Source organism: Evansella halocellulosilytica (assembly GCF_002335745.1).
Classification (GTDB): domain Bacteria; phylum Bacillota; class Bacilli; order Bacillales; family Salisediminibacteriaceae; genus Bacillus_CA; species Bacillus_CA halocellulosilytica.
The window spans coordinates 4,797,534-4,854,079 of sequence record NZ_NIST01000001.1; the positions used below are offsets into that span (position 1 = coordinate 4,797,534).

Sequence of the window (56,546 nt, forward strand, 5' to 3'; positions counted from 1 at the left end):
AGAGTTCCCTTCCCTTTCCTTCTCCATTCCTTTTTCCAATAACGTTGTAATGGCATAAGACATTGAAAGAGAGTCGACCACCTTCACATCAAACTCCGCCATTTTTGCTCCTGAAGTTGAACTGTCTAATGTCCCACTCAATTTACTAGAAATATGTATCGCAATCGCTTGATCATAATCCTCTTTAAGTGTTTCATATAATTGTGCAAACCTCCCAGCAGAAGGCTGAGACGTTTTCGGTACTTCCTTATTTGACCGAATATGTTCATATAATTGATCTGTCGTTAAATCAATCCCGTCATCATATGCCCCGTCTTCAAAAATAATACCGATAGGCAAAGTAAACACATCAGGATGATTCTTTAAATCCTCTGTCAAAAAGGCAGTACTATCTGTAACCCAAGCCACTCTCTTTTTCTTCATCCCCTCATCCCTTCTCTATATGTTAACGCATTCAAGAATAGTTTTATTATACAAGTATTTGCAATTAATACCAAGTGTTAATTGTTCCTATTAAAATCAGGTTCTAACTTCTTCAGTGAAACTTAACGACCATTGCTCGACAACTTGTTTCGTATCTATGAGAAAAAAAGAGCAAATTTGCCGTTAATTTACTCTCAATTGTTTTTATATTTAGGTGCGATTCTATCCCTTTGCCTATCTAAAAGCCTGTCTTCGGATTTCTGAAGGCTAATTTGCATTTCACCCGAATGTCGGTGAGGGGCAAAGAACAGGTTAAAAACGAAATAGGGTTTGCCCTAATGGCGGTGAACTTGAGAAAGTACACCGCTTGACAGTTTCATCAACCTATTTTAAATCAACAAAACGGTGCCAACTATCAAAAAGCGATAATGGACACCGTTTTTTACTTAATTTGATACTGTTTTGTCTAGCCCCTTTTAATTTCACTTAACCACCAGAGCCCCTTAAGGGACTTTATTTAATTTGGTCCGTGAGTTTTTCGAGGATATCCCTTTTCATCATCAAATAGCATTCGAAATCGCTATAGGCGGACGCTTTCACTCCAAAGCACAAGTGCGACATCTACTCGTGCTGCACTTCGTTTGCATTCGTAGTGTCTTCTTTGCTGTGGGCAATGCCTCAACTTCCTAGGTGTCACACCTTGTGGCACTTAGGGGATTTTCGACGATTGATTTTCCCGCCTGAGTCACCGCCTAGCGCTCTTTCGAGTACATGATAATAGTTAAATGACATGCTAATAGCAGAAAAAACGTTGTGGGAAGTTGTATCTCAGCTCATTTTATCTCATTTAAATGGAAATGGGCTTTTGTTATCAAAGATATTTATGTTCATTTCGTATCCATCATTTAAGATCATAAATGACATGACGCAAATAAAGTTATCATCAAAAGGTGGAAGATACTGAGACTGTCTCTTCCTCTACTAGTATGGCTCTGCCGATTATCCGTCGAGACAAATCGGTGTATTTCGAAGAAGCAATGCTCTTTCCTACGGAAAAACGGCGAGTTGAGATACCCTTCGAGCTTGAAGTTGCGTCAAAGCATGGAGAAGTTGCGCAAGAGCGGATGTCGCACTTGTGCCCTGAGGTGAAAACAAGCAAAAGCTACTGCGACGAGTAACCGCAGGAGCATATCTTTTCGTGCGACAAGTAACCGCAGGAGCATATCTTTTCGTGCGACGAGTAACCGCAGGAGCATATCTTTTCGTGCGACGAGTAACCGCAGGAGCATATCTTTTCGTGCGACGAGTAACCGCAGGAGCATATCTTTTCGTGCGACGAGTAACCGCAGGAGCATATCTTTTCGTGCGACGAGTAACCGCAGGAGCATATCTTTTCGTGCGACGAGTAACCGCAGGAGCAACGAGCGACTCTTCGCTGATTTCTCTAATAGTACCGTCAAGAGAAGATTTCGTGACCCTTGACGGTAGGAAAAGCAGAAAAAGGACCGTCAAGAGAAGATTTCGAGTCCCTTGGCGGTAGGAAAAGCAGTCGAGCTGCTTCGTGGCATTCACTTCTTCGATTATTCGTTACTTTTAAAGAGAGATCACGAATACAATCCTTAAAGATTTATTTTCACAGGCAGAGCCTGTGATTTACAAAGAATATAATAAGAAAAATAATAGAATCGGAGATAATGAAAGGATCACTTTATGAGTCGGTTTTTTCAATCGTTTCACTTCATCAAATACGATGACAATTGTTGCAACTAATATAGTCAAAACGATAAATAAATAAGTTTCATTAAAAAGGATATATCCAATGGATGCAGCAATAAGAATATGAAATATGACATTTACAAAGAATCTTATTTTTCCAGTAAGTTTTTCTGTAATAACCCCTGCTAACATCGTTGTCGGAAACCCAAAAACAAACATTAACAACGTTCCTATAATAGCAAAGAATAAAAAGTATTGCAGATAATTTTCGAAACTGAAATGTTGAAAAGGACTGTTAAGGTCAATTGCAAGGACCAAAGGAATTACGATCAATGATAAAACAGTTGCTTTTAACATAACGATAAACTTTTCATATATCATTTAACCACCCCACCATCACTTTATCTGTAACCAGAAAATGACAATGATCGAATAAAGAAATATTTTAAGCGGACATAGAGTCCTGTATGACCTCGATACTGCTCTTTTTATAAAAGGTTGTTTAACTGAACGATTGTCCGCTTAAATAAAGGACATACTCCCCCAATCATTTTGTGAAAGAATCAATGATTTTAATAGTTGTAAACCTTGTTCAAAATCAGTTAAGTTCGCTACCTCGACTGGTGAATGCGAATATCTCCTTGCAAACGTAATTGCTCCTCCTAAAATTCCTTCTCGTTCTAAGTGGACAGCTGCTAAATCAGTTGTTGCACCGCTCATGACTGCTAATTGAATCGGAATCTTCTCATTATCCGCAGTTTGTACGATCAATTCCTTCATTTGTGCAGACATAATATTTCCTCTGACTGCTCCGCCGGCTAGTGCAGGGATGACCGGACCTTTACCAATCCCGACAGGATATCCAGTTCCCATGCTGTCTGGTGTATCTGCACATGGAATTGTATCCAATACGAAAGCAAAATCTGGATTTACTTTATATGCAGCTGTTTTTGCTCCTCTTAACCCTACCTCCTCTTGAACAGCAATAACCCCAACTACTGTCCCTGAAAACTCCTTTTCATCCAATGCCTTAAACAGCTCTAACAACAGAATACAGCAGCTCCTGTTATCAATCGCCTTGCCACAAATTAAATCGGTATTTGTAAAACGTTCTAGTTCACTAATATATGTAATTGGATCGCCTATTGTTATACCAAGCTTTGAAACTTCATCACGTGATGATGCACCGACATCAACATATAAGTCATAGATGGACGGCACAACTTTGCGTTCTTCCATAGTTTGAAGGTGTCCGGCTTTTACACCAATCACTCCAAAATGTCCATTTACATTTACCTTTCTTCCGATCATGAGAGCTTCAAGCATCCCGCCAGTACGTTCGATACGTATAAAACCATTCTCATCAATATCCCTGACAACACAGCCAATCTCATCTGAATGAGCAGATACCATGATTTTCGGACCCGGATGACTCCCTTTCTTATATGCATAAATATTGCCCATATGATCAATTTCAAGGTCGTCTGAATATGGTTCGAATAAATCGACTAACTTCCTAACAATGTGTTTTTCATGACCAGGACTACCTTGGATTGCTGCTACTTCTTTTAACTGTTCATAAAACTGTTCTTTAAACATAATTGTCCTCCAATGCGATATTTTCTTTATTTTCACACAAATATAATTATTTCGCAATCCGAAATAAATTTTTGAGAACCCACGGTACCCATGACTCACCCTCCATCTTTTAAATGAACACTATAAGGAAATATCCCTTATATTTTACAAATATTTTGAAACTATCTGAATACTTTTTTCGTATAATAAATGATCTTCCATTCAATTTTTGTCATTTAATTGTAAAATTAAGCTCGTTAATTTCAAAATTATTCGACACTTTCACGAAATATTGAAGTACAATAAAAAGAAAAATATTAGTACATATACAAGGGGGACTTCATGTGAATAACAAGCAACAAAATATCTTGAAATCTATCACTACATCAATTAGTAATGTGTTAGTAGGTAAAGAACAAATGACCGAAATGATGTTAGTCTCGTTATTAAGTAAGGGACATATTTTACTAGAAGATGTTCCAGGTACAGGAAAGACCATGTTTGCAAAAACGATTGCAAAATGTATCGATGCGTCGTTTAAAAGAATTCAATTTACTCCGGATGTCCTGCCAAATGATGTAACTGGTATTCAATTTTTTAATCCGAAAGATAAAAATTTTGAACTTCGTCCAGGTCCAGTCATGACAAACATATTATTAACGGATGAAATTAACCGTGCAACACCGAGAACACAGTCAAGTTTACTTGAGGTGATGGAAGAAGGACAAGTGACGATTGATGGGGAAACGCTCCAGCTCCCTGAACCGTTTATTGTGATTGCGACTCAAAATCCGGTTGAATCACAACAAGGAACTTTCTATCTTCCAGAAGCACAAATGGACAGGTTTCTAATGCAAATTCGTGCCGGTTATCCAACTGTTGAAGAAGAGCAGCAAATGTTAAAAATGTATAAGGAAAAGTCACCAATTGATAAGATTAAACCTGTCATCACATTAGAGGATATTAAACAAATGCAATCAGAGGTAAAAAAAGTGACTGTAAATGACACCGTAGAAAACTACTTATTAGCGATTGTTCAAGCAACAAGAGAATCAGAGGATACCGAAATCGGAGTAAGCCCGCGAGGAACACTTGCACTCATGTATAGTTCACAGGCGCTCGCTTATTTACACGGTAGAAATTACGTCATTCCTGACGATGTAAAACGACTCGCTCCATACGTTCTTGCCCATCGACTCGTCCTAACCCTTGACAGCTCGATGAAAAAATCAAAAGAAGACGTTTTACATACCATTGTTGAGAATAAAGTTGAAGTACCCGTTGAGGCAGGGAATATCAAATGAGGAAGCATTGGCGTCATCAAGTAGATTCAGCAAAGTTTGATCACCTTCTCAATGCTGCGATTCCATTTTTAATCATTTTAGGAATAATGACAAATGAGATTTTATTGTTAAGTATCGCCTTCTTTTTCGCCTTTATCATTTTGCTGAATAAATGGTATTTATCTTACGTTAAAAAGCAAATTCATGTAATCAACCATTCACAAACGAAAAGGTTGTTTCCGAATGATGAAAGTGAACTCGTTATTCCTTTTGAAAATGTCGGTAAAATACCGATTATAAGTGGAAAATGGTGGTTTAACTTGTACGACTCCGATGAGTCAATAAAAGTGATGAATAATCGACAATTTGAAGAGAATAACTTTACGTATCAACAAGCCTTTTCTCTCCCTCCTTTAACGAAAAGAGAGTTTCTAATACCGATAAGAGCACAGAAAAGAGGGATTGCCCAAGTACGCTCTATTGAAGTCGTCATTTATGACCTCTTTAAAATAAACGCTGTACGAATGCAATATGAAGGTCCGTTTCGTGAAGAAGCGATTGTCTATCCTTCATTTACAGTTGTAGATTCATTGGCAAAAGTAATACAGAACGAACGAGGATATCAGCCTCAGCATTTTTCATTACATGAGGAAACGATGCTTACGCGTGGTACTAGAGAATACGTCTCAAGTGATCCATTTAACAGAATTAATTGGAAAGCATCTGCACGTACTGATCAACTGCAAACGAAAGTATACGAGAAAGTGACGATTTCACGCTGGACATTTGTTGTGAACATTCGCGATGAGAACCCTTTACAGCCAACATTGCTACAGTTAGAGAAAGTGCTCAGTCAAGTTGCTTTTGCTTGTCAGTTTGCGACAAAAAATAATATTCATTATGACCTTTATGTCAACTTAAGAATTCCGAATTCAACAATCGGTCTTTACCTCCCCGCAGGTCACGGGAAAAGACATTTAATGAGAGCGTTAGAAATTTTGTCACGAATCAGAAAGGCAAATATGACAACACCGATTGACAAGGCGCTCTCTTCTATTGTATCAGACCCTGGTCATTATTCTGTTTTATTCCATTTCGGAACATTTGGAGAGGAAGAAGGGTCATACTACTCGTTGGCCAAACAGCTTGGTCTTCAGATTCACCGCATACCTTTCTTTGAAACAGATGATAACCTTCAAGACAGTGGAGGTGACCGCCATGAAGCCTTGGCAAACTGAAGTTTCCCGCTGGATGTTCTTCCTTATCGAAATGACGTTCGTTTACTTAATCATTTATGCGCTTTATATCTTTGAAGGGACTGCCGCTTATTTAATTCCATTTATGATCATATGTATTGTCAGTGCCTGTACCTACAGGCTCATAGTCGGAAAAACGAAATCAGTCAAATATACTGCTGCAGCTGTTCCATTCATCTTTCTTTTAGGGATGATTTTAGGGTTCGAATACTATCTGGCCGCACTCCTGTCAGTCATTTTATTTTGGCGAGTCTTAACACTTTATGAAGAATCGGAACAAGATCATGATTTAAAACTGTTTTCATTCACTTTTGGATTTGGCCTTTTATTTTATCTGTTGTTTTACCAAGTCGATTCAAATTACTTTTTTATTGTCATTATCTTCACTCAATTCCTATTCGTTTTACTGTATAAAGCCGTACATGCTATTTTTAAAACCTCCAAGGAGAATGAACGATCAAGCTCATACTTAAAATGGCTAATCGGCACGATCATTGGACTGGGCAGCATTTCAGTTTTTTTAGGAATGCTATCCCCTGTTGTTAAGGCGTTATTTCTTTCTATTGTCGGTTTAATCGTACAACTGTCTTATGTAGTATCACGCCCCATCCTTTATAGCTTCGGATTAATTGGAAGAGAAGATGAAGGGGGAGCAAGTGACGAGAGTGAACAAATCTATGATGGTTATGGCGAATTCATTGAAGAAATGAGACAAACAAATGTAGATGATACGTTTATCGGGTCAATGATGTTTTACTGGATTGTATTAAGTATTCTCCTCATTATCGCTTTTATCTACATCATTAAAATGAAATGGCGTTTTAAAAATGAGGATGAAGCGAAAGAATCGTCTACAGACTCTGCTATTGAACCTGTACACACTCCTCATTTCATTGAAAAAATAAAAAATCGCTTTCTATCAAACAATGAAGTGCGAAAATTATTGTACGAATTAGAAGTCAATTGTGCTAAACACGGGTATGGCCGACGATATTCAGAAACATTGGCTGAATGGATGTTCAGACTTCCTGTTGAAAATACTGTAAAACACATCATATTACATACGTATCAGTCAGTACGATATGCTGATAAGAAAATCAGCACGAGTGACAGAAACAAATACAAAGAAGCGATTAAAATAGCAAAAAAACAATTAAAAGATGCTTCATAATTCTATGAGAGGAAATTGCTTTTGAGCCAGGAGATACTGCCCCTGGTTCAAAAGCTGTTCGGCATTTTCAAGTCATGCACTCTCACAAGTGAGTAAAACGATGAAACAGACAAATAGAAAGGTTCTAGTTACTACACCGGCTTTTTTTAATCACTAACAGCTCATAATGATCAATAAAACCGAATTCTCCTATAAATTGGTGTGTTTTCCTAGTAGGCTCTGAATTGGATGCTAGAATTTCCCATGTGCCTGCTGAAGGTAATCGAAGCTTATGCATCGTTGATGTTGGATTAACATAAACTGCAAGGTCTTCGCAGGCATCAAAAAGAGTAAAGCCGAATACAGTTCCCTCTGTCTCTAACATATGAATATGATGTTGTATCTCTTCTTTAGACGATAAACGAAAAACGTTATACGTTTTTCTAACCTTTATTAACGTTCGAATAAATTCAATCGTTTTATCTTCTAATTCTCGTCTCCCCCAATCGAGCATGTTAATATGATCACCTGAAATATAGCTGTTCCCATCACCTTTCTTCGACCTGAACCACTCTTGACCCGCATGAAGAAAAGGGATGCCTTGACTTAATAGCGTCAGTCCGGTTGCTAATTGATGGATTCGCTTCCTTTCAAACTCCTTATCGTTAGAGTTTGAATGTTGCAGCCGATCCCATAACGTGTGGTTGTCATGGCATTCTACATAGTTAACAGATTGAGATACGTGCGACACAAATGGTTCTCCATACATATCCAAAACCGAGCCAGTCACGAGATGAGGCATCTTTTCACTAAAACGACCACTTCCATTAACAAATCCTTTCTCCTCTAAGTTAAATAAATGTCCTTTTAGCGAATCACGGAAAAAATCATTAAAAAACGCAATCCCCTTAATTTGATTCGACTGATTCGCTGTCGTCTTTAATGAATGATGTAATGCAGTCGGAAGGTCCCATCCTTCGCCTAGCAAGAGGATTTTCGACTCTTCCATTGAACAACGGTGTTCTATTTTTTGCATCGTATCAAGATCAATCGCCCCCATTAAATCAAACCGAAACCCATCTACTTTATATTCAGTAAGCCAATAGTCAATTGTATCAATGATGAACTTTTGAACCATCACTTTCTCTGTGGCAAGATCATTCCCAACCCCAGTCCCATTACTAATTGTCCCGTCAGCATGATACCTAAAATAATAACCCGGTACAATTTTTTCGAAAGGAGATTCTTCTCTTATAAATACGTGATTGAACACAACATCGATAATGACACCAAGACGTAGTTCATGAAAAGCTGCAATCATTTCTTTACATTCACGAATACGCGCTACTGGATCATTAGGATCTGTTGCATAGCTTCCTTCTGGTACTTGAAAAAACAGTGGGTCATATCCCCAATTGTAATGTTGAGCTGGATCATTTTCATCGACTCTTGCAAAATCATTAATCGGTAACAATTGAACATGTGTAACACCTAATTCCTTTATATAAGAAAGTCCGGTGGAGTAACCATTCGCTGTCTTTGTCTCTTTTTCAGCCAACCCTAAAAATTTTCCTTTATGTGTTACACCACTGTTTTCGTGAATCGATGCATCTCGAACGTGTAATTCATAAATCACTGCATCTTGAGCACGTGTTAATGAAGGCCTTTCCTGGTTATTGATAAAAGGAGAATTTGTACGCTCTAAATCAATGACAACCCCTTTCTCACTGTTCGCTAACATCCCTTTCGTATAAGGATCATTTACACGAACCAGTTCCCCATTAACGATGAGCTCATATTCATAGACTGCCCCGTGCCAATCACCTAGTATGTCCGCTTTCCAAACACCTCTTGATAATTTTTTCATGTAAAAAATATTATTATCCAAAAATAACTTTACCGAAGTTGCTATCGGTGCCCATATTGTAAATGATGTAGCTTCCTTTCTATATAAAGTCCCCAATTGTGTATTTGCAGCAGTATAATTCTCTTCAAACCAAGTTGTATGAATCACTTTCCTAGGATAGATTTGAAAGCGTTTACTCTCTATATATAGTACGAGTTCCTCTCCTAATGGGAGTTCGTTTCCTACTGAAAATTTTGCTTCATCTCTTTCAGTATAACCTTCGAAATGAGCAGCAAATTCCTTTTTTCCATATCTTACAATCGGTTTATCACCAATTCTTATTCCTTTTAATTGATCAGAATCAATTATAATTTCGTGGACGCCATCTAACCATGCTACTTGTACAGACACAGGACATTCCTCTTTTCATCAAATGTCATTATATGTTTACTTTATTCACTTTCCATTCAATCCGTATCACTCAATTGCCGCTTATTGTCATTGCGAAAACATGTTTTTTCATCATAAACTTATTCCGTTTCATTAAAACAAAAACATTCTACAAATCCGTATATATATGCATTACTATAATCAAATAATTTCTTCGTCACAAAGTGACATAACCCCCTATTTCCCTGTTGAAATTGTCATAAACTTTTGCAATAAATGTACCGTAATTTCCGTTATAATAAATAATCATTAATTTTAAAAAATGATATAAATTATTTTTCAATACATATTAATTTTAACTTAACATTATTTTACGAACGTATATAAATACAATGAGACAACTATTCATTCTTATTCATTCTTCTATCCATTGCGCGCGAAAGGAGTTTTAGGACCATATGAATGATCACATTTCTGCAGAGGATCTCTATTTATTTCACCAAGGAACCCATTACTACAGCTACAGATTTCTCGGTAGCCATGAAGGAATATTCAATGGAAAGAAAGGCTATTGCTTTTCAGTTTGGGCACCGAATGCTGCTCAAGTTCGTCTTGTCGGTCATTTTAACAATTGGGATGGCTCTGGCTATGAATTAAGAAAAGTGAATGCTGAAGGAATATGGTTTCGCTTTTTTGAATCAATTCCAAGCGGAGCTGCTTACAAATACGAAATCACGACACCAAAAGGAATACAGCAATTAAAAGCAGATCCTTATGCATTTCAATCTGAACTTAGACCTGCAACTGCATCTGTGACAACACCGCTTTCTTCATACGTATGGGATGATGCTGATTGGACAACAAAAAAAGCAGAATCTGACCCGCTCTCGGAACCGATCAATATCTATGAAGTTCATGCAGGCTCGTGGAAAAAACATGATGATGGCTCGCTTTTAACCTATAAAGAACTTGCAGCAGAGCTCATTCCGTATGTCAAATCTCTAGGCTATACACATATAGAGCTCCTGCCAATCGGAGAACACCCATTTGATTTATCTTGGGGTTATCAACAAACTGGCTATTATTCAGTTACATCCCGTTACGGCCATCGAGATGATTTTAAATTTTTTATTGATCAGTGTCATCAGGAGAATATTGGAGTCATATTAGACTGGGTGCCTGGGCATTTTTGTAAAGATGAGCAAGGGCTGCGACTATTTGATGGTACTCCGTTATATGAATATGCAGATGAGAGAAAAGCGGAGAAAACGCAGTGGGGAACGTTAACATTTGATTTCGGAAGACCTGAAGTTCAAAGCTACTTAATTTCAAATGCCCTTTACTGGCTTGATGAGTTCCATATAGATGGTTTAAGAGTTGACGCAGTTGCCAGTATGATCTACTTAAATTTCGATAAAAAAGCGGAAGATGAAAAAATATATAACTATTACGGGGGTGAAGAAAACCTTGAAGCAACTGCATTATTAAAAAAATTAAATGAAATTATTTTTCATTATAAGCCAAACACACTAATGATGGCCGAAGATAGTTCCGATTTGCCATTAATCACGTCACCTACTTATTTAGGCGGACTAGGTTTTAACTTCAAATGGAACATGGGTTGGATGAACGATACGCTTGAATATATAGAACGTGATCCAGTATATCGCAAATGGCATCACGAGAATTTGACATTTCCCATTATGTACACGTACTCAGAAAACTTCCTTCTCCCCTTGTCACACGATGAAGTCGTCCATGGGAAGAAATCTTTACTCGATAAAATGCCAGGTGATCAATGGCAGCAATTCGCTAACCTACGTTTATTATATGGATATATGATGACTCACCCTGGAAAAAAGCTTTTATTTATGGGCGGTGAATTTGGACAATATGCAGAATGGAAAGACAAGGAACAACTTGATTGGCACTTGCTAGATTATCCTTTACACCGCTCAATGTTTGAATATGTCAAAGCTTTAAATCAATTTTATTTACAAGAATCCTCTTTATATGAAGGTGACCACAACCCTGGCGGCTATGAATGGATTGATCCTCATAATCCTGATCAAAGTATTATCACATTTCTAAGACGAGGTTCTTCCACTCATAATGAATTAATTGTTGTATGCAATTTCACACCAAACGTGTATTACGATTATAAAATCGGAGTGCCTAAACCCGGAACTTATCTGGAAGTGTTTAATTCTGACGCAAAAATGTATGCAGGATCTAATCAACTAAACGAAGGAAGTCACTTTAGCTTTCCTAAAAGATGGCACGGTTTTGATCAGCATATAAAAATAAAAATCCCGCCATTAGCTGTCTCCATATTTAAAAGAACTGTTCAAATAGAAGACAAAAAGAACCCGAGTAAGCAATTCGCTTCAGAGGAAAGTGCGGCGGAACGCCGCCTTGGAGAATGACAGGATAGGCAAAAGTAATTCTCAAAACACTCTGGGCATTATACAACTTATCACATTGATCATCACCAAGGGGGTTATGAAATGAAAAAAGAATGTGTCGGAATGTTATTAGCTGGAGGAGAAGGCAAACGTCTTGGATTATTAACAAAGAAATTAGCAAAACCTGCCGTTCATTTCGGTGGGAAATACCGAATCATTGATTTTACATTAAGTAATTGCACTCATTCAGGAATTCATACCGTTGGTGTTCTTACACAATATTCTCCTTTCGAGCTTAACAAGCATATCGGCATAGGCAAACCATGGGATTTAGACCGCCAGTACGATGGAGTATCAATTCTTTCGCCATACACAGCAAAAGAAGGAGGCAGTTGGTATTCTGGAACTGCGGATGCCATTTATAAAAATATTCATTTTATCGAACAGTATGATCCTGAATATGTATTAGTCATTTCAGGAGATCACATTTATCAAATGAACTACCAAAACTTGTTGTACCAACATAAAGCAACAGGTGCGGATGCAACGATATCTGTCATGGAAGTTCCATGGGCAGAAGCCTCACGTTTCGGAATTTTAAATACGACTGATACGATGCAGATTTATGAGTTTGACGAAAAACCACAGAACCCGAAAAGTAACTTAGCCTCTATGGGAATTTATATTTTTAACTGGAAAACCTTAAAGTCATATTTAATTGAGGACAATAAAAAAATTGATTCAGCCCACGACTTTGGTAAAGATATTATCCCAGCAATGCTGCAAAATGAACAAAAATTGTTTGCTTACCGCTTCGAAGGATATTGGAAAGATGTTGGGACAGTACAAAGTTACTGGGAAGCAAATATGGATTTGTTAGAAGAAGATTTATCCCTCTCTTTGAATAATAAAAACTGGCGTACATTTTCTCACGATACAAATTATCCACCGCAGTTTATAGAAAGCCATGCGGTCGTCACCCATTCATTAATTAATTCAGGGTGCTGGATTTCCGGATCTGTTCATCATTCAGTTCTTTTTACGAATGTATCCGTCGATGATGGAGCCTCTATAAAATATTCAATTTTGCATCCTAATGTAAAGATAGGAAAAAACGCTACATTAGAACGTGCAATCGTAATGGAAAATACGGAGATTCCTGAAGGTCTTCATATTACATCTCCGTCTGATCATGAACCGTTAGTAATCGACCAAAATAGTTTAGAACTAATGATGTCGAAATCATAAATGTTTCCTGCAGGGAGGAGTTAAAAATGGAATCGATGATGGGACTAATTAACTTAGAAAATGAACATGACTTTTTAAATGAGCTTACCTATTTCCGCTGTGGAGCAGCTGTACCATTTGCCGGACGGTACCGACTCATTGATTTTACATTGTCAAACATGGTGAAGTCACATATTCAAGAAATCGCCATTTTTACAAGGAAAAAATACCGTTCATTAATGGACCACCTCGGTACAGGTGCTGACTGGGAACTAGACCGAAGACACGGTGGATTGTTCATACTCCCGCCAGATTGGAATGATCCGACAGATGTTTCCAAAGGAGACCTCAGGCATTTTCATAATAACCGTGATTTTTTTGAACGTAGCAATTCAAATTTCGTTTTAGTGAGCGGCAGTCAATTCGTTTCTAACAGTAATTATCAAAAAGCCTTTCAACTTCATTTAGAACGAAAAGCCGATATTACCTTTATTACAACGACTGTTGAAAATTTAAAATCTGAACACCAACCATACTTACGAATAGAAAAAGATGAAGAAAATTGGGTAACGAAGGTGACGAATGATTCTCATAATCCGCTTCTCTTTACCGGAGTGTACATCATTAATAAAAAACTATTAATGGAACTAGTCAATGACTGTATCGCCTATAATAAAGATCATATTTTGTTAAATGGACTTATTGAAAACATCGATAAGTTAAAGATACAAACGTTTGAACATAAAGGATACTCTGCTTTTATTAATTCTATTGAAAGCTTTTATCGTAACAATATGAAACTACTTTCGTCAGAAAATTATCGGAACTTATTTTACAAAAAACCATTTATCCTTACAAAAATAAGTAACGAGCCGCCAACGAAATATCGCGAACAAGCAGAAGTTCATTCTTCTTTAATTGCAAATGGCTGTGACATTCATGGTGAAGTGGAAAACAGCTTGCTGTTTCGTGGTGTAAAAGTGAAAGAAGGAGCAAAAATAAAAAATTCAATTATTATGCAAAGGTGCGCGATCGAATCAAATGTTTACTTAGAAAACGTCATATTAGATAAAGATGTCAGAATTACCGAAGGTCAGACATTGATCGGATGCAAAGAACAACCATATGTCGTCGCAAAACGAAAAGTCATGTAATAAGAAAAGCGGAAGTACCTTGGTCATCGACGAAGAAAACTGGACTGAATTGAGTGAGATAAAGGAGAATCGAAAGCTTGTCTTTCGTTTTCGACTTATCGTAGACGAGATGAAGGAAGTTTCTCAAGGCGATAGGTACTGAAGCTAGACATCTATCGAGAGATAGAGTGTTTTACTTTCTTATTCTTTAAGAAAAACGGAAGTACCTTGGTCATCGACGATGCAGCTTTGCTATAACAGTAACTTCTTTTTCACTGAATAAAAATTGAAAGGAGCAGAGATCGGATGGAAAATGTTTTATATGTCGCTTCAGAATGTACACCATTTATAAAGACAGGAGGATTAGCCGATGTCATCGGGTCTCTCCCAAGTGCTTTATCGACGAATGAAAAGATGAACGTACGTGTCATACTCCCTTTGTACGATGAGATCGCAGAAGAATGGAAAAATGAAATGAAGTTTAAAGCGATTATTCCAGTAGAAGTAGGATGGCGCAACCAAACAGCTGAGCTCTACACACTCGATCACGAAGGAATAATGTATTATTTTATCGCTAATTCTTTTTACTTCACCCGTAAAGGTGTTTACGGTTATTACGATGATGGAGAACGATTCGTGTTTTTTAGTAAAGCAGTCATCACTTCACTTGAATATTTGGATATCGTTCCAGATATTCTACATGCCCATGATTGGCAGGCAGGGCTGACTGTCGCCTTTGCAAAAATTTATCAGCCTATTAAACATTTAAAAACAATTTTTACGATTCATAATATGAAATATCAAGGTGTTATCCCAAATGAGATGTATGATGATTTATTCAGTCTTCCACCTGAACACCTTAGCGGAATGGAGTGGGATGGCATGATTAATTGTTTAAAAGCTGGAATTTTCCATGCAGATAAAGTTACAACGGTCAGTCCAACTTACGCAGAAGAGCTAAAAGATCCTTACTTTAGCGAAGGGCTTCACCCTGTTTTGCAAGATCGCCAAGTAGACTTCATTGGGATTTTAAATGGAGTTGATACGGATGAATATCACCCATTGAAAGACCCTCATGTAGATGTGAATTACCGTTATTCTCGTTCAAAGAAACAAGAAAATAAAGTAGAACTGCAAAAACAGTTAGGAATCCCAATCAATGAATCAACACCGCTATACGTAATGGTCACTCGTTTAGTTGAACAAAAGGGGCTCCACCTCGTTCAGCATATTTTAGAAGAGTTTTTACAAGATGATGTTCAGTTCGTCATTCTCGGTACTGGTGAGGCTGAATTTGAAGACTATTTTTCATATATAGCCCACCGATATTCTGAAAAAGTTGTCGCTAAACTTACATTTAATGAAGCACTTTCCCGCAAGCTTTATGCAAGTGGTGACTTTTTCATCATGCCTTCAAAATTTGAACCATGCGGACTATCTCAATTAATTGCCCTCCAATATAAAACAGTTCCGATTGTTCGAGAAACAGGAGGGTTAAAAGATACTGTTATTCCTTATAATGAAAATACTGGAGAAGGTAACGGTTTTAGTTTTACAAACTATAACGCTCATGACTTGTTAGCTGTTCTTAAATACACCCTCGCAATCTATCATGATGAACAACATTGGAAAAAGCTCGCAAAAAATGTGAACAAAGTCAAATATGACTGGCGGCAATCAGCGAAAGAATACAAACACCTATATGAAACTGTCTGCGGGATAAAGGGAGTGACACAGAATTGACCAATCATCATGTCGATGATTTTATCAAACGGATCTCTGACAAGATCGAAACTGTTAGTGGTAAAACGATAGACGAAGCTTCAGAAAGAGATGTATACGTTGGAGTTGCATCGATTGTTAACGATGAAATCAAGCACAAATGGATTCGTACAAGTGACACTTATGAAAAAGAAAAAGTAAAGCAAGTGTATTATTTATCAATGGAATTTTTAGTTGGACGTCTCCTTGAAAGTAATTTATTGAATGGTGGACTCCTCGATGTAACGAATGAAGCAATAAAAAAAATAGGCTTCGAGCCTAAACGTGTGTATGCACATGAACATGACGCTGGATTAGGTAATGGCGGGCTTGGCCGATTAGCTGCCTGCTTTCTCGATTCGTTAGCATCTTTGAATTATCCGGGACACGGCTGCGGTATTCGTTACCGCTATGGATTATTTGAGCAAAGAATTATTCACGGACACCAAATTGAACTGCCTGATTATTGGTTAAAAGAAGATTACCCCTGGGAAACGAGAAAAGGAGACGAGAGTTTCAAAATCCATTTTCGCGGTGACGTACATATGCATAAGCGAATCGATGGTTCTCTTGAGTTTCGATATGAAAACACCGATCAAGTGATGGCCGTCCCTTATGATATCCCTGTCGTAGGTTACAAGAATGAGACGGTTAATACATTACGTCTTTGGAGTGCAGAATCGATTACTCGTGAAAAAGATTATTTGACGAGTCAACAATCTCAATATTATCATCATTTGGATCATAAACATTCTATTGAGCAAATTTCCGGCTTTTTATATCCGGATGACTCAAGCTATGAGGGGAAAGAGCTCCGGTTAAAACAGCAATATTTTCTCGTTTCAGCGAGTATTCAACATATTTTACGCCAATATAAAAAACAGCAGCGTGGACCGTTAACAAATCTTCCAGAACATGTCGTCATTCAAATTAATGATACACATCCAAGCCTCGCCATTCCCGAATTAATGCGTTTGCTTATGGATGACGAACATTATGGTTGGGACGATGCATGGAAAATAACAAACAAGACGATCGCTTATACAAATCATACAACATTATCTGAAGCTTTGGAGAAATGGCCAAAAACAATGGTAGAACGCCTTCTTCCACGTATATATATGATTATTAATGAGATTAACGAACGATTTTGTCGAGGATTATGGTTTGACCATCCCGAGTTAAGAAATGTGATTCCTGAGCTTGCTATTATCGCAGACGACCAAGTTCATATGGCTCGCCTTGCTATTGTAGGCAGCTTTAGCGTAAATGGGGTCGCACGTCTCCATACAGAGATTCTTAAGAAAAAAGAAATGAAAAATTTCTACTGCCTTTTCCCAGATCGATTTAATAATAAAACAAATGGCATTACCCATCGAAGATGGCTTCTTCAAATTAACCGAGGATTATCTAGGTTAATTACTGAAGTCATTGGTACGAACTGGATTCAACGTCCAAATCAGTTAATTAGTCTGCTACGATATTCAAAGGATTCAGCCTTTTTAGAGGAAGTCGACAAAGTGAAGCTTCATAATAAACGAGAACTAGCACAATTTATTTACGATCGCACAGGAATTGCAGTCGATGAATATTCGATTTTTGATGTACAAATTAAACGGCTTCATGAGTACAAACGCCAGTTGCTAAATATTTTTCATGTCATTTACCTTTACAATGAATTAAAAGATAATCCAACATTGGACATTACTCCAAGAACGTTTATTTTTGGTGCAAAAGCAGCTCCGAGCTATCACTTGGCAAAAGAAGTCATTAAGTTAATACACACAGTTGCTTCACTTGTGAATTATGATCCTGATATCGCTGGAAAATTAAAAGTCGTTTTTCTCGAAAACTATAATGTAAGCCTGGCAGAAAAAATTATTCCAGCAGCTGATATTAGCGAACAGATTTCTACTGCAAGTAAAGAAGCTTCCGGGACTGGAAATATGAAAATGATGATGAATGGGGCTTTAACGGTCGGCACGATGGATGGAGCAAATATTGAAATACGTGACCTTGTCGGTGACCAGCATATTTTTATGTTCGGATTAACGGCTGATGAAGTTTTAGCATATTACGAATACGGCGGTTACAATGCTAGGGACATTTACAACACAGATGAACGTGTAAGGCGGATCTTGAATCAATTAAATGAAGGAGTATTTGGCTCCCAGGAAATAGAGTTTAAAGATATTTACTATAACATTTTATATCACAATGACCCGTACTTTGTACTGAAAGATTTTGATCCTTATATTGAAATCCATGAACTCGTCGAGCAGGCTTATCGTGATCGGACTACATGGTTAAACAAAAGTGTGACGAACATCGCTTATTCAGGCAAGTTTTCAAGTGATCGTACCATTCAAGAATATGCCTCAAAAATATGGAAACTAAACCAAGTTCCAATCAATAAAGCGACCGATGAGCAATAGTCACTCATCGGCCGTTTTCACTTTATTCGATAGGTTGTTTCATCATAGTTTAAATGAGCATACCTGCCATTGATGCACTTAATAATGATGCTAACATCCCTGCAGCGACTGCACGCACACCCATCTTCGCAATATCTTCACGGCGGCTAGGTGCTAATTTCCCTAGTCCACCTAACAAGATTGCTAACGATGAAATGTTGGCAAATCCGCATAATGCAAAACTAACTACTACAACTGTTTTCGGACTTAACTCTTCCATTACTGGAGCAAAAGAAGTATAAGCGACAAACTCATTCAATACGAGCTTTTGTCCAATAAAACTACCTGCAGTTATAGCTTCTGACCAAGGTACACCTGCTGCAAATGCAATAGGAGCAAATAAAAAGCCTAAAATTTGTTCTAATGTTAAGGAATCGTAATTAAACCAACCGCCTACAAACCCTAACAGACCATTAACTAATGCAATAAGGGCGATAAAGGCAAGAAGCATAGCACCAATATTTAAAGCTAATGTCAAACCAGTACTTGCACCTTTTGCAGCAGCGTCAATCACATTTGCTGACTCAGTATCTTTATCCATATCTAACTTATCCGATGTATCAGACTGTTCTGTTTCAGGCATCATTATTTTTGCCATTACTAAACCAGCTGGAGCAGCCATGAAACTTGCTGCAAGTAAATACTCAAGTGGGACCCCTAAAAGTGAGATTCCAATTAAAATCGAACCGGCTACTGATGCAAGTCCGCCTGTCATGACCGCAAATAATTCGGAGCGAGTCATTTTTGGTAAATAAGGTTTTACAACAAGGGGAGCCTCTGTTTGTCCTACAAAAATATTCGCTGCAGCAGAAAGTGATTCTGTTTGGCTCGTACCTAATAATTTTGCTAGACCGCCACCAATTAATTTAATAACCCACTGCATAACTCCAAGATAATAGAGCACGGAAATGAGAGATGAGAAAAAGATAATAACCCCTAACACTTCTATAGCAAAAATCATTCCGACGTTTTCCGCTTCAAACAGACCACCAAACAAAAAGCCGATCCCTTCATTTGCGTAATCAATTATCGCATTTATTCCAAGTGTAAGTTGTTCCAATCCAGCTTGTCCAAGTTCCCACTTCAACACTATAAATGCAAATGTAAATTGAATTAATAAACCGCCTATAACCGTTCTTAGCTTAATCGCTTTTCGATTCGTAGACAGTACAAAAGCGATCGTAAGTACAGTTAATATACCAAAAATTCCCCATAAAATATCCATCTATAGCACCTCTTGTTGTTATTTTGAAATCGCTTTCTTTAATATGAAAACGTTCTATAATATATAAAAGCAACGTTTTCTACTTTAACGAATTATGGAGGTGGTTGTAAATAGAAAAAACAAATATTTTTATTCCAATTTCAAGCAACTTAAACAGAATCCACGATATAATCATCAACTTTTTCGATATCAACAACCACCTTAATAGGCACGAATTACGGAAGAAGAGAAAGTTTGTGTGTCTTCCTCCAGGTTTTCCGAACGGGAAATCTCATGAAATTTTTTAGAGCGTCTTTCAGGAATGGGATGAAAGGAAGATCAGATATGAATTGCCTTTTTAACTTCAAGTATCTGAAAATATGCTTTACTATAATCTATAGCATTCAATAACCCTCTCACATTCACAGCTCCAAAATATTTCGCTTGTTGCACCTCGATATCATTACTTACTTTAAGAAAACGTTCTACTTTTAAATCTTCCCCTTGTAGCTGTTGTTTAATCGATGTATTTAAGTATCAATTTATGAAATAGAGCCCTTAATTTTACTAAAACCATTGCAAACAAAAGACTCACACCTTATATCACCAGCTTCCTTACTATTTATTTTTCCGTGAATAATAACACCACCAACTGTACTTTCATTCCCGATTATTTCTTTGATCAATATACTCTCCCACATGAAAGCACGAACATTATAATTGCAGTTCAGCATAATCACCTAATTTAGTTTTTTTAATCACACTAAAAAAGTCCAGTTTCTCTAAACTGGACTTTTCACTATCTTTGAGCATCAACCCATCCATTTCGAATCGCTTTTACCATTGCATCAGTGCGATCGTTCGCTCCTATCTTCTTTAATATACTGCTAATAACTGTCGTTACAGTAGAGTGTGCAAAATATAGTTTTTCTGCAATTTGACTATTATTATTTCCATCTAAAATTAGCTCTAAAATCACATGTTCTCGTTCGGTTAATATTCCTGCGACCTTTTCTTTGTTTAACATTAGCTTTTTTATCGGTTTAAACCTCATCTTTTTATTTTCGATCTCTAATGAAAGGTCTCTATGTATTTCTGGTTCAAGAAAGGCTCGTTTATCAACTAATGCATTCATGATTATTTGATAATTATTTTGTAAATATGATAAAGAGACGATTCCGTTTATCGGTAAAGATAAAAAGTGAAATACTTCCTTGTCAATTGCTTCTTTACTTACTAATAATACCGTTGATTTTTCTTGATTATAAGATTGGAGTCTACCTTCTAGTTCATTAAAGGACTGGGTTGAAAAGCGATCTATTAAATAGACTATCCATGTATGCCCTTCCTTTGTGATAGCAGGAACACTGTTTTTTAAGTAAATTTCCTTTAAAAGCTTTGAAATATTTGCTTTTGTTGCATCCGGGAATTCCATTTTTGGGTCAATATAAACAATTTTTGCATTTTTCGTTTGGACTTTCTCTTTCACTCCAAGCATTATTACTCCTCCTTAATTCCTATTCAATAACTAATCATAAAGAATTATATTCATTGAAACGGCAACTGGCTGACATGGCGCTAGCTTTATAGTTTTGCGTCACTACGTTTCCGCAGCTTTGCCCTTTTCGCTTCACCTCTTTTCTATGTAATAGTGACTATGAAGTTATAATAAAAAGCTGCCATACATACGTATATAAGGGCAGCTTTACTAGAAGTGCAACTGGCTGGCATATCTTATTTAAGATTTAGCCCCTTTAGTTTTGCGTCCTGCTTTTTCAAGCAGTTTGCCCTTATAAGATTAATTCTCTGTAATCCGACAATAAATGTCGAGTTTCAACAACATCTGATCTTTGTACTATATCATAAGACCTAACTAAAATCAATATATAGTAGTTTCTTAATTAATAACAAACATATATATGAAAATATGCTTACAAATTCCCAAAAACCCCCAGGTGCCTGGCACCTGGGGGTTTTTGAATAAGTCTTTTAACTTACTTTTTTCTTATTTTCTTGTATTTCTTTTTTACTTTTTCCTGCTTGTATTAAATCTTTATTTAACTTTTATTAGCCCGTAACACATAACGAGTATTATGAATGCTAGTGGTAAAGCACTAACGATTATCGCTGTTTGTAATCCAGCAAGTCCTCCTGAATACATGAGTACCAATGTAGAAGCTACTAAAATAAGGCCCCAAGTAATTTTAATACGATTTGAAGGGTTTAATTTCCCGCCTGTCGTTTGCATCCCTAGAACAAAAGTTGCAGAATCAGCAGACGTAACAAAGAAAGTTGTAATTAGAGCGACAGTTAGCACAGATAATATCGCTGTTAAAGGAAGGTGTTCATAAACAAAAAACAGTGCTGTTTCTAGACCTTGTCCAGAAATCTCTAATCCTTGAAATTGCTCTAAATAAATTCCTGTTCCGCCAAAAACAGTAAACCATAACCCACAGACAAGTGTAGGGACGAGAAGAACAGCAACTGTAAATTCACGGATCGTTCTACCTTTTGACACACGTGCAATAAACATACCGACAAACGGTGTCCAAGAAATCCACCATGCCCAATAGAAAATCGTCCAGTCCTGCGTCCAAGTCAGCTCTTCAGCATCGAATGGCGATAGTCTGAGCCCCATAAACGCAACATTTTGAACATAGCTTCCTAAGCTCGTCGTAAACATATTTAATAAGAAGACCGTTGGACCTACAATAAGAACAGTAAGTAATAACAACGTAGCAATTGCCATATTTGCATTACTTAAATATTTAATTCCTCGTGATATACCTGTACTTGCTGAGACAATGAAAAGTACTGTAATGATTGCCATTATAATCATTTGTACTCCTAAGTTGTTCGGTATCCCGATTAAATACTCTAATCCAGCATTAATTTGCTGAGCACCTAAACCGAGTGATGCAGCAACACCAAATAGTGTCGCAAACACAGCAACAACATCAATTGTCTTTCCAATTGGACCTTTCACCTTCTCACCAAGTACTGGCTGAAGAGTCGCACTCATTAACCCTGGTGCTCCTTTTCTAAACTTCTGGTAAGCAAGTGCTAATGCAACAATCGCATAAATCGCCCATGCATGTAATCCCCAATGTAACCATGTATAACTCATTCCAAGTGTCGCAGCTTCATCTGTATTTCCCTCACCGGTTGGCGGTACTGCAAAGTGTGAAATTGGTTCAGATACCCCATAGAATAAAAGTCCAATCCCCATCCCGGCTGAAAAAAGCATGGCAAACCACGTTATACGATTATAATCAGGTTTGGAATCAGGCTTACCTAATTTTATTTTCCCATATTTACTAAAGATCATAAAAATCGCGAATCCAATAAAGAACGTTGCAACTAATTGGTAAAACCAGCCGAATGACTCAAGAACAAATCCTTGAGCGACTTCCATCGTAAAAGCTAATTGTTCAGGAATAATCACTCCAATTAAGACAAATACGACAGCTATGCCGACCGAAACTTTTAAAATTGACCTATCACTTTGATCCAAAACGATAAACACTCCTTAGATTATCTCTTTTCTGTAATTCGATCATTTCAACAAATACTTTCTAATTAAAACATAATTCAACATAAACTGAAAAAACTGTACAGAATGATTTGTAGAATTTATTGATGATATGATTATGTGAGGCCGATTCACCCTATTCATAGATACAAATACAATCGAATAAGACGATTTACACGACTTTTCTATAAAAAGGGCACTCATTCTCCCTTTAAATGTCAAAGATCTACACAATCTTCCTTCCTCATTATTAAAACAACCTAAAAATTTGGAAATATAAGCCTTTCATTGCTAGATGATAAGAAAAGCACAAGGCGCCCGCCTATCGGTGAAAAGCGCTGCCTCTTCCTCTTCTAGCATCGCTCTGTCGTTATATCCGTCAACCGGGCAATGCGCCACGTCCTGTGGCATGCCCGGCATTAGGACGTCCTGTCCGTCGACGCAAATCGCTAGATCAGATCTTCTGCTAAAACCTCCGCGTCCTGCGGGAACGCCGAAGTCACCACATCCGTGTGGAAGCTCGTGTAGGAAACGCTCGTGCCTGCTAGTCTAGACAGCAACCGAGAGATTGAAATTTTATACTTTCTTTTCTGTTAAAGAAAAGCAGTTTTCTAAACTATGAAAATGCTTCCTTTACAAACTTTCGAACTAGAAAAATACGCCAGTATATATATCTTAATATTCTGAAAAAGGAATTTCGCCCTATTGGCAAAATTACCCTAATTTTAGACAATTATGCTATATTCTATTATTTTTCGCTTTACTAAACTTTTGAAGAGAGGAGTCAAGGGATTTAGCTAAGAACTTCTTGTAGATTCTTGAAAGGTACCTTTCATTTTAGTAGTTTCCTCGCAAATCGCAAAATTTGACGAATGAGAGACCTTTTTCTATTCATTTTAGAACTGTTTCGATCTTACTACAAATAGGAGGTCAAGTTTCTATGACTAAAAAAATGACGATTCTTTTCTTAGGTACATTGCTATTGTTTTCTGGGTTTATCTCTATCCCCCAAAGTTTAGGAGGACTTACAGGATCAACGGTTTCCGCAGAAGAAAACGGGAAATCAGGATCTCCATTTGACCGGAAAATTACTGCTCGATTTAATTCCGATAATGTGATGGATCATATTTCTCATTTTTCCGAAGAGATTGGTCCACGTGTAGCAGGAACCGATGAGGAACAAGAAGCAGCAGATTACATTCAATCTGAACTGGAGCAATATGGTTATGAGGTCTCATCGCAAACGTTTGATATTGCAGATCGTCTAGAAGGACAATTGCACGTATCACTTTCAGATGAAGAACTTGCAATTCGGATTGGGACAGGCTCAGCATCTACTGATGAAGAAGGTGTAAGTGGACAAGTAATTCATGCTGGCCTAGGCTATGAAGAGGATTTCCCAGCTGAAGTTGAAGGGAACATCGCCCTAATTGAACGAGGAGAATTCAGTTTCTGGGAAAAAACGGAGAATGCAATCAATGCAGATGCTGCCGGTGTCATTATTTATGACAATAGCGAAGGTCTTGTCCCTCCTACACCTAGTTTAGGCGGTAACGAAGCACCTATTCCTGTCATCGCTGTCACTCAAGCAGATGGTGAGATGCTTCTTTCTGAAGATCATGTTACGGCAACAATTACAATTAGTGCTGTGACAAGTCAACAGTCTCAAAACATCATTGCAGTGAAAGAACCGAAAGGAAAACCTGTAGAAGATCCTGAAATTGTTTACGTTACAGCACACTATGATAGCGTTCCGTACTCACCTGGGGCAAATGATAATGCATCAGGAACGTCAGTCGTTCTGGAGTTTGCTAGAATTATGGAAGCCTACCCTACTGAAAAAGAAATACGCTTCGTTTTTGCTGGTGCTGAGGAAATTGGCTTAGTAGGATCCAGATATTATGTAAGTCAGCTAGATGAACAAGAAATTACCCGAAGTGCGGCAAACTTTAATTTAGATATGGTCGGTACGAATTGGGAAAATGCAACTAGTTTATATGTCAATGTAGTAGACGGTGCCCCAAATGAAGTTTGGCAGTCTGCTAGTGCAGCAGCTGAAAGATTAGGGAATGATACACTCGTACTTTTTGAACGAGGTGCCTCTGATCACGTAGCTTTTTATGAAGCAGGTATTGATGCGGCCAACTTCATCCGAAGAGAACCAGAAACTGCTGCACTTGAGCCTTGGTACCACACGCCATTTGATACGATAGATAAAATTAGTCAAGACCGCATTCAAGAGGCTGGAGAGCTGATCGGTTCTGCCATCTATGATTTTGCACGAAAAGATATACCGGGGCAGAGCGGAAATTCTAATTTGAAAAAATCTATGAACCAAGAAGACTATCAATTAAATGAAGATAAACGTTTAGAAGAGGTGATAAGATGATGAAAAAACAACTGAAGGTTGTACTCATTTTGGCATTCATGCTTTCTACTTTTCAAATGTCTGCTTTTGCGGCTCCACCAAATGGAAACTCAGGGCAAGCATTCGATAACCGCATCATTAAACAAATTGATGTCGACAATGTCTATGATCACGTTTACCATTTATCCGAAGTCATTGGGCCACGTGTAGCTGGAACAGAAGCCGAGCTTGAAACTGTCGATTATTTAGTGGAAGAGTTCGAAAGTTATGGCTATGACAACGTTGAAGTTCAGCCATTTGACCAATTAGGATTCACTTCCTACAACGTCATTGCAACGAAAACACCGAACAATCCGAACCAAGACAGTGGACAAATTTTAATTGTCGGTGCACACCATGACACTGTACCAGGTTCCCCAGGTGCAAATGATGATGCATCCGGCACTGGGGCATTATTAGAGCTAGCTCGTGTCATGTCGAATGCTCCTGTTGATAGCGAAGTTCGCTTTATCGCATTTGGTGCAGAAGAGAGAGGACTCGTTGGATCGCGCCATTACGCTTCTACTATGACAGAAGATGAAGTCGAAAGAACAGTAGGAATGTTCCAACTAGATATGATTGGTAGTGCCGATGCTGGTGATTTAACGATGTTTACTGTTGATGGAGAACAAAATACCGTCACAGACCTTGCAGCTTCTGCAGGTGCGCGCGTATCGCAAAACGACATTCCTCCGTTTAGCATGCTTGGCCGCAGTGACCATGTTCCATTTTATGAACGGGGTATTCCAGCAGCATTATTCATCCATACACCACTTGAGCCTTGGTATCATACACCTGATGATACGATTGAAAACATCGACATTGATAAGCTAGAAGATGTCACAAAGATCGTTGGTGCTGCTGTATACCACGCAGCAAGACCGGATACGCCTGCATTAGAGCGTTCACAAGTCGCACCACAGCCAGTTGATTATTATTACGAAGATCCACAATTATAAGTAATATGACTATTTAGTAAAACCCACGGTGGTGCCTTAAAATGACCTTTTGAGGCACCACCGTTTTTTAAATACAAGTTTCTCCTTATAATGGGAAAACACCTATTTCGAGCCAGATGATCTCCGTATAAGGTCGCCCACTTCTCGAAACGATCTCACCTTCTTTTCATCAATCGGCTCTACAAACGAACCGTCCACTCTCACACCAGATCCGAAATGATATTCGTTCGCATTGATTTTTTGTGCGATCTGTTTAAATGTTGACTGTTTAAGTCCACTCCCAACTAGAATTTCAGGTCCATTTAACTCTTTTTGCAACTCGATCAACGTCGTAAGAGGATCGGTTTCTTTAACAGTAGCTTGTCCCCCAGAAGTTAACACACGGCTAATCTGATTTTTATATTTACATAGAGTCTTATAAGAACGAACCAAATCTTTTGCTTCATCAAAAGCACGATGAAATGTTACATCCATGTCTCCAGTCACTTCTAACACTTGCTGAAGCGTCTGTTCGTCAATCATTCCATGCTGATCAAGACAGCCAAAGACGATGCCTTGAACACCGATGTTCTTCATTATGTTGATGTCTTCTTTTATAATATTCAACTCTTCTTGTGTATAGATAAAAGAGCGACTATGAGGTCTGACCATCACCTGAACTGGGATATTCACTTGATCGATAACACTCTTAATCATCATTCCATAGCTCGGTGTAAGCCCCCCTTCACCGATAGCTGTCACTAACTCTAATCGGTCCACTCCGTATTTTTCTGCATCTCTCGCATCATCAGGGTGTTGCACAATGACTTCAATTAACATAAAGAATCTTTCCTTTCTTATTTTCATCGTAACTTCTCTTTTCTTTGACGCAACTTCTCCGCGCATAGGCGCAACTTCCCCTTGCCTAGGCGCAACTTCCCTGCGCTTTGACGCAACTTCCCCTTGCCTAGGCGCAACTTCTCCTCGCATAGGCGCAACTTCCTCTTGCCTAGGCGCAACTTCCCTGCGCTTTGACGCAACTTCCCCTTGCCTAGGCGCAACTTCCCTGCGCTTTGACGCAACTTCCCCTTGCCTAGGCGCAACTTCTCCGCGCTTTGACGCAACTTCTCCTTGCCTAGACGCAACTTCTCTGCGCTTTGATGCAACTTCTCCTTGCCTAGACGCAACTTCTTTTCATAGAAATAAAAAGAAAGGGGAGTCTGAAAATGCAGTTCCCCTTCAATCATTATTCCTATTCTAACATCTCATCTACTTGGTCTCGATTTTCATTAATCCATTCTTCTGCAAGTTCTTCAAATGATCTGCCTTCTTCTTCATATGCAAGCATCATTTCTTCAAGGTCTTCCACTTCTATGCTCCATTTAGATAAAATATCATAAGCTCTTTGGTACTCTTCTTCAATTCCATCATAAGAAATGACATAGACATTATCTGATTTAAAAATATCTTTTTCATCTTCTAAAAACTTAAGATCGAATGCAGCAAACATCGAATGGGGTCTCCAACCCGTAATAATAATCGGTTCTTCATTTTCAATTTTTTCCTCTGCTTCTGCTATCATTGCAAATTCACTCGAAGTAGTCAGCGAATACTCATCTTCAATTCCATATTCCTTTATTAGTTCTTCTGAAAGAGTGACAATTCCAGCGCCAGGATCAATCGTAAGTACTTGCTCATCGAACTTTTCAGCATTTCCTATTAGATCATCAATCGTGTCCTCCTCTACATAAGAAGGTACTACCCAGCCTAATGGAACATCAGAATAGCTTGTTGCTACCTTTTGTAAGTCATCTTCATAATTGGCCCAAAGCTCAGCCTCTGTATACGGCAGCCATGCGTCCATGAAGAAATGTACATCTTTATTTACTAAGCCTTCAAAAATAACAGGTTGATCTAATAATGAAAACTCAACATTATACCCTGCCTCTTCCAAAATTAATTTCGCAATATTTGATGGAGCTTCCGTACTCGTCCAAGTTGTCAAACCAAATACAATCGTTTCCCCCTCTACAGTTTCCTCTGCTTGTTCATCTGTATCGTCTTTCGCTTCATTCGTATTACCACATGCTGCTAATAAGACTAACATCATACTAAAAAATAAAAGTGCTGTATGCTTTTTCATGATTGTTCACCTTCCGTAAATTAAGATAATTGCTTAAACACTTCTCTCATATTTTCTGGAGTGAACTGGACTGAATCAGGTCCAGGAGATTTCCACACTCGGTACGTTTCATTGTTTAATTTTTTTACTAATTGATCTGTGTTATAAATATGAAGGTTATACACCCAATTAGCCATCATTAATATGGCTGCCATGTGTGATCCTTCATTAGAGGCGCCACAAATATCTTTTACGAGATTAATTTGGTAGTCTCGGAAATACCCGTCAAAAACAGAAGTCATCAGACAGCCGTCGGTCACAAACCCACCGATCATAATGTGCTTAACACCAAGATTTCTCAAAATTAAATCTAAGTTTGTTGCATAAAATGCACTCCACCGATACTTATCAATAACAATATCTCCCTCTTCTGGAGCAATCTCATCAAATATTTTGTAATTGTCTGTATCGGTTGAATAATACACAGGTGTCCCATCCTCTTTTAACGGTTCTTCATCTGATAACCCGACTGTATCATCACGGTTTATTTGACGTGTATAAATAATTGGAATCTTTTGCTCGCGGCACGTTTTAATCAATTCTTTTGTTTGTCTAATAACATTCTCCACTCCTGCGATTCCAAAATTACTTTCTTTTTGTAAATCTATTAATACTAATGCTGATTTTGTTACATCCAAATGAATTTCCCTCCACATTTATTTCTTTTCAGTTTTCGGTATATAGTTAAAGATTTCATTCGATTCCAAAGCATTTGCAAGCCTCATAGTCCAATCAAAATAAGCAAGTGAGTTATTCAAACTTTCTAAATCCCGTTTAGCTACCTGACTCGCCTCTCCAGATGAGTTTTCGGCAATCTCCTTTAATATTGGTTTTGCTTGTTCATTCGCTTTCATGATTAAACTTCTTTCTTGTCTTAGGTTTTTCACAAAAAAGTTTATAAAGTTACGCATAAAGTCCTTTTCAGCGATAAAATGATCTTTTCTATCTCCCTTTTTCCAAACTTTGATCACCATTTCCGTTTCCAAAAGCTCACGCATTCCATTACTTACGCTTGCTTTACTCATCGCAACTTCCTCTTTAATATCATCAAGTGACATCGGTTCTTCAGCAAAATAAAGTACTCCGTATATCCTTCCGACTGAAGGTGTAACACCATAAATAACCATCGTTTGCGCGAGAGCGCTAACCATTACATCCCGGGCTTCTTCTACCTTTTTCATGTCTTCACTTTTTTTCAAATAATTCACCTTCTTTTTTATCCATTTTATTTAATTTGTTTAATACAACTTGAACATTTAATACTTTATACTCTTTTTGATAGTATGTCAAATCGAGTGAAGAGAACTACACTTCGTCGTAGTAGTTCTCGGTTTAGTCGCAACTTCTCCTTGCCTAGACGCAACTTCTACTTGCCTAGGCGCAACTTCTACTTGCCTAGGCGCAACTTCTCCTTACCTAGGCGCAACTTCCCCTTACTTTGACGCAACTTCTCCTTACTTTGACGCAACTTCTCCTTACTTTGACGCAACTTCTCCTTATAAAGTCGTCGAATTTAAAATCGGATCAAAAAAAGAACAGATTGTTATAAACAACCTGTTCCTTTTATGATTACCGATTTATCTACGAAAATTAGCTATACTTTAAAAGAGGTTTGAAAACCAATTTTTTACCGAATGAAAAATATTTTGAATGAAGTTACGGTCATTTTCTGTTGCTTCTATCGTTTCGCTGCTAACATCGCCCGCCATATTTTCACTTGAATCATCTAATAAAACAGGCTGCTCACCTTCAACGACATTTACCATTTCAGAACCGTATTGATCATAAATAACTTGGCTATTTTCTTCGTTATACGGTTCAATTCCAACTTTCACGGCATTTTCTGTCACATCGACACCAGTAAAGTGAATCGTAAATCGATCATATTCAAAGCCATTTGAATCAATTTCTTGTTGTTTCGACATCAATTCTTCTTCAGAAAACTCTACGTATCGAATCTCAACTTCTGCGGGCTCTGTTACTAATTGTTTCATTTCTGCTTCATGCTCAGAATTCAGCTCTTCAGTAAATGAAAGGACGATGACTCCTAAGTCACTTTTATCCCGATCAATATGCAAACTTGAAAAAACATCGTCTTCAATATGTTCAGAAATATACGCCCGAATCTCATCAATGACTTCAGTATGATTCGGATCAATTCCCTGTTCTTCCCACTCTTCTATTTGATTCGTAAATGAATCATCTTCATCTGCTAAAACTCCTGCAGGAAAAACTGCTAAGACAACAGCAATCGTTACACATGTAAAAATACGTTTAAATAATCTCAAGATAGTCCCTCCTCTTCTTTTACTCATTGGACGCAAGCGGGCATGAAAAGTTACAAATTTTCACCATGAAATTGCTTTCCAACTAAAATGATTTTGGACAGGCCATTGATATTTTTAACGAAGTGAAAGAAGAATGGAAGTCGCAATTATTCCCTGGGGTGAAAACGAGTCTAATTTTAAATCAACGGCAAGTGAATAAAAAAGCTCCTGAGACATTTTCAACAGCCATAAGGCATAGTAGCACTACTTTTTGTATCTTCATCGTTAGTTAAGCGTATATACGACGATAGACATCATTATCGAAATGAGAAGGGTTGCCATCAAAAATGATCTGTCCATTTTTTAAGCCAATCATTCTCGTTGCGAATTCCTTTGCAAGCTCTACGTCATGAACATTGGCAATCGTTAGGAGTCCTTTGTCGATATGAATCATTTGCAGCAATCGAAAAATCTCTTTTGCTGTACTTGGATCTAGACTTGCAACAGGCTCATCCGCTAAAAATACCATTGGCTCTTGCATAAGGGCACGAGCGATTCCTACCCGTTGTTTTTGACCGCCACTCAAATGCTCCACTTTTCTGTCCGCGAATTTAGCTAAATGAACTTCTTTTATGTAGTGATCCGCTTTTTCTTTTTCTTCAGCAGAAAATAATCCAAGCAAGTTTTCGTAAGCTTTCTTTTTACCAAAGTAGCCAGTTAGTACGTTATGACGTACAGTTAAGCGTGGAATTAGATGAAAATGCTGAAAGATCATTCCGATGTTAGAGCGAAGTCTTCTTTGATCCTTTTGGTTTAATTGATGAATCTTCATCTCGTCTACATATACTTCACCAGATGAGAGTGGCTGAAGTCCGTTTAGCGTCCTAAGTAACGTAGATTTTCCTGCCCCACTCCTCCCGACAATACAAATAAACTCCCCTTTTTCAAACGTAACATTGACATTTTTTAACGCGTAATCCGCTGTTTTTGTATATTTTACTGAAACACGATCTAAAGTTATCATTTCACTCCACCTCCGATTAAATTCAAATCGAAAAACTATATCACACGCTTTCTAACGAATGAGCCGAACATATCTACGAAGATAACGAATACAATAATGACGATAATTGACATCGCCATTCCGTCATAATAAAAGCTCTGGTATTGGTTAAAAATTTGTTGTCCAATCCCTCCGCCTCCGACAAAGCCAAGGATTAAAGACGTCCGGATCGCGACTTCAAAACGGTAGAAATAGTGCGATAACACATTTGGCCAAATTTGCGGGACGATTGAAAATGTGTTTGCGATCCTTGGTGTCGCTCCAACAGACTTCATCGCTTCTTGCGGCCCTTTATCCGAGGCTTCGATTAATTCTGAAATAAGCTTGCCAAGTACGCCGACATTATGTAGTAATATAGCAAGTACTGCTGCAAATGGGCCTAATCCGATTGCAACAACAAAAACCAAGCCAAAAACGATTTCAGGAATCGATCGTAAGCCTGATAACGAAAACCGATTCAAATAATAGATATAATTGTTCATACTCGTATTAGAGGCTGCTGCAAAGCTAAGTGGAATGGCTACAAGTAATGCAATAAATGTCCCTAAAAAAGCAATCCCGAATGTTACGAGCGTTTCCTGTAATAATAATGGGAGAATCGACCAGTCTGGCGGGAAAAATCGAGACTCGATGAATGAAAATACATATGATAAGGATGGAAATATCCACCATTGAAACTCGGTTATTTCCATACTAAATAGCGTAATAAACAGTATGATGAATGCATAAATAATATATCTTTTTCTAAACCAGACCATCTTATCGCCCCCTTTCCGATAACAAATCTCTGCAAGCAGGAAAGCACATTCCTTCAATTTTGACAAAAAAGTTTGCTCGTCCCTTTCACTTCTAAAAATCGTAACTTAAAACAAAACTTGACTTATCGTTAAAGTGATTCTTAGCAAACGAATGGTTCTTGCCTAAAACCTTTTACACTTTCGTCCTGTGGAATCTTAGTTTCTGCTATACGATCATCCATGGTTTTATATATTCTCATCGTATTAAGAAAAGCGCAAGGCGCCCGCCTATCGGCGAAAAGCGCTGCCTCTTCCTCTTCTAGCATCGCTCTGTAGTTATATCCGTCGAGGCAAATCGAAGCTTATTCGTGATGTAAATGCTCTTTGGGGCTACCGACAGGAAGAAGTCCGAACTTAGACTTCTAGTGGCAGGGCGAAGCGACCTCGAGCGAAGGAAATAGCTGTCTCTTCCTCTACTAGCAACACTCCGAAGCATATCCATCGAGACAACTCGTAGCCTACTCGTGTAGCAAACGCTCGTGCCTGAAGTCTAAACAGCAATCGAGATTGATATTTTATACTTTCTTATCTTAATAAGAAAAGCGCAAGCATCTTTGGTTATCGACGAAGAAAACTGGAATGAGCCGAGTGAGATAAAGGAGTGTCGAAGGCTTGTCTTTGTCTCTGCCTCTACTAAAATTGCTTTGGAGTGTATCCCGTCGAGACAACTCGAAGTCTTGCGTGATGTGAACGCTCGTCGCTCACGATTTAACGTAGACGAGGTGAGGGAAGTTTCTCAAGTCAATGGGCACTGAAGCTAGACAGCAATCGAGAGATTGATATTTTATACTTTCTTAACATTTAAAAAAGGAATGAGAAAAACTTCTCATTCCCGACTTGCTAATCAAGTGACTCAGGATCAAGCATGTCAAATTCCCTCGCTGCTTCCAATACATCTTCATATTGTGCATCATCAACCTCTATGAAAGCAGATGCTCCGCCAAAAATAGCTAATATCTCCGGATCGTCAATATCAATAAACGATTGTTGGACAAGTTGAATGAGTTCTTCATCCATATCGTGCGGAACAACCCATGGATATTGATAAAGTTTTTCTGACTGCCAAATGACTTTCATTAAATCGTCATCAACCGCTCCTTCATCTACAAGCGCATCATAGATTGCACTGTCTACCGCTCCGATATGTACAGTTTGATTTTCGACTAGTTGTGCTGTTATATCATGTGATCCTGTGTAACGTACTGACGAAAAATCATGTTGATTCTCATCCTCAAAAACCCCTCTATTGACAAGCTCTATCCCAGGAATAAGGGAACCAGATGTTGAGGAGATACTGCCAAATGCAAAATCAAGTTCATTAGAGCCGGGATTTTCTAAAGCTTCTTCTAACGTATCCCAAGGCTGATCAACACGAGAAATCATATATGAATAATAATAAGGTTCACCATCGATTAATTGTGTCAAAATCGCTTGTGCACCACTATGTTCATGGGCAATTAAATATGTAAGCGGTCCAAGGAATGCAAGATCAATATGACTGTAATTAATTGCTTCCACTACTGCATTATAGCTCGGGTAATGATCAACCGACACATTACGATCTAATTTATTTGCTAACTCTTCTTCTAAACGATCCAAGCCATTTTGCATTTCCCCAATTGACTGAGCAGGAATAACCGCCACTTCAAACACGTCTTCACTCGTTTGTTCGGAAGTTTCACTTTCTGAAGCACAACTTGTGAAAAGAAAGATACTCGTTACAAAAATAAAAATTTGCTTTGGTACTTTTTTCAATACTGATACACCTCATCTTACAGTAGGGAGTTAAACAGGAAATATGACACACTCTTCCTATTCAATTCGCACCACCTCAACTGCCATTTTATTAAAATAACGTTAGCACGATCAAATTGTCTTGTAAAGAAACTAAGCTTCGAGTTAGAGATCATAAAGCGAGGGTTAAGTGGCTCAAGACAATATTCGAGGCATCAGGACGAGAAGAGAACAGGTATTGGCATAATTATTAACGAAAGGTAAACAGCTTGTCAAAGCATAAGCAAAACTCGGCTTATCGTTATAGAGGTTCTCAGCAAGCGAATGATGCTCGCTTAAATTCTGATCATACAAAAATGACTGACTTAAAGTTCACCGACAGCTATCCTTTAAGTCAGTATCTTCGAATAAATGACTTTACCATTTTATTTGTTTAATCAAATCAATCATTTCTCGTTTCTTTTCTTCTCCTAGATTGGAACTTTCTATCTCCGCTTTTATATCGGTAATCGTTCCGAACCCTTGAACAAATCCACTTAACCTTACTGCAAGCGTAGAGATATTCAGCTCTTGGTGAGAAGGATAAAACGAAGAAAGCATTGTAAACGCATGTTTCCATCGTTTTAAATTATATTTTTGATGATAATCTTCAGCTGTATAAAACGTTGAGCAAGGAGTCTTTTCTGTTTCGAGTTTTCGGTTAAAACCGGATTCTATTTGATGTTTCTGCTCATAGGCTAACGCTTGTTGCTCATCGTTATGATAAAGAAGGAGTGACATATATTGACGTCCACCGTAACCGTGTAAGACACCGGAATGATTTCCCAAAACACGTCTAACAGTTATTCATAAGAATGATGCTTGGGATAAAATCAATTTGCACGGTTTCAATGTGATTCCCATATGACGGTAGTCTGGGTTTACTGTAGTTCCGCCTCCAAATCCGACTCGTGTTCTTATGACACCTTTCAGAAGACCGAACCGGGCATCAGGACCCCAAAATCAGCCCATTCCGAATGTTGCTGTATCGATATGAAGTTCCCTAGTTTGATCAGCATATTCGTTCATGGTAGACCTCCTTCTTACTCCTATTTCTTATAACTCAGATAATACTTCTAGCACTTCATCGACGTTTTCACCGACAAGGTAATCAACTTCAGTGACTTGACTTTCTGTTTCCGCATTCACAGCCGTATATCCTCTGTAAATCAATTGTTCTTCTACATCAACAAACTCAAAATGCTCCCCGAATTGGACTTCCCAATCTGAAAGTAATTCGAACTGTAATTGCTCATTCTCTGCAAGTAAACTGTGACTTTCAGGATCACTTGGACTGATACCATACACGGTATAGCCGATCTCATTAATTTGTTCAATATATTCATTCAGCTCAACTAGCTGACTAAGGCAGACTTGTCAGTCAACACCAGTAAAATATAAGAACAGAACTTTATCATTTTCTGCAAAAGGATTTAGTTCAATTCCATCTGTTGTTAACAGTGAAAAATCATAATCCTCTTGATTGTACTCATTACTTTGATCAGTGCTTGTACACCCGGTCATAATCAGAATTGCGAAAACCGAAGCGAACAATCCCACGATAATTTTTTTCACCTGATATTCCCCTTCCTTTCTATCCATTACTGTTAGATTATCATTTATACGAATAAAATATAAATAAAAAAGATGATTAATAATCACTTAATCCTTTTTAGGTACTTTTTCACCGCTTCTACTGTCGCTTCATAAACAATTGCACCAATTTCTTCCCCTACTTCCGATCCAGAACCAGCACTACAAGTTCTTTCTCCTTTCTGGGTAAGAGCAAGCAACAGGCAATCCGTAGAAGTCCCTGTTGCAATCGAATTTGTGTGAGGATCTTTAATTTGAAGGTCTTGCAACGCTTTCGCTTTCGCTTCTGTAGCTGTCATATATCCATGAATAAGTGCACCATCTGTAAAATGAGCATCGATGAAGACCATCGTGTTAATTGTTCCGATATGACTGATAGATCTATGAATACCTTCTTTAGAAATATCTCGGGCATTACCAATTCCTGCGGTTACGACGACAAACATATTCATATTATTGACTGTCTTTTCTACGAACACGACATCGTCCATTTCCACAGCTGTCATCATCGTGGATGCCTGCTCTGGCGGAATTCCTTCATCAGCCATCCATTTCTCAAGATCACTTTCAGATGCTGGATTATGATCAACGTTTTCCACATGAAAATTAATGAAATGTTTTAACCACTGAATCCCTTCACCTAAGAAACTATTTGAAATCGTTCGTAATGGTTCATCAAATTGCAAGTAAATGTATTTCTCATTTTTTTCGATACAAACATTTTCGAGTAAAGTCTGATGACGATTTCCATCCCGTGTCATATAATTCGGAGTCATCATTATTTGCGGTTTCGGAACGAGCGGATGAGAATGGGCGTTTACAGAAACACGATACACCTTTTCAAGTTGATCCACTTTCCTTAATGTATCGACATTACCGACGTCTAAAAATGTCCCTTCATGTAAAAGAGCAATACGGTCTGCATAAAGGGAAGCTACATTCAAATCATGTAAGATTGCAAAAATCGTTAATCCTTTTTGGTGCTGCCATTCTTTTAATAGATCTAAAATATCAAATGTATGTTTGATATCTAAATGGTTCGTTGGTTCATCGAGTAAAAGAATTTCTGGTTCCTGAGCTAAAGCTTTCGCTAATAAAACGCGTTGTTTTTCTCCGCCGCTAATCATTTGAAATTGGCTGTTGCGAAACTTCTTTACGCCTGTGGCGTCCATGACTCGGTCTATGATGTCTCTATCTGTTCTTGAGAGCCTTTTCAGAATGCCTGTTTGGTGAGGGTATCGTCCGAGACTCACTATTTCTTCAACTGTATAATCAAAGGAAATATGAACTTCTTGCGTGAGTACCGCCACTTTCTTTGCTTTTTCTATTTTTGGCATTGAGAAAAGAGATTGGCCAGAAATGAAAATGCCGCCACTTTTTACAGGTAGACGTCCAGTTATTAAATTAAAAAGTGTTGTTTTCCCGCTTCCATTAGGACCGAGAAGAGAAAAAAACTCACCTTTGTTAATCTCAAAACTAAGGTCATCAATAATCGGTCGATTCCCGTATCCGCCTGTTAAATGATCAACTTTCAACATGTCCTTTTCTCCTTCCAATTCTTTCTCTAACTAAGAGTAAAGCAAATACTGGCGCTCCTATTAACGCTGTAATGACACCAATCGGCAGCTCCTTTGGGGCGATGATCGTTCTTGCGATTAAATCAGCACACACTAGGAAAGCTCCCCCTACAAGCATTGAAAGAGGCAAGACATAACGGTGATTCGGACCTGTAATGAGACGGACTAAATGAGGGATAACGAGTCCAACAAATCCGATCGTCCCTGATACCGCTACTGCTGCACCGGTTAGCAATGACGCACCAATTAAAATGAGAATTTTCCCTCTATTCACATTTACACCTATATGATCGGCTGCATCTTCCCCTAATGCTAAAGCATTCAACTCACGATAATGAAAAATAAGCATAAACGTCCCAATAATCATAAATGGTAAAATCAGTTGCACATGACTCCAGCCTCTCATGCTGACACTGCCGTAAAGCCAATAAATAATTTGCGTCATCGAGTCTTGATCACTTAATGCAATAATTAGTGAAATGATTGCGCCCACAAATGCACTGACGATAATACCAGCTAATATAATCGTTTCGATCGCTAAATTTCTGCTGCTTAGCCTAACTAAACCAAAGACGACAATCAAAGTCAAAAAACCACTTAGTATCGCAACAATTGGTAACGTGAAGCTTCCTAACCATACGATTGTTACTTGGAAAAACAAGACGATTACAGCTCCAAGTGCAGCTCCGGATGAAACTCCAATTGTATACGGGTCTGCTAAAGGATTACGTAACAACCCTTGAAATGCAGCACCAGCTAACGCTAATGAAGCTCCTACGAAGAGTGCAAGTAAGACTCTTGGGAGCCGAATGTTCCAAATGATCATTTCTTCATTTTTTGGAATATCTTCTTTCCAGGTTATCCCTAAGCTGTTGTCCAAAATAATACTTATGATGCTCGATATCGGGATTGTCACACTGCTTATGAATAAACCTAGGAGGGCTGTACATAGTACAAACCCTCCGCAAATCACATATAGCCAAAATGTTTTATTACTCAAAAACTTCCGGGTAGATAAGTTCTGCAAGTGTTTCCACTCCTTCAATGAGACGAGGACCTGGTCTAGTCACTGTATCGTTATCAACATCGAAAACTTGTTCATTTTTAACAGCAGGTACCTCTTCCCAGCCATCTCTTGACATTACCTCATTCAGTGGATCTTCAACATAATAGCCATATGTTGTAATGATGACATCTGGGTTCAATTGAACGATTTCTTCTTCTGTAATATTCACCCATCCTTCATGATCCTCGGCTGCATTCGTTGCTTGGATCGACTCCAGCATTTCATGTAAAAATGTTTTTTGTCCCGTTGTAAAGATGTCAGGAGATGGTGCGACCTCTACCCATACTGTTTTTTCCTCTGTTACTTCCTCAGCTTTTTCAATAATCATGTTGTGGCGCTCTTTCATGTCTACAATAAGCTCTTCCGCTTCAACAACTGCTCCTGTTCCTTCGGCGATTAATTCAATTGATTCGTATACGTCAGCAAACGATGAGTCATCACCAATAACAATGACGTGAATGCCAGCATCGGTAAATTGCTCTAGTACTTCCTCGTGATTATTCCAGTGATAGTCAGTTACGAGAAGTACGTCAGGTAGTATTGTTAAAATCTGTTCTGCATCGATTTCTTGTGCTCCGATCGTATCAATGTCCATCACTTCTTCAGGGAAATTACAAAATTCTGATACACCAACGACTTTATCTCCTAGACCTAAAGCAAATGTAATTTCAGTATTACTCGGCTGCAACGAAGCAATTGTTTCTGGTTCTTCTTCAATTGTCAGCTCATTACCAGCATCATCTGTTAATGTAACAGGGAAGTGTCCATCTTCAGCTCCGCCTTCTCCATCACTGCTTTCTTCAGATGATGTTTCTTCATTACCGTTTTCATCTTGAGGCTCTGTTCCTTCTTCTTCTGAACCACAGCCAGCCATTACAACTATCAATAAAATAAAGAGCAGGCTTAAAGGTCCCCATTTTTTCAAAAATTCTTTCCCCATTTTTATATCCCCCTATATTTTCTTCACAACAAAAAAACGCTATTCCACAGGAAAAGCGCAAAGTGTCAAAGTGCATCGTTATGTAAAGATTTCTAAATGCACGTTAAACATCCTTTTCCTCGAAGGTGTTTTAAAATAGAAAGTCCCCATTCAGTTCATTGGAACATTTCTATATTAAACAAAAAAAGGCAGGTCTCCTGACTCACGCTTCATCAGTAAGCTGCTCCTTCCCATACAAAGGATTGCACAGTGGAATATGTTGCAGCCTTCCTAAAACGTTCACAGTGGCGGGACCGTGTTGGATTTTCACCAACTTCCCTTTTCATCTGACACATCCATTCTAGCTTATGGCCTTGTCAGAAACCTTTTTTGTATCCTATTCGTTTTTTTGTCCTAAAAATTATTATATGAGAGTTTCCCACCTTTGTAAACAAAACTTCTTTTATCGACCTTGCGAAATAGCGAATTGTTTCATCCTATAGTGAATCTCGCCAAGTCTCACAATAAGTAATCCGCCCGTAAAACGAGCGGTTTTAATTTCGCTCTATAAGGGCACTTTACCGACATAGGGGCTGTCACACCTTTTTTAGCACTAATGTTGCACGAATCGCTTATGGTAGACGCTATCCCTAGGCAATGTTGTTATCAAAAGATGGAGATACTACGAGACTGTTCCTCCCTCTACTAATATGGATCTGTCGTTTATGGTCGAAACAAATCGATGTATTTTAGAAGGAGAATATTCTTTCCTACGGCCAAGTGTACTCAAATAAATAAAGTGTTTTATGTACATAACAATAATAAACTGTTAGCCGGGAGAGGATCGATATGGAAATAAACGTAATGACCTTTAATATTCATCACGGAAAAGGGTTAGATCGAAAAGTCGACTTAGAAAGAATTGGGGAAGTAATCGAGAAAAGTGACGCTGACGTTATCGGTTTAAATGAGGTTGATAGACATTTTTCTAAACGAAGTCATTACGAAGATCAAATTAAATGGCTTGCATCGCAATTAAACATGGAACACGATTACAGTCCATCCCTTACGTTAAAATCCCGAAAAGCAAATCAAGTAAGGCAATACGGAAATGCTCTTCTTTCACGATTACCAATCCTATCGAGTAACAGCTACCCACTTCACTTTATGAAAGGATTTATTGAAGGAAGGTCATTATTAGAAGCAACGATTCAAAGCGAAAACAAACCGTTTCAAGTGTACATCACACATTTATGCTTAAACCCTTTTCTCCATAAAAAACAATCACATTTTATTATAAACCAAATTCAACGTTCTCCATTTCCGGTCGTCGTGATGGGAGATTGGAATATGAGACCGAATTCATCTGGATGGAAAAAAATGACCGAACACCTTCAAGATCCATGGGTTTTATCTGGAAGAGGGAACGGAAGCACATTTCCCTCATCTCATCCGCAAATGCGCCTAGACTATATTTTTTGCAGTAACAGATTCAAAGTAACGAATGCAGAGGTTGTCTCAATTCTTCCTTATGCCTCAGACCATTTGCCAGTAAAAGTGACGTTAGCATTTCCTAAATAATGACTTGTTTAGACTTAGTCCGCTTTTGATTCTATCTACACGAAGTCCGCGATAAAAGCTGTGTATCACGATTCATGTATCTTATTTTCACCGTATTAGCAGCGTTCGTTCGTTCAATATATTGTGAAAGCGGTCCTTCATATATTCGCTCAAATTCATGTCCCGCTATAACATCTCTCGGAGTTACATGAGAGAGTGGTTTATTAAAGTGAATGACTTCACTTGTTTGTAAGATCGTTGCAACAAATTGGGAACAGAAAAAGGCATTGTTTCGGGTTATTTGCTTATCGATAAGAATCGCAAATAAGCCTAAAAGGTTATAACGATAACACTCTTTCTGTTTTTCAATATGCTTTATAAAATCTTTCATGACGACTAGCTGCTCTTTCGTTACATTGCATCTGTATATCGCACCATTCGCATGTTTAAAAATACTCCCTCGAATATCTTCTTTGACAAATCCTCCGATAAATGGATTTCGGGCTGTTTTTCGTCCAAAGCTATATACCTCATCCAAATCTGAATCAAAAGATATTGATGCATGATTGTAAGGTTCTTTCGTAAAAAGCTTAATCGTTCGTGTAAACATTGTTCCTGTATCGGTTAACAAAATGTATATGTTTTGAGTATCCATCTTATTTCTCCTATAAAGAAAATGTAAAATCTTTCTTTATGATAAAGAGAAACGAGATCCGAATGAAGATGCCTTAGCTGTATTTCGATATAAGACTTAAGGTTTATATTATAAAAAATGGTAACTTCAGGTTTCATTTTAGTAATTCATCGTTTAGTCGCAACTTCTCCACATTTTGTCGTAGTAACTCTCCGTTTCGTCACAATATCCAACTCCGCAATAGAAACGCCGCGTCCTCGTGCCGGACGGGGCAAAACATTTTATTCATCAAGTTTGGTAGCATAGCAATACATTGCCAGAAGCGAACCTCTTCGTTTTTACGAGGGTTAAGTGCAGCTTCTCTTCTACATCTATAAAGTATGATGTGCCGCTCCCTAAAACAATGGGGTTGATCATGATTTGAAATTCATCAATTAACTTCATTTTCGTTAAATATGAAACGAGGTGCGTACTGCCTAAAATAACAATGTCTTTCGTAGATTGTTTCTTAAGCTGTAAGATTTCTTCTGTTACATTCTCACTAACAATTCTCGTATTTTGCCATTTAGCTTTTTTAAGACTAGTAGAAAAAGCAATTTTCGTTAATTGATTCATTTTTTCAGCAATAATTGGGTCATTTAAAACAGCTTCACGTGTTGGCCAATAATTTTCCATCAGTTGATACGTGTTTTTTCCGAACAAAAGAACATCTGCAGAATCAAGTAAACGAGCTGCATACGTATTATATTCTTCATCGACGTTATGCCAATCTATTTCTTTATTCTTTCCTTCTATATAGCCATCTAGAGACACCATCATTTGTGAGATTACTTTAGCCATTTAATGGTCAACTCCCTTTGTTTGATAACGAAGAAATACGACTCCTGACGTAAATTGACGGACATCGGCAAACGAAAGATAAAATTGAGGTCCAGGTGTTGGAAATAACCGTTTCCCTCCGCCTAAAACTATTGGATGGATATAAAGTTGAAATTCATCAATTAATTCCCGCTGCATGAACGACGATGCAAGTCCAGCTCCACCAAGTAAGAGGCTACCCTCATTTTCATTTTTCAGTTTTGTTATTTCCTCAATTATCGGTTCTTTCATAAGCCGGCTATTCCACTGTACATTCGTTAACGTCTTTGAAAAGACGACTTTCGGTATATTTCTCCATACATTCGCATAATGAATATCATACTTTGTTACTGTGGTTTTTTTATCTGCCTTTGGCCAATAGCCAGCCATATTCTCATACGTTCTCCGTCCGTATAAATGCATCCCTACCTTGCTCTCCTGATCATTGATGAAACGAAATAATTCATCATCAGGAGTTCCCCAGTCAATCTCACCATTTTCTCCTTCGATAAAGCCATCGACAGATACCATTTGTGAATAAATTACTTTTCCCATTGAGTTTCTCCCCTAGCACTTCATTTTAAAACGTGTCCTTCCTTTTAAACGATTCATCTTTTTCAAATAAATCAAATTGATTTCCGTATAAGTCTTGAAAGCCAACTCCTTTTCCTCCTGGGACAGATTTAGGCTCGCCGTGAAATACAACTCCGCGTGTTTTCATATTTTTATAATCGGCTTCAATGTCATCAGACTCGAACATGACGATAATATGCTCCCCTGCCTGCTTCCCAATTAACGCTTCATGTTCAGGGGTATCTGCTTTTACTAATTCAAGTACGGTCTCATTATGTTTTTGAGGAGAAACAGTCAAATAAATCCATCCAGGTGCAAACTCTTCCTCATCAACGATTACAAATCCTAAACTTTCGGTGTAAAATTTCTTTGCTTTTTCGATGTCACGAACAAAAATCGTTATTTGAATCGCTTTTCGTATCATATAGTGCCTAACTCCTTTCAACATTACTTTCTGCTGCATTTATTCTATCAACAAATCTGTTGTATTTATTCTATCAACAAATAAGATGATTTATTTCTTATCAATTGCTATATTTTCTAATCAAAAGAAAAACAGCCTTTATTGGCTGCTAAATTGCGATTATTCACATGAAAATTGTCTGTTTATCAGAAAAGAATAGTAACAATAAATGAAATCAATGTAAGCCTCTCCTCAGGATGTTATATTTTTAGCAATTTTTTTAGAAGCATTTCGGATAAATAAAAAGCAATTCCCGCAATCATATAGCCAACACCCATTTTAATATCAAAATCGAAGTCATTTGTACCTACAACAGAAAATAATAATACTACAAGTATACCTCCAAATAACCCTGCTATCGCATAGTATGGAATTTTCCATTTAGGATTTATTTTATCAATAATTATTGAAACTGGAACTGCAAGCAACAAATAAACTGGGAGGGCATAAATATACACAAAACCAAGACCCCCAAAACTGATAACGATGCTGCTCCTTATAACGATCGATTTAATGATTTCGAGCAATATAAGTATTATATAAAATGTTAGAGGTGATAGAACTGCTGATAGAAGTTTAACTATTAGTATAATTATTAGATTAATCATTATCTATATCCTCACCTTTTTGCTCATCGTAACGTCATTATCATTCAGCCGAAAATCTTTAAACTAAGAGTTACTTAAGAACGATTCAGTAACGCTAGAATGAGAATTATTGTCATTTGATTTATCTGCAAAATGAAACTAACCCGCACATATATGAGCGCAGGCTAGTGTATGGTGCTAAAGAAGTTTTTGTTATTTTGGTTGTCGTGTGGCGGTTATATTTTAGTTTGTGTGATACCACAAATGATATTGCAGAACTTAAAGTTTCATTATTTCATATGCAGAAATCTCACTAAATAAGCATTTCTTGCGTTTAAGTATTTTTTAATTTCGTGCATATGGTCTTTAAGGAAATTCGATTTATCTCGTTACGTGTTGCTTACCAGCTTCAATCCTTTCTAATTCACTTAACGTTGGATTCCCTTCCCAATCTCCTTTAAACTGAGTAGCTAACGCACCCATGATGTTCGCTCGTTTTAAAGCATCTGGTAACCGTTCTATTAAGCGATTACTTTTTAACGGCTGTTCATCATCAAGAAACACCGATAAAAAACCAGCAGCAAAGGCATCTCCAGCACCAACAGTATCGATAGTTGTCTCAACTCTGTACGGCTCTGCTTTTACCATCGTGTCATCAAACTTTGCCATTGACCCGTTCGTTCCTAATTTTAATAAAACAACTTTGACTCCCATTTCCTGAAACTGTTCACAAAACTGCTCTGGTGATTTCTCACCAATTAAAAACTCTGCTTCCTCAATACCAGGCATAAAAATATCACAATAAGGAATGTATGAAAGCAATGTTTCCCGTGCTTCTGATTCGCCCCATAGTTTTTTTCGTAAATTTGGATCATATGAAACGGTTAAACCTTGTTCTTTCGCCTGGATCATTGCTTTTTGAACCATCATCGTTGTATTCTCACCTAAAGCCGGGGTAATTCCTGTTATATGTAAATGTCGGGCACCTTTAAACCAATCCAGCTTCATATCTTCGTCCGAAAGCTTACTTGCAGCAGAATGCTTTCGATAATAGTAAACATTCGGATCTCCATATCCTTTTGATTCTTTGAAAAATACTGCAGTAGGTGATGTCTGATCTTTGATTACGTATGAAACATCAACACCCTCGCCTGCTAATGTAGATAAAATCATGTCTCCGAACGGATCATCCCCTAAACGACTAATCCAGCGGACTTTTTTACCTAACCGTGTTAATGCCATAGCAACATTCGATTCCGCTCCACCGACTGACTTTGCAAAAAGGGGAGCATACGTAATCGCCCCTTCAGTTAATGCTGGCTGAAATAAAACCATACTTTCACCGATCGTTACGACATCTACTTTAGGTAAGTGATTCATCCTCTCATTCCCCCTTTACTTTTTCTGTAAACTGTCTTGCAAGATTCGTGATTTCATCAAATTTCTTTTCATGAATAAGCTGCTTATGAACGAGATTCCCGCCTAAGCCAACAGCAATGGCACCAGCAGATAAAAAATCCTTCATATTGTCTAAATTGACCCCACCTGTCACCATCATTGGAATATGATTTAAAGGACCTCGAATGTCTTTAAAATACTGAATCCCTAAAGTTCCAGCAGGAAATAACTTTACTGCTGTTGCTCCAGCTTGATAAGCACGAACGACTTCAGTCGGAGTCATCGACCCCGGCCAAACATCGACCCCTTTTGATATTCCATAATCTATGACTCTCTCATCAAGATTAGGCGAAACTAAATATTCAGCACCCGCTGAAACAGCATCTTTTGCCATATTAAGATCAAGAACGGTCCCAGCTCCTATACAAGCACGCTCACCAAATTTTTCTTTCCAATTTGAAATCATCTTCAATGCTCCGTCTGTATTAAGCGTCACTTCTAATAATGAAATTCCTCCGTTTAATAATGCTTGAGCTGTAGGTTCTCCAGATTCATATGAAATCCCTCTAATAATTGCTACAAGCTTTTCTCTTTGCAATCTTTCAACGTTTGTTTCCTTCACTTTATCCCACCTGCTTTTTTTGTTTTTTGAGTTATGAATATTTATCGTCAGTTTGCAATTTGAGTTAACCTTACTTCTTTCGTTTCTTTCTTTTTAATGAACAGTCGTCCTAAAATCGATGCTGTCATATGTAACCGTAAATGGACCAGCCATATATAATCCGTCTAGCCACATTTGGTAAGGGGACTTATCTTTATGCCAAAAACCACCTTCCTTCGTTCGATTTAATTTTTAAAAGGTTCCGCAGCTTAGTAGCGGCTGTCTTATATTTTTCTAAGCCAGTTCTTTTATATAATGGAAATAAGAGCAACTCTGGTTGAATCGCGTCCAATTCACTTCGTCTAAATAAAAAGTTACCTTCCTCATCAACGAGCTTATCAACATATTCTTTAAAATAAAAGTAATATTCTTCTTCTTTCGTCACTTGCCATACGTCATGCATTCCGCAAAGAAAAACTCCTTGATGATAATGCTTTACAGGTTCATAATGACTCATTAAATTTCTGCATGCTTCCTCTGCCCATTGTAAAGCTGTTTTTTCTTTACTGAACATTTTATCTCCCATTTTTCCCCTTTTTAAGGTTTACGATTCACTGTACTTTGGATAAGACTTTTAACACGATAGCTTGCCAGAAGCGGATGTTTTTTTAGCAGCTTTAATCATTTATTACGTCCGATCAGACGTGAAGGCGATAAGTTAATCGGGAACAGAAACAGTAAAGAATACACGACGCGAGATCATACAGAAGTGATGATGCGCTTACTTATGTGTGGAGTCAGTGTGAAAAAAGAGAAAAAGAATTAAAGAATCTATTTTATTTTGCTAGGAAATCGGCACTTGGACAGAATGTGGTTAATGGATTAACAGTCAGAGTGACGATTATTTTTATCTGATGGTTTTATGCTTTCCTTATATGAGTCAAGACACGACTTACAAATACACATCTTCCGTTGATACTCTGACGGTACTAGTTTGAATATGTCTCGCGGAAAAGACTCGTCGTTACACCAGCAGGATGAGTCTTTGGTACACCCATTGTTATTTTGACAAATTGGACATTTCACATTGTTCACTTGCCCCATACGATCACACCTAAAATATCATTTTTCTTTATTTTATCATAGAAAAGCAGCTGCTAATAACGTAACAGCTGCTTTAAACTATGTTCTCATTTTAAGACTCGATATTTTACATGAGTCACACCTTGAGAATCAACGACATCCAACTTTTCTAACCTAACGCTTTCATCACCGATATGATCAAATAAACGTACTCCCTTTCCAAGTAATACAGGAGCTACATGAAGATGAATTTCATCAAGCAATCCGTGTTTTATACATTGCTGCGTGACTGTTGCACCTGCTACACCAACATGTTTCTCACCAGACGTTTCTTTAGCTCGTTCAACAGCACGATGTATTCCATTCGTTTCAAAGTGAAACGGAGTTGATCCAACCGGAACTTCATTTGGTACGTTATGAGTAAGAACGTGGACCGGCACCCCGCTTGGGTGGCTTCCACCCCATCCACCAACAATATCATACGTTCTTCTTCCTACTAAAATCGCTCCCGTTTTTTCAATGGATTCATCGAAAACTACTCGACTACTGCTTGACAGTTTAAAGAAGTCATTATATTTGCTAACCATCTCACCACTGAACAGCCAGTTGTGTAAAATGGATCCGTTATCACCAAGCGGCTGTTCTGAATGATCATTTTCCCCAGCAACAAAACCATCAAGCGACATTGACATATCTAACACTACATTACCCAAAGTTGATTCCCCCAATTATCTAGGTTTCACATTCTATTATAATGGAATCACCTTTTTACATTTCTTTTAGATTGCTAAATCATTGAAAAAGAGTTCCTATTTAGCTGATCCAGTGTCTCTTCAGGCTCTTGTTCTGTTTTCGTTGACCTAGTGTCCGCGGCGTAAACTCTCGCTCTGTTTTGGAGGACATGAGGTCCGTTATCCATACCAATTTGAGCTATTTTCATGATTATGCGGACATCGGTTCCTTTAATTTTTTAAAATACAGCTCAAAACGGATGATTTTGCCTAAATAACGTACTCACTGTCCTCTTACGCTGCAAGAATAGTCGTTTTTGTCGATATAACGGATCTGATGTCCGCGTAAATCCTAGCACTGTTATGTTTCCATTGACCCTATGTACGCTCAAGTCCCTGCTATATTCCTGTTGACCCTATGCACGCGTAAACCCTAGCACTGTTCTGTTTTCGTTGTTCCTCTGCCCGCTCAAGCCCCCCCTCGCTCAATCGATCAAAAAAATTAGCCAGTGCACAAGTTGTGCTCTGGCGACTATAACAAACCTTGTTATTAATATTTAAATGTTGAAATGTGCTGTGTCAGTTGTTCAGCCATTTTAGACAGTTCATCAGCCATATTACTCATTTCCTGCATCGATGCATTTTGTTGCTCAACTGTCGCAGATAACTCTTCTGTCCCTGCTGATGATTGTTCAGTCACACTTGCAATATCCTCAACATATTGTAAAGCTTGCTTACTTCTTTCATTAATTTGCTTTGTTGAAGATGAGATAACTGTTATTTTGTCTGAAAGCTCTTTAACATTTTTGGCAATGTCATTAAACGATTGTCCACTTCCAGTTATAACAGTTTCACCTTGCTTTACTTCTTTTTCAACATCTTTCATATCCATTGTTGCCCGTTTTGATTCATCTTGAACAGATTGAATAATCTCTTTTATTTCTTGAGTTGAATTCGTAGCTTCCTCAGCTAGTTTTCTTACTTCGTCGGCAACCACAGCAAAGCCTTTACCTTGCTCGCCAGCTCTCGCTGCTTCTATCGCAGCATTTAAAGCTAATAAGTTCGTTTGCGAAGAGATGTCTTCAATCACTTGGATGATTTCATTTATATTCTCGGATTTTATATTTAATCCTTCGATTGTACTAGCAGTGAAAGCAACTTTTTCTCTAATCACCTTCATTTGATTAATCGAATTTTTAACACTTTCTTCCCCCTTGTTCGATGAATACTCTGTATCTTTAGTCGCTTCTTCCATGACTTCTAAGTCACTATGAATCTGGGTCATATCTTCTGATACATGTTGGACGAGTTTTAGTGTATCAGCAGCTTTTGTTGCTTGCTCGTTTGCACCGGAAGCTATTTCCTCAGATGTAGCAGAAACTTGCTCGATTCCTTCTAAAAATTCTTTCGATGAAGCAGACAACTCCTCACTAGATGCTGAAACTTTATCAGAAATGTCCGAAGTTTGCATTATCAGTTTTTTAATACTATCACTCATCATGTTTATGTCATGCGTCAACTGACCAACTTCATCTTTTGATTTAACTTCGAGATGCTCAGCTGTTAAATCACCATTCGCAATCCTCGTACTAAATGTTTGAATGTCTTTAATTGGTCTCGTAATGCGTCTTCCAATAGAAAAAGCAATGATGATCCCGACAATAAGAGAGGCGGTTGGTACAATATAGGAAGTCAACTGTGCCTGATAAAGATAGTCATCCTGTTGTTCTTGTGCTGTAAGAGCATCTTCCTCAGCAATGTCAATAATCCTTTGGACACTACTTTCTATCTGTGCCTCTGCTTCCTCAATAATTGTACCGTCGATTTCAATTGCTCTCTCAATATCTCCGGACTTCACTGCGGGTACGAGTAAATCAAAAAACGATTCATCAATCGATGATAGTTCATGTTTTAGTACGTTAATTAATTCTTTCTGTTCTTCCGACTCCATAAACATCGTTAATTCATCAAGCACTCGTCCTTGTTCATTCACGATTCCTTCATATTCATCAATAAACTGTTCGTCACTTGAAATGATGTAATCGAGTAAATAGATATTTTTTTCAAGCGTTGTATTACGTAATTCTGAAGCAAGAATATGTTCTCTTGATGAATTTTCTACTCGTTCAGAGGACTGCTGAATATTTGTTTGTAAGAAACCAATGACGACCATACCAGAATAAAATAATAAAATGACTACCAAAAAACCTAAAAATAGTTTCGTCCCTATTTTTTTCATAAGTACCTCCTCATGTCATATTACCAATTTGTAGTTAGTACTATATTACCATCCACTTAGGCACATGAAAGCGACTTTGAAAAAAAAATTAATGTTCTTAGTGGTCATGTACAATATGACTATATAAGCACGGGACGAAAATCATTTCCTTTATAAGTGGCATCATATACGAGACTTTTGTCGGTCTCTTTGTTCTTTATTGTACTTGACAATTACAAAACGAACTCATGAAGGTTGCCTTTACATCACTACATTTTGAAATTTTTCGTTGCTTCTTGAAGACTTTTACTCATTTTCGAAAGATTCCCTGAAGCGATGACAACTTCATCAATAATGGCATTTTGTTCTTCAGATGCAGCTGAAACGGTTTGGGCATTGCCGTTTACTTTACTTAATGACGAAGAGATTTCATCCATTGCTACAACAATTGATTCAGTTCCTTTATTTATATCTTCTACATTGTTTTTCACAGTGCCAATTTGTAATGTAACGTCATTTACAGAAGATCGAATATCATGAAAAGATGTTCCTGCCTCATTCACCGTATTCAAACCGCTCTGGACCGCAAGATATCCTTTTGTCATCGTTTCGACAGCATGGACAGATTGCTTTTGCATATCTTCAATTTTTTCAGTAATCTTATTTGCAGCATTTCCTGACTGTTCGGCTAACTTTCGCACTTCATCTGCAACAATTGCAAAGCCTTTTCCATGCTCTCCTGCACGTGCTGCTTCAATCGATGCATTAAGTGCAAGCAAGTTTGTTTGATCGGAAATGGCTGTTATTAACGTCACAATTTCTTCAATTTGCTTTGAGTTCTCATTTAAATGGACGACGACATCTTTTGCTTCACTTACCATTTTATCAATGACGTCCATCTGTTCAATTGCACTTCCTACGACTTCCGAACCTTTTTCAGCTGTCTGTAACGTTTCTTGTGAACGGTTCGTCACGTCAATCGTACTTGCTGTTATATCATTAAAGCTTTCAGAAATAGAATTGACAGCGACATTCACTTCTTGAATTTGAGATGTTTGTTGTTCCGAACCAGCTGCGACTTCCCCAATTGAAGTCGTAATCATATTCATCGCCTGGCTTGTTTCTTCAGTACTTGATAACAACTGCTGAGAGGTTGCAGCAACACTCTCGGATTCACTTTTCACTTGATTAAACATGTTCGTTAAATCATCAACCATACGATCTAAACTGTTTGATAGCTCCCAAATCTCATCCTTAGATTTTACTTCAGGTGCTTTCATCGTGAAATCACCTGTCGATAACGTTTTTACATATTGGACAAGTTGACGGATCGGACTCGAAATTCGTTTACTAATCACCGTTGCAATCACCACCCCGGCAACGAGTACGAGCAATGTAATACCGACCGAAATGTAAATAATTTGTGTTAATAAACTATTAATAAATGAAGCATCCATATCAATGCCAATAATGGCATTTTGCCCTTGAATCGGTGTAAAAATCGACTTATGTACACCATATTCATCTTCATATATATCACTTAACGCAGTAGTACCATGAATAGCCTCAATCATTTCCTCTGTAAATGGGTATTCTTCACCACGCAATTCATTTTCTCCACCTACTGCAACGATTCTCTCCTCTTCACCATCTTGGACTAAAACATAGGCTAATTCGATGCTTTGTTCTTCACTAAAATCAGTTAAAACGTTGTATAACTGTTCATAACTAGCATGATCTCCTTGAATCGCCAATTCTACTATATTCGGCTCAATCTGATTGGATAATCCGCCTATCTGCGTGTTTAAATTTTCTTCGAACTGTTGAATGACATGCTGTTCAACCAAATTTTTAGAAAATACATACAGTGTTGAACTAAAAATAATTGAAATAGCTACAAATGAAAGAATAAAGCTTAACAATATTTTTTTATAGATCGATTTCGTTTTTTTCTTAGTATTGAACTGCAAGGTCTTTCCCTCCAACAATCTTTTTTATATGTCTTTCAATAAAGTCGACCATTTCCTCTACATCTTCTAATTGTGTATACGGAGATATTGAGAAAAATTTTCCTGCATATATAGGTACATGTTCATGATGATCTGCAGCTTTAACTAAACAGACTTTTTTCGTATCACCGAGAAATACTTGTTCACGGTCTTTCCCGAGAGACTCGAACAATTGATCATTTAACTGGTTTACCTTTAGAATTTCATCAATCGTCGATTCTCCATGACTCTCTTTTTCCCACATAACATCACTTGGATAAATCCTAAATAACGTAATTGGACCTGGATTCTCTTGATTAACGATTGCCGCTTGTGGGATCTTCTTTTCGATTAATTGGCGAAAATAAAGATTCAGCTCAACATATTTTGCTAGCAATTTTTGATAACCTTCAGTACCAAACGCTAACAACGTCGCATACATCGAAATTGAGCTTGCCATCCTCGAGCATTCTAATGTATACCCAGTATGGTAGCTACCATACCCCCGGTTTCCAACATAAGGCGTGTCAAATTCTTTTAAATCAAGAAGTGATAAATCTTTTCCTTCCTTTGCTAAGAACAAGCTTGATACATAAGGAGTTTGTCCTAGCTTATGAAAATCAAAGCAAACACTGTCAGCCATATGTAAATGTTGCATGCGTGCTTTAATTGTTAACAATTCGTTGAGCATTTCTCCACTAAAAGATAGTGGATTGTTGTCATAATCATATTCATTAAAGAAGCTGTAAAATCCACCCATTGCGGAGTCTGCATGAATAAATACACGATTTAGTTCATATTGATTTGTCACTTCATCAGCTGTTTCTTTTATCGCTTTCACGTGATCAATCGCAAAAGAATCAGTTGTCCCAGTCGTCGCAGCTATGTAGAGAGGCACTCCACCTTTATTAATAACCTCAATCATTTTTCGCTTTAAATCTTCTTCATCCATAGTATGGTCTTTTTTCGTATTTACACTGATTAACTGATTGCTGCCGATCCCTGTTGCTTCAACCGATTTTAGTAAACTGTAGTGGGCTCCTGGAGATGCAAAACAGTAAAGGTTTTGCGGAAGTCCTTTCTCTTTTGCATTTGGAAATTGTTTTGCAATAGCTAGACGGAGACTTGTAAAAACAGCACCTTGGCCACCCCATGTTGTATATCCTAAGCTCTTTTTAGGATTATAACCTACAAGATTTGCCATCATTGAAGCTACTTTCACTTCAGCTTCCGCTCCTATCGGCGAATAGACATCCCATAAACTGTTGGAATTCACTAACGTTGTTGTTAACATGCCTAACAGACCTGGAATACTCGCCATTGGGATCGCATTCGTTGCGTACTTTCTCGTCTGATATGGATGTCCTTTTACCATCTCAAGTAAATCATCGACTACTTCAGATAACGGCTCTCCTGAACTTGGTATTTCACTTTGTTCAACCATTTCTTTATAAAAGTGACTCCCTTGTTCTTTCATTGCCCCTAATGACGTTTTATTAGGATCTTTATATGAATCCATCGTGGACACTAATTTCTCAATTAATTTTAACAGCTGCTCTTGTTGCTGTAGATTACCATCTTCACTCGGGAAAAGAGATTTAACCTTGTGCAGTTCCATATATTCCACCCCTTGAAAAAATAAAAGATTGTTGAAAAATAATGTTTATAGTAGGTTGATTGAAAATTAGACGTCAGAGACGTAATACTGGGCTCTAGTTACGAAAACAACTGATGGATTGATCATTAATCAAGATTATTTGTCTCAATTAATGGAAAAAACCCTTTTGACACAAAGACCAAAAGGGTTTAACGTTAGGTAAAAATACCTAATCCTTTGTGCAACTCAGCTGTTATAGCAAATCCATACTTTAGACCTGTATATTTGCGTCCTTATCTTTCAATAAGTTTCTCAAAATAATATTTATTATTTTTTACACACACATAATATTAGTATAATAGCATACTTTTCTATATTAAAATATTTTTAGAAGAAAGTGAATATTCACTAAAATTTGTTTTACTATAGGATATAAGGTGCAGGATATAAGGTGTGATAATAGTTTATGGAGTTAGGGTATGTAGGTAAAAGGATACAATCCATTGAACTTGTTTTCTATTTAAATAAAAACCGAGTAGGCGTCGCCATTACTGACCACGCCTCTCACAGAGCACACACGTGCGGATCTTCGCATGTGGCTCTTCCCATATATCCCTTTTAGAGATAACGTTCATCATAAACAGATGATAAACTAACGAGTCCAAGTTCTGAAAAGAACTTATTGTCTAGTGCCGCATGAACCATTGGACTTTTGGAACTTCGCCAAGCAAACATACGGATTCCTCTAAGGTTTTCTTCCCTCCATCCCTTTCTTCTCAGAAGGCGGTGGAGGTTCTTTATATGTCTCCAGCTTCTTAGTTGTACCATTCGTAACCGTCTTCTTATCCAGCTATCCCATACTTTGAATTTGTTCTTCACATTTCCATAACGAAAATAATTTGCCCAACCTCGAATGTATGGATTTAATTTGTCTTGGATAAGTAGTTGAATATCAACTGTTTGGTTTCGACGAGTCATTTCTTTCACTCGTTCCTTGAATGTCGCCTCTTTCTTAGGGTCTATTCTTCGAATATCTCCGATGAATTCATAGCCTAAGAATGTAAATGGCTCTTTGTTGGCGTTGACAACTTTAGTCTTTTCTTGATTCACAGTTAGACTTAGCTCTTCCTCAAGAAATCTTGAGACACTTCGCATAACTCTTTCTGCGCCTTTTGAACTTTTACAAAGAATGATAAAATCATCCGCAAAACGGACGATTCGGTGACCTCGCTCAGTCATCAGTTGATCAAGCTGATGTAAGTAGATGTTCGAAAGTAATGGACTTAGCACGCCACCCTGCGGAGCTCCCTCAGGGGTATCTTCGTATCGATCTCCTACCATGACACCTGCTCTGAGAAAACGGTGAATGAGTTTGATTATAGACCCATCTGTCACTCGTTTCCTTATTTGATGTTCCAGTTTATCATGTGGGATCGTGTCAAAGTAGGATTGTAAGTCGGCATCGATGACATAATGGTATCCTGCATTCAAGTGTTCAGTGACTTTGTCTAAAGCCATATGAGCACTTATTCCGGGCCGAAAACCATAGCTACACGGAAGGAATTCTTCTTCGAAGATCGGTTCCAATACATTTCGAAGAGAAGCTTGTACGATGCGATCTTCCACCGTTGGTATCCCTAGTGGACGTTGTTTCTTGCCATTATCTTTGTCGATCATCTTTCGTCGAACAGGTTTGGGTCGATATTGTTTATCTTTTAGCTTCTGTTGGAGCACTTCTAGATTGTCCTCCAGCTTTGCTTCATAGCCTTCAATTGTTACCTTATCAACCCCTGGTGCACCTTTATTCTTCTTCACTTGATAGAAGGCACTTACTAGATTCGCTTTCTTGTACACTTTGTCATACAAACTGTACCATACACGTCTTTTCATCTGTTATTCCCCTTACGCCATTGCTTTCGCTTCTTCCTTTGTTTCTGCTTCCCCATATAAATGTGATTCTACAAGGTTGATAGCTCACGGCAATAACTTGTGCATCTCATTTGGCGGTAGACGGTGTACCCTTCTGTTCCACCCTGGCATCAGCCCCCTTGGCTCTTGTCCAGCTTCTGTCTACTTCCGCAGTCATAAGTAAGCCTACTCACATTGTTCTTCTATGGGTCACGCCCTTCGCACGAATCCCTACCTTTTGAGTATAGGTTCGCAACTGTATCTATGTACAGTTTCACTCATGTGCTGTCCTCGCTACTGTCGCCAGTAGGTCATTGGCATGTGCTTCTTCACTACTATGGCGATCTCTGACTTCTCCCTTTAAAGCTCATCCTGTGTCCTTGGCTT

General features: G+C 38.0%; 46 protein-coding genes, 3 pseudogenes and 4 riboswitches (1 of these 53 only partly in view). Of the genes and pseudogenes, 12 read left to right on the forward strand and 37 right to left on the reverse strand.

Features of this window, described 5'->3' with window-relative positions; genetic code table 11:
* The 4 genes from CD001_RS22660 to CD001_RS22675 form a co-directional block, all read right to left on the reverse strand.
* Positions 1-423, reverse strand: partial view of a DegV family protein gene (locus CD001_RS22660; protein ID WP_096189877.1) — the 5' portion only. It extends 438 nt beyond the left edge of the window; 423 of the gene's 861 nt are visible here — the first part of the coding sequence; the start codon lies at positions 421-423; its stop codon lies beyond the left edge, outside the window.
* Positions 424-1,517: 1,094 nt separating this feature from the next.
* Positions 1,518-1,883, reverse strand: a complete 366-nt coding sequence (locus tag CD001_RS22665) for a hypothetical protein (protein ID WP_142303630.1) — start codon at positions 1,881-1,883, stop codon at positions 1,518-1,520.
* 193 nt (positions 1,884-2,076) lie between these two features.
* Positions 2,077-2,520 carry a hypothetical protein gene (locus CD001_RS22670; protein WP_096189879.1) on the reverse strand — a complete coding sequence of 148 codons (444 nt, stop codon included), beginning with the start codon at positions 2,518-2,520 and terminating at the stop codon, positions 2,077-2,079.
* A gap of 141 nt (positions 2,521-2,661) precedes the next feature.
* Positions 2,662-3,738 carry a M42 family metallopeptidase gene (locus CD001_RS22675; protein ID WP_096189880.1) on the reverse strand — a complete coding sequence of 359 codons (1,077 nt, stop codon included), beginning with the start codon at positions 3,736-3,738 and terminating at the stop codon, positions 2,662-2,664.
* Between the two features lie 323 nt (positions 3,739-4,061).
* Between CD001_RS22675 and CD001_RS22680 the strand changes: the two genes are divergently transcribed.
* From CD001_RS22680 to CD001_RS22690, 3 genes are read left to right on the forward strand one after another with little or no spacing between them, the layout of a single operon-like run.
* Positions 4,062-5,021 carry an AAA family ATPase gene (locus tag CD001_RS22680; RefSeq protein ID WP_257009908.1) on the forward strand — a complete coding sequence of 320 codons (960 nt, stop codon included), beginning with the start codon at positions 4,062-4,064 and terminating at the stop codon, positions 5,019-5,021.
* Entirely contained in the window at positions 5,018-6,238 is a 1,221-nt protein-coding gene (locus tag CD001_RS22685) for a DUF58 domain-containing protein (RefSeq protein ID WP_096189881.1), read from the forward strand. The genes CD001_RS22680 and CD001_RS22685 overlap by 4 nt, the downstream gene beginning before the upstream one ends.
* On the forward strand, positions 6,219-7,427 hold the full coding sequence (locus CD001_RS22690) for a hypothetical protein (protein ID WP_096189882.1): 1,209 nt from the start codon (positions 6,219-6,221) through the stop codon (positions 7,425-7,427). Before CD001_RS22685 ends, CD001_RS22690 begins: the two co-directional genes overlap by 20 nt.
* A 124-nt stretch (positions 7,428-7,551) precedes the next feature.
* On the opposite strand, the gene pulA is transcribed toward CD001_RS22690, so the two are convergent.
* Positions 7,552-9,663: a type I pullulanase gene (gene pulA / locus CD001_RS22695; RefSeq protein WP_096189883.1), complete on the reverse strand. Its 2,112-nt coding sequence runs from the start codon at positions 9,661-9,663 to the stop codon at positions 7,552-7,554.
* Positions 9,664-10,100: 437 nt separating this feature from the next.
* Here pulA and glgB point away from each other — a divergent pair, with 437 nt between their 5' ends.
* The 5 genes from glgB (at position 10,101) to CD001_RS22720 (ending at position 18,603) form a co-directional block, all read left to right on the forward strand.
* Complete coding sequence (gene glgB, locus CD001_RS22700; RefSeq protein ID WP_096189884.1) at positions 10,101-12,068, forward strand: 1,4-alpha-glucan branching protein GlgB; 1,968 nt, start codon at positions 10,101-10,103, stop codon at positions 12,066-12,068.
* An 81-nt stretch (positions 12,069-12,149) separates the two neighbouring features.
* The gene (locus CD001_RS22705) at positions 12,150-13,295 is read left to right on the forward strand and encodes a glucose-1-phosphate adenylyltransferase (RefSeq protein ID WP_096189885.1); all 1,146 of its coding nucleotides are present in this window, start codon (positions 12,150-12,152) and stop codon (positions 13,293-13,295) included.
* Positions 13,296-13,321: 26 nt separating this feature from the next.
* Positions 13,322-14,428 carry a glucose-1-phosphate adenylyltransferase subunit GlgD gene (glgD, locus tag CD001_RS22710; RefSeq protein WP_096189886.1) on the forward strand — a complete coding sequence of 369 codons (1,107 nt, stop codon included), beginning with the start codon at positions 13,322-13,324 and terminating at the stop codon, positions 14,426-14,428.
* A 285-nt stretch (positions 14,429-14,713) separates the two neighbouring features.
* A complete protein-coding gene (locus CD001_RS22715; RefSeq protein WP_096189887.1) occupies positions 14,714-16,150 on the forward strand; it encodes a glycogen synthase in 1,437 nt (478 codons plus the stop codon).
* Positions 16,147-18,603 carry a glycogen/starch/alpha-glucan phosphorylase gene (locus CD001_RS22720; protein ID WP_096189888.1) on the forward strand — a complete coding sequence of 819 codons (2,457 nt, stop codon included), beginning with the start codon at positions 16,147-16,149 and terminating at the stop codon, positions 18,601-18,603. The genes CD001_RS22715 and CD001_RS22720 overlap by 4 nt, the downstream gene beginning before the upstream one ends.
* Before the next feature lie 49 nt (positions 18,604-18,652).
* On the opposite strand, the gene CD001_RS22725 is transcribed toward CD001_RS22720, so the two are convergent.
* The 4 genes from CD001_RS22725 to CD001_RS22740 all read right to left on the reverse strand — a co-directional run bounded on the left by CD001_RS22725 (position 18,653) and on the right by CD001_RS22740 (position 23,360).
* Positions 18,653-19,867, reverse strand: a complete 1,215-nt coding sequence (locus tag CD001_RS22725) for a NupC/NupG family nucleoside CNT transporter (RefSeq protein ID WP_096189889.1) — start codon at positions 19,865-19,867, stop codon at positions 18,653-18,655.
* A 521-nt stretch (positions 19,868-20,388) separates the two neighbouring features.
* Positions 20,389-20,532: a hypothetical protein gene (locus CD001_RS26590; protein WP_179298866.1), complete on the reverse strand. Its 144-nt coding sequence runs from the start codon at positions 20,530-20,532 to the stop codon at positions 20,389-20,391.
* A 113-nt stretch (positions 20,533-20,645) separates the two neighbouring features.
* Positions 20,646-21,344, reverse strand: coding sequence for a LuxR C-terminal-related transcriptional regulator (locus tag CD001_RS22735; protein ID WP_096189891.1), 699 nt, complete (start codon positions 21,342-21,344; stop codon positions 20,646-20,648).
* A gap of 57 nt (positions 21,345-21,401) precedes the next feature.
* Positions 21,402-21,477, reverse strand: a riboswitch (cyclic di-GMP riboswitch).
* Between the two features lie 81 nt (positions 21,478-21,558).
* A riboswitch (cyclic di-GMP riboswitch) is annotated at positions 21,559-21,645 on the reverse strand.
* Between the two features lie 254 nt (positions 21,646-21,899).
* Positions 21,900-23,360, reverse strand: coding sequence for a glycine betaine uptake BCCT transporter (locus CD001_RS22740; protein ID WP_257009909.1), 1,461 nt, complete (start codon positions 23,358-23,360; stop codon positions 21,900-21,902).
* A gap of 958 nt (positions 23,361-24,318) precedes the next feature.
* On the opposite strand from CD001_RS22740, the gene CD001_RS22745 reads away from it, so the two are divergent.
* Both CD001_RS22745 and CD001_RS22750 read left to right on the forward strand, forming a co-directional pair.
* Positions 24,319-25,767 (forward strand): M28 family peptidase, encoded by a 1,449-nt coding sequence (locus CD001_RS22745; protein WP_096189892.1) that lies wholly within the window; start codon positions 24,319-24,321, stop codon positions 25,765-25,767.
* Positions 25,764-26,744, forward strand: a complete 981-nt coding sequence (locus tag CD001_RS22750) for a M28 family peptidase (RefSeq protein WP_096189893.1) — start codon at positions 25,764-25,766, stop codon at positions 26,742-26,744. The genes CD001_RS22745 and CD001_RS22750 overlap by 4 nt, the downstream gene beginning before the upstream one ends.
* Positions 26,745-26,846: 102 nt before the next feature.
* Here the strand turns inward: CD001_RS22750 and CD001_RS22755 are convergent, their stop codons facing one another.
* Positions 26,847-27,590 carry a copper homeostasis protein CutC gene (locus CD001_RS22755; protein WP_257009910.1) on the reverse strand — a complete coding sequence of 248 codons (744 nt, stop codon included), beginning with the start codon at positions 27,588-27,590 and terminating at the stop codon, positions 26,847-26,849.
* Between CD001_RS22755 and CD001_RS27420 the strand changes: the two genes are divergently transcribed.
* Positions 27,547-27,984, forward strand: coding sequence for a hypothetical protein (locus CD001_RS27420; protein WP_142303631.1), 438 nt, complete (start codon positions 27,547-27,549; stop codon positions 27,982-27,984). The two genes, CD001_RS22755 and CD001_RS27420, sit on opposite strands and share 44 nt — an antisense overlap.
* On the opposite strand, the gene CD001_RS22765 is transcribed toward CD001_RS27420, so the two are convergent.
* From CD001_RS22765 to CD001_RS22825, 13 genes and pseudogenes are all read right to left on the reverse strand, one after another.
* The gene (locus CD001_RS22765) at positions 27,976-28,866 is read right to left on the reverse strand and encodes a glycine betaine ABC transporter substrate-binding protein (RefSeq protein ID WP_096189894.1); all 891 of its coding nucleotides are present in this window, start codon (positions 28,864-28,866) and stop codon (positions 27,976-27,978) included. The two genes, CD001_RS27420 and CD001_RS22765, sit on opposite strands and share 9 nt — an antisense overlap.
* A gap of 20 nt (positions 28,867-28,886) precedes the next feature.
* A complete protein-coding gene (locus CD001_RS22770) occupies positions 28,887-29,543 on the reverse strand; it encodes a cysteine hydrolase family protein (RefSeq protein ID WP_096189895.1) in 657 nt (218 codons plus the stop codon).
* A gap of 18 nt (positions 29,544-29,561) precedes the next feature.
* The gene (locus tag CD001_RS22775) at positions 29,562-30,104 is read right to left on the reverse strand and encodes a GbsR/MarR family transcriptional regulator (RefSeq protein ID WP_257009911.1); all 543 of its coding nucleotides are present in this window, start codon (positions 30,102-30,104) and stop codon (positions 29,562-29,564) included.
* A 402-nt stretch (positions 30,105-30,506) separates the two neighbouring features.
* A complete protein-coding gene (locus CD001_RS22780; RefSeq protein WP_096189896.1) occupies positions 30,507-31,193 on the reverse strand; it encodes a hypothetical protein in 687 nt (228 codons plus the stop codon).
* A gap of 268 nt (positions 31,194-31,461) precedes the next feature.
* Positions 31,462-32,196, reverse strand: a complete 735-nt coding sequence (phnC, locus tag CD001_RS22785; RefSeq protein WP_096189897.1) for a phosphonate ABC transporter ATP-binding protein — start codon at positions 32,194-32,196, stop codon at positions 31,462-31,464.
* A 35-nt stretch (positions 32,197-32,231) separates the two neighbouring features.
* Positions 32,232-32,993 carry a phosphonate ABC transporter, permease protein PhnE gene (phnE, locus tag CD001_RS22790; protein ID WP_096189898.1) on the reverse strand — a complete coding sequence of 254 codons (762 nt, stop codon included), beginning with the start codon at positions 32,991-32,993 and terminating at the stop codon, positions 32,232-32,234.
* Between the two features lie 879 nt (positions 32,994-33,872).
* Positions 33,873-34,787: a phosphate/phosphite/phosphonate ABC transporter substrate-binding protein gene (gene phnD / locus CD001_RS22795; protein WP_096189899.1), complete on the reverse strand. Its 915-nt coding sequence runs from the start codon at positions 34,785-34,787 to the stop codon at positions 33,873-33,875.
* Positions 34,788-35,183: 396 nt separating this feature from the next.
* Positions 35,184-35,756, reverse strand: a pseudogene (locus tag CD001_RS22800) (peptide-methionine (S)-S-oxide reductase); the annotation flags it as partial.
* Positions 35,757-35,861: 105 nt separating this feature from the next.
* A pseudogene (locus CD001_RS22805) lies at positions 35,862-36,167 on the reverse strand (redoxin domain-containing protein); the annotation flags it as partial.
* A 15-nt stretch (positions 36,168-36,182) separates the two neighbouring features.
* Positions 36,183-36,380: a hypothetical protein gene (locus CD001_RS22810; protein ID WP_096189902.1), complete on the reverse strand. Its 198-nt coding sequence runs from the start codon at positions 36,378-36,380 to the stop codon at positions 36,183-36,185.
* A gap of 83 nt (positions 36,381-36,463) precedes the next feature.
* On the reverse strand, positions 36,464-37,936 hold the full coding sequence (locus CD001_RS22815) for an adenosylcobinamide amidohydrolase (RefSeq protein WP_096189903.1): 1,473 nt from the start codon (positions 37,934-37,936) through the stop codon (positions 36,464-36,466).
* On the reverse strand, positions 37,923-39,002 hold the full coding sequence (locus CD001_RS22820) for a FecCD family ABC transporter permease (protein WP_096189904.1): 1,080 nt from the start codon (positions 39,000-39,002) through the stop codon (positions 37,923-37,925). The genes CD001_RS22815 and CD001_RS22820 overlap by 14 nt, the downstream gene beginning before the upstream one ends.
* Positions 38,968-39,981 (reverse strand): ABC transporter substrate-binding protein, encoded by a 1,014-nt coding sequence (locus tag CD001_RS22825; RefSeq protein ID WP_096189905.1) that lies wholly within the window; start codon positions 39,979-39,981, stop codon positions 38,968-38,970. Before CD001_RS22825 ends, CD001_RS22820 begins: the two co-directional genes overlap by 35 nt.
* 170 nt (positions 39,982-40,151) lie before the next feature.
* Positions 40,152-40,364: riboswitch (cobalamin riboswitch) on the reverse strand.
* Between the two features lie 445 nt (positions 40,365-40,809).
* Here CD001_RS22825 and CD001_RS22830 point away from each other — a divergent pair.
* Entirely contained in the window at positions 40,810-41,541 is a 732-nt protein-coding gene (locus CD001_RS22830) for an endonuclease/exonuclease/phosphatase family protein (protein ID WP_096189906.1), read from the forward strand.
* A 31-nt stretch (positions 41,542-41,572) separates the two neighbouring features.
* On the opposite strand, the gene CD001_RS22835 is transcribed toward CD001_RS22830, so the two are convergent.
* The 14 genes and pseudogenes from CD001_RS22835 to ltrA form a co-directional block, all read right to left on the reverse strand.
* Positions 41,573-42,175, reverse strand: a complete 603-nt coding sequence (locus CD001_RS22835) for a hypothetical protein (protein WP_179298867.1) — start codon at positions 42,173-42,175, stop codon at positions 41,573-41,575.
* A 267-nt stretch (positions 42,176-42,442) separates the two neighbouring features.
* Positions 42,443-42,994, reverse strand: coding sequence for a dihydrofolate reductase family protein (locus tag CD001_RS22840; protein WP_096189907.1), 552 nt, complete (start codon positions 42,992-42,994; stop codon positions 42,443-42,445).
* Complete coding sequence (locus CD001_RS22845; protein ID WP_096189908.1) at positions 42,995-43,567, reverse strand: dihydrofolate reductase family protein; 573 nt, start codon at positions 43,565-43,567, stop codon at positions 42,995-42,997.
* A 25-nt stretch (positions 43,568-43,592) separates the two neighbouring features.
* Positions 43,593-44,009, reverse strand: a complete 417-nt coding sequence (locus tag CD001_RS22850; protein ID WP_096189909.1) for a VOC family protein — start codon at positions 44,007-44,009, stop codon at positions 43,593-43,595.
* 239 nt (positions 44,010-44,248) lie between these two features.
* Positions 44,249-44,506 carry a hypothetical protein gene (locus CD001_RS26135; protein ID WP_142303633.1) on the reverse strand — a complete coding sequence of 86 codons (258 nt, stop codon included), beginning with the start codon at positions 44,504-44,506 and terminating at the stop codon, positions 44,249-44,251.
* Between the two features lie 510 nt (positions 44,507-45,016).
* The gene (locus CD001_RS22860) at positions 45,017-46,015 is read right to left on the reverse strand and encodes a sugar kinase (protein ID WP_096189911.1); all 999 of its coding nucleotides are present in this window, start codon (positions 46,013-46,015) and stop codon (positions 45,017-45,019) included.
* A 4-nt stretch (positions 46,016-46,019) separates the two neighbouring features.
* The gene (locus tag CD001_RS22865; RefSeq protein ID WP_096189912.1) at positions 46,020-46,655 is read right to left on the reverse strand and encodes a bifunctional 4-hydroxy-2-oxoglutarate aldolase/2-dehydro-3-deoxy-phosphogluconate aldolase; all 636 of its coding nucleotides are present in this window, start codon (positions 46,653-46,655) and stop codon (positions 46,020-46,022) included.
* 126 nt (positions 46,656-46,781) lie between these two features.
* Positions 46,782-47,208, reverse strand: a pseudogene (locus CD001_RS22870) (glycoside hydrolase family 88 protein); the annotation flags it as partial.
* 308 nt (positions 47,209-47,516) lie between these two features.
* On the reverse strand, positions 47,517-47,738 hold the full coding sequence (locus CD001_RS22875; RefSeq protein ID WP_096189913.1) for a cysteine-rich CWC family protein: 222 nt from the start codon (positions 47,736-47,738) through the stop codon (positions 47,517-47,519).
* An 86-nt stretch (positions 47,739-47,824) separates the two neighbouring features.
* Positions 47,825-48,430, reverse strand: coding sequence for a dihydrofolate reductase family protein (locus CD001_RS22880; RefSeq protein ID WP_096189914.1), 606 nt, complete (start codon positions 48,428-48,430; stop codon positions 47,825-47,827).
* A gap of 568 nt (positions 48,431-48,998) precedes the next feature.
* On the reverse strand, positions 48,999-50,687 hold the full coding sequence (locus tag CD001_RS22885) for a methyl-accepting chemotaxis protein (RefSeq protein ID WP_096189915.1): 1,689 nt from the start codon (positions 50,685-50,687) through the stop codon (positions 48,999-49,001).
* 248 nt (positions 50,688-50,935) lie between these two features.
* Positions 50,936-52,636 carry a methyl-accepting chemotaxis protein gene (locus CD001_RS22890; RefSeq protein WP_096189916.1) on the reverse strand — a complete coding sequence of 567 codons (1,701 nt, stop codon included), beginning with the start codon at positions 52,634-52,636 and terminating at the stop codon, positions 50,936-50,938.
* Entirely contained in the window at positions 52,620-54,266 is a 1,647-nt protein-coding gene (locus CD001_RS22895) for a pyridoxal phosphate-dependent decarboxylase family protein (RefSeq protein ID WP_407081153.1), read from the reverse strand. Before CD001_RS22895 ends, CD001_RS22890 begins: the two co-directional genes overlap by 17 nt.
* A 222-nt stretch (positions 54,267-54,488) precedes the next feature.
* Positions 54,489-54,575, reverse strand: a riboswitch (cyclic di-GMP riboswitch).
* 294 nt (positions 54,576-54,869) lie between these two features.
* The gene (gene ltrA, locus CD001_RS22900; RefSeq protein WP_096186455.1) at positions 54,870-56,141 is read right to left on the reverse strand and encodes a group II intron reverse transcriptase/maturase; all 1,272 of its coding nucleotides are present in this window, start codon (positions 56,139-56,141) and stop codon (positions 54,870-54,872) included.
* Positions 56,142-56,546: the final 405 nt, after the last annotated feature.

Excerpts from the sequence above, each read along its gene's own strand:
- CD001_RS22670 (WP_096189879.1), bottom strand. The coding sequence starts at position 2,520 with ATGATATATGAAAAGTTTATCGTTATGTTAAAAGCAACTGTTTTATCA.
- CD001_RS22675 (WP_096189880.1), bottom strand. The coding sequence starts at position 3,738 with ATGTTTAAAGAACAGTTTTATGAACAGTTAAAAGAAGTAGCAGCAATC.
- CD001_RS22685 (WP_096189881.1), top strand. The coding sequence starts at position 5,018 with ATGAGGAAGCATTGGCGTCATCAAGTAGATTCAGCAAAGTTTGATCAC.
- CD001_RS22690 (WP_096189882.1), top strand. The coding sequence starts at position 6,219 with ATGAAGCCTTGGCAAACTGAAGTTTCCCGCTGGATGTTCTTCCTTATC.
- glgB (WP_096189884.1), top strand. The coding sequence starts at position 10,101 with ATGAATGATCACATTTCTGCAGAGGATCTCTATTTATTTCACCAAGGA.
- CD001_RS22705 (WP_096189885.1), top strand. The coding sequence starts at position 12,150 with ATGAAAAAAGAATGTGTCGGAATGTTATTAGCTGGAGGAGAAGGCAAA.
- glgD (WP_096189886.1), top strand. The coding sequence starts at position 13,322 with ATGGAATCGATGATGGGACTAATTAACTTAGAAAATGAACATGACTTT.
- CD001_RS22715 (WP_096189887.1), top strand. The coding sequence starts at position 14,714 with ATGGAAAATGTTTTATATGTCGCTTCAGAATGTACACCATTTATAAAG.
- CD001_RS22725 (WP_096189889.1), bottom strand. The coding sequence starts at position 19,867 with ATGGATATTTTATGGGGAATTTTTGGTATATTAACTGTACTTACGATC.
- CD001_RS22735 (WP_096189891.1), bottom strand. The coding sequence starts at position 21,344 with ATGCTTGGAGTGAAAGAGAAAGTCCAAACGAAAAATGCAAAAATTGTT.
- CD001_RS22745 (WP_096189892.1), top strand. The coding sequence starts at position 24,319 with ATGACTAAAAAAATGACGATTCTTTTCTTAGGTACATTGCTATTGTTT.
- CD001_RS22750 (WP_096189893.1), top strand. The coding sequence starts at position 25,764 with ATGATGAAAAAACAACTGAAGGTTGTACTCATTTTGGCATTCATGCTT.
- CD001_RS27420 (WP_142303631.1), top strand. The coding sequence starts at position 27,547 with ATGACTTCAATTAACATAAAGAATCTTTCCTTTCTTATTTTCATCGTA.
- CD001_RS22755 (WP_257009910.1), bottom strand. The coding sequence starts at position 27,590 with ATGAAAATAAGAAAGGAAAGATTCTTTATGTTAATTGAAGTCATTGTG.
- CD001_RS22765 (WP_096189894.1), bottom strand. The coding sequence starts at position 28,866 with ATGAAAAAGCATACAGCACTTTTATTTTTTAGTATGATGTTAGTCTTA.
- phnC (WP_096189897.1), bottom strand. The coding sequence starts at position 32,196 with ATGATAACTTTAGATCGTGTTTCAGTAAAATATACAAAAACAGCGGAT.
- phnE (WP_096189898.1), bottom strand. The coding sequence starts at position 32,993 with ATGGTCTGGTTTAGAAAAAGATATATTATTTATGCATTCATCATACTG.
- CD001_RS22815 (WP_096189903.1), bottom strand. The coding sequence starts at position 37,936 with ATGTTGAAAGTTGATCATTTAACAGGCGGATACGGGAATCGACCGATT.
- CD001_RS22825 (WP_096189905.1), bottom strand. The coding sequence starts at position 39,981 with ATGGGGAAAGAATTTTTGAAAAAATGGGGACCTTTAAGCCTGCTCTTT.
- CD001_RS22830 (WP_096189906.1), top strand. The coding sequence starts at position 40,810 with ATGGAAATAAACGTAATGACCTTTAATATTCATCACGGAAAAGGGTTA.
- CD001_RS22835 (WP_179298867.1), bottom strand. The coding sequence starts at position 42,175 with ATGGATACTCAAAACATATACATTTTGTTAACCGATACAGGAACAATG.
- CD001_RS22840 (WP_096189907.1), bottom strand. The coding sequence starts at position 42,994 with ATGGCTAAAGTAATCTCACAAATGATGGTGTCTCTAGATGGCTATATA.
- CD001_RS22845 (WP_096189908.1), bottom strand. The coding sequence starts at position 43,567 with ATGGGAAAAGTAATTTATTCACAAATGGTATCTGTCGATGGCTTTATC.
- CD001_RS22850 (WP_096189909.1), bottom strand. The coding sequence starts at position 44,009 with ATGATACGAAAAGCGATTCAAATAACGATTTTTGTTCGTGACATCGAA.
- CD001_RS22860 (WP_096189911.1), bottom strand. The coding sequence starts at position 46,015 with ATGAATCACTTACCTAAAGTAGATGTCGTAACGATCGGTGAAAGTATG.
- CD001_RS22875 (WP_096189913.1), bottom strand. The coding sequence starts at position 47,738 with ATGGGGCAAGTGAACAATGTGAAATGTCCAATTTGTCAAAATAACAAT.
- CD001_RS22885 (WP_096189915.1), bottom strand. The coding sequence starts at position 50,687 with ATGAAAAAAATAGGGACGAAACTATTTTTAGGTTTTTTGGTAGTCATT.
- ltrA (WP_096186455.1), bottom strand. The coding sequence starts at position 56,141 with ATGAAAAGACGTGTATGGTACAGTTTGTATGACAAAGTGTACAAGAAA.